Origin of the sequence: Pelomonas sp. Root1444 (genome assembly GCF_001426885.1) — a bacterium.
In the GTDB taxonomy this organism is placed as follows: domain Bacteria; phylum Pseudomonadota; class Gammaproteobacteria; order Burkholderiales; family Burkholderiaceae_C; genus Pelomonas.
Genome location: NZ_LMFP01000029.1, coordinates 1 through 41,110, shown reverse-complemented (window position 1 = coordinate 41,110; position 41,110 = coordinate 1). Strand labels below are relative to the sequence as shown.

The window sequence follows — 41,110 nt, the reverse complement described above, 5'->3', positions numbered from 1 at the left end:
CAGGGTTCGAACCTGCGACCCCTGCCGTGTGAAGGCAGTGCTCTACCGCTGAGCTAACCGCCCTTGAAGAAGCATCCGGCTTCCGGGAAGCCAGCGATTATGCCACGGCTTGCGGCTCGATCTTGCGCCACTGGCAGGCACCGCCCGCCGCCTTGTCGAGATCGGCCAGCAGCTGGGCGTGCGCTGCGATCTCGGCCTCACTGGCGCGCAGCACCGGCAGCACGAAGCGACTCAGGTCCACCGCTTCGACCTTGGCATCCATGTCTCCGCCGGCCGAGTCGCCATGCTCATCCATCAGCAGCGCGTCCTGACCGCGCGTCAGGCGGATGTAGACGTCGGCCAGCAGCTCGGCGTCGAGGAGCGCGCCGTGCAGCGTGCGCTTGGAGTTGTCGACCTCCAGGCGGCGGCACAGCGCGTCGAGGGAGTTGGCCTTGCCGGGGAAGAGGTCGCGCGCCATCAGGAGCGTGTCACGCACGCCGGCGACGTGGTCGGTCAGCACGCCGCGGCGCAGGCGCTTGAGCTCGGCATTGATGAAGCCGATGTCGAAGGGCGCGTTGTGGATGACGAGTTCCGCACCGGCCACGAAGCCCAGCAGCTGGTCGACGATCTCGGCGAACTTGGGCTTGTCCGACAGGAAGGCCTCGGTCAGCCCGTGCACCCGCAGCGCGTCCTCGTGGCTGGCGCGCTCGGGGTTGATGTAGAGGTGCAGGTTGTTGCCGGTCAGCTGGCGGTTGACCATCTCGACGCAGCCGATCTCGATGATGCGGTCGCCCTTGTCGGCCTCCAGGCCGGTGGTCTCGGTGTCGAAGAAGATCTGTCTCATACGGGCCTCGCATTGCGCTTGGTCGCCCACGCAAAGATGGCGGCACCGGCCAGGATCATCGGCAGGCTCAGCCACTGGCCCTGGCTCCAGTTCAGCGCGCGCAGGCCGAGGAAGTCGTCCGGTTCGCGGAAGTACTCGGCCATGAAGCGCAGCGCGCCGTAGCCCATCATGAAGACGCCGGAGATCTGGCCCGTGGCGCGCGGCTTGCGCGCATAGAACCACAGGATGATGAACAGCAGCAGGCCTTCGCCGGCTGCCTGGTAGAGCTGGGACGGGTGGCGGGCGATGCCACCGTCGTTGGCCTGCGGGAACACCATCGCCCAAGGCAGATCGGCGGGCGCTGGTCGCCCCCACAGCTCGCCATTGACGAAGTTGCCCAGCCGCACGGCCATGATGCCGGTCGGCACACAGGGCGCGATCAGGTCCGACACCTCGAAGAAGCCGCGCCGGCGCTGGCGCCCGAACAGCCACAGGCCGAACAACACCCCCAGCAGGCCGCCGTGGAAGGACATGCCGCCCTTCCAGACCGCGAAGACCTCGGCGAGGTGGTGGATGTAGTAGTCGGGCTTGTAGAACAGGCAATAGCCCAGCCGCCCGCCCAGCACGACGCCCAGCACGCCGTAGAACAGCACGTCGTCGACGTCCCGCTTCGTCCAGCCCACGGCCGCGTGCTGGGGCATGCGCGCCCGCACGCTGGCCAGCCACAGGAAGAGGCCGAAGGCGATCAGGTAGGTGACGCCGTACCAGTGCACGGCCAGCGGGCCGAGGTTGATGGCGATGGGGTCGAACTGGGGGTGAACCAGCATGGCTCGAAAGGGAAGCAGGAAGCGGCGCGCATCATAGCCAGCGCCTTTTTCTGGCCGGGTTCAGGCGTGGCGGGCCACGTGCTCGACGAAGCGGGCGACGACCGGCGGCGCGTCGGCGCGCCAGACCAGGCTGGTCTCCACCTCGGGCGCCCCGGGCATGGCGCGGTACACGACGCCGGCCCGCTGCAGCCCCTGCAGGCTGGCAGGCACCCAGGCCACGCCGATGGCGGCCGAGACGAGGTTAATGATGGTCTGCATCTGGATGGCCTCCTGTGCCACGCCGGCGCTGCCATGGTGGGCCAGGATGGCGTCGTACAGCGAGGGCGCGACCTCGCGGGGGAAGATGACCAGCGGTGCCGCCAGGCATTGCACATCGCTGGGCGGCTCGTCGCTGCTGGGCAAGGCCAGCACCAGCGGCTCGACGCCGATGGACAGGCGCTCGAAGCCCCCCGGCGCCTGGCCGGGCGTGTGGATGACGAAACCGGCGTCTATGCCGCCAGCGGCGAACTCGTCGAGTTGCACGTCCAGCGTCGCCTCCCGCAGCGCGAGCGCCACCTGGGGGCAGGCCTCGCGGAAGGTCCGCAGCCACAGCGGCAGGCCGCCGAAGCCGACCGTCGACACGAAGGCCAGCCGCAGCCGGCCGGCCACGCCGTCGGCCACGGCGCGCACCTCGGCGGGCAGCGCAGCGGCCTCGGCCAGCAGCTTGGCGGCAGCGGCCTGCAGCGCCGCGCCGGCAGCCGTCAGGCGCACGCTGCGGCTGCTGCGCTCGAAGAGCTGCACGCCCAACTGGGCCTCCAGCTTGCGCACCGCCTGGGTCAGCGGCGGCTGGCTCATGTGCAGGCGCTCGGCGGCGCGGCCGAAGTGCAGCAGCTCGGCCACTGCGAGGAACTGCTGAAGGGGGCGAAGTTCGATCATCGATTCACGCAGCATATTGATTCGGCGTGAACAATATATTTGATAAGCAAAGCGGTGCGCGCCAAACTGCCGGCTTCACGAGGAGACCGCCATGAGCTTCAACCGCCGCAGCAAGAACATCACCGAGGGCGTGGCCCGCGCCCCCAACCGCTCCATGTACTACGGGATGGGCTACCAGGAGAGCGACTTCGGCAAGCCCATGATCGGCATCGCCAACGGCCACTCGACGATCACGCCGTGCAACTCGGGCCTGCAGAAGCTCGCCGACGCCGCCGTCATCGGCCTGAAGGCAGCCGGCGCCAACGCGCAGCTGTTCGGCACGCCGACGATCTCCGACGGCATGGCCATGGGCACCGAGGGCATGAAGTACAGCCTGGTGTCGCGCGAGGTCATTTCCGACTGCGTGGAAACCTGCGTGGGCGGCCAGTGGCTGGACGGCGTCATGGTCATCGGCGGCTGCGACAAGAACATGCCCGGCGGCATGATGGGCATGCTGCGCGCCAACGTGCCGGCCATCTACATCTACGGCGGCACCATCAAGCCCGGCCACTACAAAGGCCAGGATCTCAACATCGTCAGCGTCTTCGAAGCCGTCGGCCAATTTTCAGCCGGCAAGATGAGTGAGGAAGACTTCTGCCAGATCGAGAAGCGTGCCATCCCCGGCAGCGGCTCCTGCGGCGGCATGTACACCGCCAACACGATGAGCTCGGCCTTCGAGGCGCTGGGCATGAGCCTGCCCTACTCGTCCAGCATGTCCAACGTCGAGGACGAGGTGGTCGAGAACACGAAGAAGGCCGCCGTCTACTTGGTCGAGGCGGTCAAGGCGGACCTGAAGCCGCGCGACATCGTCACCAAGAAGGCGATCGAGAACGCGGTCGCCGTCATCATGGCCACGGGCGGCTCGACGAACGCGGTGCTGCACTTCCTGGCCATCGCCCACGCGGCCGAGGTGGACTGGACCATCGACGACTTCGAGCGCATGCGCAAGAAGATCCCCGTGCTGTGCGACCTCAAGCCCAGCGGCCAGTTCCTGGCCGTGGACCTGCACAAGGCGGGCGGCATCCCCGCGGTCATGAAAGAGCTGCTGAAGGCCGGCCTGCTGCATGGCGACTGCATCACCATCACCGGCAAGACGGTGGCCGAGAACCTCGCCAGCGTGCCCGACCTGTCGCCCGAGCAGCCGGTCATCCGACCGGTGTCGCAGCCGATCTACGCCGAGGGCCACCTCGCCATCCTGAAGGGCAACCTGAGCCCAGAGGGCTGCGTCGCCAAGATCACCGGCCTGAAGAACCCGGTCATCACCGGCCCGGCGCGCGTTTTCGACGACGAGCAGAGCGCGCTGGCGGCCATCATGGCCAACAAGATCGTGGCCGGCGACGTGATGGTGCTGCGCTACCTGGGCCCCAAGGGCGGCCCCGGCATGCCGGAGATGCTGGCGCCCACCGGTGCGCTGATCGGCCAGGGCCTGGGCGAGAGCGTGGGCCTGATCACCGACGGCCGCTTCTCGGGCGGCACCTGGGGCATGGTGGTGGGGCATGTGGCGCCGGAGGCCTACGAGGGCGGCGTCATTGCGCTGGTGCAGGAGGGCGACTCGATCACCATCGATGCGCACCAGTTGCTGCTGAACCTCAACGTCAGCGACGACGAACTGGCCAAACGCCGCGCAGCGTGGGTGAAGCCGGCGCCGCGCTACACACGGGGCGTGCTGGCCAAGTTCGCAAAGAACGCGTCCAGCGCGAGTTCCGGGGCGGTGCTCGATCTTTTTGAATAAGGCCCTGTCCAGCCCCGGCCGTTCAGCGCCGTTTCTTGCCACCCGGCCGCGCCTGGCCCAGCCCTTCCATCAGCTGCTCCCGGCGTGCCGCCTTCTTGGCGTCGAGCGCATCCATGGCCTTTTTCTGCGTCATACCGGTCTTGTCCGCGAACCACCACCACAGGGCGGCCAGCGGGAAAGGCGACAGCACGATGACCCAGGCCCAGAAGTCGTCCTGGTTGAACTGGACCCAGCCGCCAAGCCTGAGCACAATGAACAGCACGCCGATCAATACAAACGCCATGCGTCAACTCCTTCGGGTATCTTTGCGTTCACTGTAGTCCAACGACCGGAAAGGTTTGCATGAAATCCCTGATCCTCAGCCTCGCCCTGTTCATTCCTGCCGCCGCCATGGCCAACCAGGAATTGGCCCAGAAGAAGAACTGCATGGCCTGCCATGCGGTGGACAAGAAGCTGGTCGGCCCGGCCTACAAGGACGTGGCCGCCAAGTACGCCAAGGACAAGGATGCCGTGAAGAAGCTGTCCGAGAAAATCGTCAAGGGTGGCGCCGGCGTCTGGGGGCCTGTGCCCATGCCTGCCAACACGCAGGTCAGCCCCGCCGAGGCCGAGACGCTCGCCAAGTGGGTGCTGACGGTCAAGTGAGGCCGACAAGCTCCTGAAGACGGGTCCTGCGGGACCTGTTCTTTTTTACGACGTCGCAACTTCAGGAGCCGCCCCGGGGGCGCCATCCACGTGAAGAACGCAACGTCCGCACAAGGCAGGCAAGCGAACCATGTGCGGCGATGCGGGACGAACGGCCGCGCGCCACGGCGCGGCGGCTCGCGCTCGCGTGGGGCGTCAACCCGGTGCTCTGTCACGACGTGATGAAGGTCACCGCGATGATTGAGTTCCGTTCGCTGCCAGCCTCTTGCGGTTCCGGTGAAGGTCTCATCGATGCGACGCGGATGCGGAATGGCAGTGAAAATTTGCTGCCCGGGGCGGTGCGGACCTAACATCTCTTTGCATGGAGGATCGCTTCACCGGCGCAGGCGGCTTGACGGTCAATACAACCCACCGGACTGGGCATGGCAAGGGGTAAACCGCTGGCGACGTCAAGCAGGCAGCTCGGCCGTTTGCCTGCGTTCGCTTTCGTCATGGCGCTCAGCCCCGCGGCTCAGCTGGCATGGGCGGAGCCTTCATTGCCTGCGATGAACAGCTACGGCCAGCCCCCATTCGTTCCCATAGGGACGGAGCGAACGGCTGGCCTGGCCAGGACCTTCGTCGAGCTGCTCAACCAGGCCCTGGACGGGCGCAAGAAGCTCCACCTCGACAACGTGCCCAGGCGCCGACTGGAGCTGGCGCTGAGCGACCGGGCGTTCTCCGGGGTGGCGCTGTTTCTGGCGCCCGAGTTCCTCGTGCCGGCGGCCCAACAGCTTGGCACATGGTCCGAACCGGTGATGGTTGATGAGAACCTCATCGTCAGTGTGCGTCCTTTGAACGTGTCTTCGCTGGACAACCTGAACGGACTGAAGCTAGGCGGCATTGCAGGCCACGTCTATCGCTTGCTGGGGCCGGCGATCGCGGACGGCAAGGTGTTTCGAGAGGACGCGCAAGATCACATCAGCAACCTGGGCAAGCTCTGCCTCGGACGCGTCGATTTCGTCGTCATCAGCAAATCCGAACTTGCAGGGACACGACCTCACGTCTCATGCCCCGTATCGTTCAGGTCGACGTCATTTCCCGAGCCTCAGGTCGTCGTGCGCCGGGTGCTCGTTCAAATGCTCAACGACGACAGCTCCAAAGAGGTGCTGGACGCCGTGGCCGCCGTGGCCTGCTCACAGCCGTGGATCCAGGCGCTGGCCCAGTACGGGTTGTCGACGGTGGGCTGTCGCAACACGGAGAGGCCTCCCGACCCGTCCCCTGAAAAGGGCCGAAAGGGCCGCCCTCATCCAAAGCAGGTGAAGCGCAGCTGATCACGACCGCCTGATTCAAGCCAACGGGCCTGCACGGGACTGGACTGGCCTCAGGGCGGTTCACGACGTTCAAGGCATCTCGCCAGATCTTCGGGGTGGCCCTGAAAGGGGTGAAACTAACGCCCCGGCGCCACGGATGAGCGCTCGCGATCGCCCAAGTCCATGAGAAAACTGCTGCAGTCCCTGCATGAACGCTTGCCCGGCTGGGCGGCAGACTGGCTCGACACATTGGTGCCGCTGCTGGAAGTGCTGCTCATCAGCCTGGCCGCGTGGCTGGCGATGCGGCTGGCCCGACAGCTGATGCGCCGCGCCAGCCGCACCTACGGCCTGCCCGTCAACTTCGCCACCCTCTTCCTGCGCATCGCAGCCGTGCTGGTCTATGGCAGCGCGCTGCTATGGGCGCTGGAGCGGTTCGGCGTTTCCGGCGCCGTGCTGTGGTCAGCCTTCACCGGCTTCGCCACCGTCGCCGCGGTTGCCTTCTTCGCCGCATGGAGCGTGCTGTCCAACCTGTTCTGCGCGCTGCTGATCTACATCACACGCGCCTTCCGCGTCGGTGACGTCGTGGAACTGCTGGAGCCTGGCGGCACACCCCTCGTCAAAGGAAGGGTCGCGGACATCAACCTCGTCTACACCACGCTGCGCGAAAGCGGCGACGCGAGCAACGGCACCAGCCTGCAGCTACCCAACACCCTGTTCTTCCAACGGGCCTTGCGGCGCTGGCATGGCGAGGCAACGGCGGCGACCGGAGAGGATGACGGCGGATAGGACTGCAGGGAACCAAGATGCGCCGCTTCGGTTTCTACGGTACCGATGCTGGCGAGCTTCAGGTGGCGCCTCCACAGCCCGGAGCGCGGCACCCGCGCCGTGGTCATCTTGCGTGTGCACGACGTACTCGCCGGCGGAAGCCGTGGGTCGCGAAGGATGCTCTCCTGCAGACCGTTTTCTGATCAGGGCTTGGCTTTAAGGAAGCCGTTCACGTCCAGCCAGTGGTGGAACACCGGGAACCAGCCGTTGGCGGTGTTGCCTGGGTAGCCCAGGCCGAAACCGTGGCCGCCGTTCTGGTAGAGGTGGAACTCGACCGGCTTGCCGGCATCGAACCAGGACTTCACCACGCCGAACTGGCCCTTGAACAGGAAGTCGTCGGCCGCAATGGCGGTGAACATGGGCGGGGCGTCCTTGGGCACGTCGACCGGGCCCATGCCGCCGTAGATCGGGGCGATGAAGGCGAGCTTCATGGTCTTGGAGTTCAGCGTGCTGTGCATCGTCAAGCCCGCGCCGGCCGAGAAGCCCATCATGCCCAGGCGCTTGGTGTCCACGCCCCACTCCTTGGCGCGCGACACGATGAGCGCATAGGCCGCCTCGGCGTCGGCGAGCTGGTTGTTCAAGTCGGGCACGACGGCGCGGGGGTTGCCGTCCGTGTTGCTGCTCGCGGCGGTGAACATGCGGTCCATCGACTGCTTGAAGCGGTCGATCGTGTCAGGCGTCGGGTGCAGGCGGTACTTGAGCACGAAAGCCGCGATGCCCTTGTCGGCCAGGGCCTGCGCCACCTTCCAGCCCTCGTTGTTGATGGACAGCCAGCGGAAGCCGCCGCCCGGCGCGACGAGCACCGCCGCGCCATTGCCCTTGCCCGGCGCCGGCAGGTAGGGCGTCAGCGTGGCCGTGGTGACGTTGCGCACCATGGGCTCGCCCCACTGCTTGAACCAGCTCTCGGACGCCGGCTGGTTGTTGACGCCGCCCGTGCCCAGCTTGATCGCGTTGGGCTCGGCGATGGCCGAGAGCGGGTAGATGGTGCCGTCCTGGGCGAAGGCGCCGCCCGTCGTGGCGAGCAGGACGGCGAACAGGGAGGAACGCAGTGATTTCATGGTCACGAGAGATACGGTTCGAGAGGTTTGATCAGCGCGGCAGCGTCAGCGGCCGGGCGAGCGAGAACGTGGTGCTTTCAGCCGGCGCGCCGGTGTCGGGTTGGCCGCCGCCGACGCTGACGCGGTAGCTGCCGGGCATGACCTGACGCACGCCGTCGCGGTCGACAAAGCTGAGGTCGCGGGCGTCGAGGCGCCAGCTCACCTCGCGCCGCTCGCCGGCCTTCAGGTGCAAGCGCTGGAAGCCGCGCAGCGCCAGCTTCGGGGCGCCTTCGAAGCGCGGCGGCGTGAGGTAGAGCTGGGCCACTTCGTCGCCATCGCGCGCGCTGGTGTTGGTGATGGCGGTGCGCACGACGACGCTCGGGGCCGCCTTGCCGTCATCCAGCACCTCCACCTTCACCGGCTCGTAGCGGAAGGTCGAGTAGCTCAGGCCGTGGCCGAAGGGGTAGACCACCGGCTTGTCGAAGAAGCGGTAGGTGCGGCCGGCCATGCGGTAGTCGTCGAAGGGCGGCAGGTCGTCCGCGCTCTTGTAGAACGTGACCGGCAGGCGCCCGGCCGGGTTGGCCGCGCCGGCCAGCACCTGCGCAATGGCCTGTCCACCGCCCTCCCCTGGGTACCACGCCTGAATGACGGCCGCCGCGTTGGCGTGCGCCCACGACAGGTCGATGGCGCTGCCGCTCAGGTTCACCACCACCACCGGCTTGGCCGATTTGGCCACTTCCTGCAGGTAGGCGCGCTGGTCGGCCGGCAGGTCGAGCTTGGTGCGGTCCCCGCCGCTGAAGCCGTCGATCTTGACGGGCATCTCCTCGCCTTCGAGGTCGGAGGTGAGCCCGACGACGGCGACCACCACGTCGGCCTTCGCCGCGGCCGCGCGCAGTTCGGCCACGGGCTGGCGCGACACACGCTTCCAGACCATGCCCGGCGGGGCGCCGACGCCGGATTCGGCTTCGAACTGCAGCGCATAGCGCTCGCCCTTCTTCAGGTCCACCTGCGTCAGCGCGACAGGCTCGGCCCAGCGCGTGGGCTGCCTGGCCAGCACGACGTCGCGCCCGGCGATGCGCACGTGGCCCTTCATGCCGGCCACACCCAGCCGGTAGCTGCCGGTCTCGGGCGCGATGAAGGCGCCCGTCCAGACGGTGCGAACCGTCGTGCCGACCTCGGTGAACTCCTGCGGGCGCGATTCGATCTGCGCAACGGCATGGCTTCCCACGGGCTGGGCCTCGAAGCGACGCTTGCCGATGTCGTTCGGCGAGCCAGCCTGCAGCTTGAAGTAGCTGGCCTTCAGGCCGGCGCTGCCATCGGGCGTGACGAAGACCTGCTGCGGCACCGGGTCACCATCGGTGATGGACGGGCTGAATGGGACGAGCTCCACCTGCGCCGGCGTGAACTGCTCGCGCAGGCCCTCAAACACGGTCAGCGTGGGCCCGGTGTTGCCTGATGAATAGTTGCCGCGCATCACACGGCGCGCGTCCGCCAGCGGGCCGACGACGGCAATACGCGCCGAGCCCTTCAGCGGCAATGCGCCGTCGTTCTTCAGCAGCACGATGCTCTCGACGGCCGAGCGCAACGCCAGCGCGCGGTGCGCCGGCGAGTTGATGGCGCTTCCGGCGGGGAACTGGCGCTCGGCCAGGCCAGGCAGGTCGCCGGCGCGGATGCGGGCCGAGAACAGGCGCACGAGGGCCGTGTCGATGTCGGCCTGGCGGATATAGCCACGCTTCAGCGCTTCCTTGTAGGGCTCGCCGAGGCCGGGCTTGTGCGCCAGCGTCGCGCCGTTGCACTCGTTGTCCACGCCGGCCTTGAGCGCCGCAGCGGCCCCGGCGGCGGCATCGACCGCGTACTTGTGGTTGACGCTGATGTCGACGACCGCGTCGCAGTCCGACACCACATAACCCTTGAACTTCCAATCCTCGCGCAGCGTCTTCACCAGCAGGCTCTGGCTGGCGCATGCCGGTTCGCCGTTGACGCGGTTGTAGGCGCACATGATGGAGCCGGCCTGCGCATCCACCATGGCGGCGCGGAAGGCGGGCAGGTAGGTGTCCTCCAGGTCCTGCGCCGACACCCACACGTCCACCGAATGCCGCGTGGACTCCGGCCCGCTGTGCACCGCGAAGTGCTTGGGGCTGGCAATGACGAGGGGCCGTGCTGCGTCGGGCCCCTGCATGCCGCGCACGTAGGCCTTGCCGAGCTCGGCGGTGAGGAATGGGTCCTCGCCATAGGTTTCCTGGCCGCGGCCCCAGCGGGGGTCGCGGAAGATGTTGATGTTGGGCGACCAGGTGTTCAGCGCACCGCCGATGCGGTTCGGGTTGGGCTTGTGGCGCCCCAGCGCATACACGGCCTGCACCTCGGTGCTGATGCTGGCGGCCACGTCCTGCATCAACTTGTCGTTGAAGCTCGCGGCCAGGCCGACGGGCTGCGGGAAGTTGGTGGTGGCGCCTGGGCCGAAGGCGCCGTGCAGCGACTCGGTCCACCAGTTGTAGGCGGGGATGTTCAGGCGCGGGACGGCCGGCGCGCCGTTGAGCAGTTGTTCCACCTTCTCGTCGAGCGTGAGCTTCGAGACGATCTGGCGGGCCTGGGTGTCGGCATCAGCACCGGCGGCATGCACCATGCCGCTGAACACCATGGCGAGCGCGAGGCAGGCGGTGGGGAGGGACTTCAAACGCGTCTCCGGGAATGTCGTTCGCACATCGAGAGGTCTGCCGGCCCCCAAAGCCCCTTCCCGGCGGAGGCCGGCAGACAAAGGACTAACGCTCAGAAGCGATAGCGAGCACCGATCAGGTAACGGCGGCCCGTTTGAATGGCGGAGATGTGCTGGGTCTTGGTACGGCCGTAGTTGCGGATGTAGCCATCGTTCAAGTTCAGCAAGTCGGCCTGAAGGGTCAGGTTCTTGCCAATCTTGTAGCCGATGGAGGCGTCCACCTGACCATATGCATCGGTGTACCGCGGGTTGTTGCCGTTGTCGTTGGTCGCCGCGAGGAACGCATCACGCCAGTTGTAGGCGGCGCGGATCGACCACTGGTCGTTCTCGAAGAAGCCCACGAGGTTGGCCGAATCGCTGACACCCACCAGAGGGGACTGCACTGCAGTCGTCGCGGTGTTGTTGTTGTACTTCAGGCCACTCCGGACCAAGGTGTAGTTGCCCGAAATGCCGAAGCCACTGTTGCCGAACATGTGCTGGAAGTTGAACTCCAAGCCCTTGATGGTGTCGCCACCGGCATTCGACGGCGTCGTGATGTCGAACACGAGCGGTTGAGCGCCCGGGACGATGCCCTCGATGTTGCCCTTCAGGAAGTTCGGATCAGTGCTGTCGGTGATCGTGACCCCTGGCTGGCCGTTGTAGTTCTGGAAGATGTAGTTGCGGAGCAGCTTGGGGCTGTCGGGGGCAATACCTGCGGCGCGCGCGGCGTTGTAGTACGTGCCGCTGGCGGGCTGGTTCAGGCCCGCGAAGGTCTGCTCAACCACCTTCGTGCTGAAGAAGTCGCTCACCTTCTTGTAGAAGGCGCCCGCTGCCACATAGGACGACTTGGCGTAGTAGTACTCGGCAGACAGGTCGAGGTTCTTGGACTTCAGCGGCTTCAGGGCCGGGTCGCCCGTCGAGCCGGCACCGTGGATGTTGTAGCGTCCCGAGTTCGCGTTCAGAGCAATCCCGCCCAGCATGTCTCCGAAATTCGGACGACCGATGTTGACACCGTAGCTGGCGCGCACCTTGAGGTTGGACGTCAGGTCGGCATCCCAGTCAATGCTCGGCAGCCAATAGGCGTACTTGCCCGTCTTGGTGCCGAACGTGGTGGTAGCGCCAGTCAGCCTCACCTCGTTTTCCGCGTACCACACGGTGCCGTTGTAGGAGGTGACCTGAGAAGACGACGTGATCTTGGTTTGCTCGTAGCGCATACCGACCGACAGGTTCATCGGGATCGATGTGTCGAACGAGTGGTCCCACTGACCATAGGCAGAGGTGGACTTCTCGGTGGTGCGCCAGTCGTTGCCGTTGACGAAGTCCTTGTAAGGCGAGAAGTAGTCTTCCGCCTCTTGCGCGGACAGTGGGTTGCCGGGCGGCAGGGACGTCGGGCGATACGACTGCGCATTCTTGATGGCTTGCGTGCGCAGCTCCTCGAAGTTGGGCACGAAGAACGTGGGGAACTGGCGCGGGTCGCTGCTGCCCGGAATCCGGTTGAAGAAGCTGGGCAGGCTGTACTGCGCCACGGTCATGTTCTTGAACGAGCCCTGAGGACCGATGCCGCCCCAGTCGCCGTGGAAGTTGTTGGAACCCGCCGAACGGTTCTTCAGCTTGGTGAAGCCCAGGCCCACAAGCAGCTTGTCTTCGGCACTCAGCCTGTACGTTCCGCTCAACTGTGCCTGGTCGACATCCTGATCGGAAATGTTGTTTTCGAACTGAGAACCGGTGACCGTGGTCTTGTTCGAGTCGTACGCCAGGTTCTTCGACTCCATGACCGGGAACTTCTGGTCGTAGTACATCGTCGTGTTGCCCTGGTTGAACAGCGCCAGGTCGATGACGTTGCCGGAGCCGTAAGGGCTGTCCGGTCGGGTGCGGGACTTCGACGAATGAGCGTCGAGGTCGACGTTCAGCCTTTCGCTGATCTTCCATGCGGCGTTGAAACCGGTGGAATTCAACTTCGTCTTGTTCGCGAACAGGGCGGCGTACATCGCGTAGTCGTGCGTGTACACCCCAGGCGTCGTGGGATCGTTCCAGGTGGCCGTCTGGATGATCGGATCGGAGACGTCTCCCACCCTGGAGAACGTCGTGGCGGGCGCGCCGAGCAGGGAGCCCGAGAACGATGGACCGAACCAGGAGGAGTTCTCGATGGCCCGGTTCTGGGTGGCGTTGACGGCCAGCGTGTGGTCCAGCGTGAACTTCAGGTCCTTTGAGGGGGCGTACTGCAGGACAAGCTGACCGTTCAGGCGCTCACGGTCCAGGCTGCTCGTGCGGTAGCGCACGTCGTTCGTGTGCGAGGTAAAGCCGCTGGTGGGGAAGTTCTTGAGGCCGTCGAGCGGGCCAGCGAACGAACCGTCTGGATTGGCCGGCTTGGCAAACGCGCCGTTGGGCTGGTTGTAGGGCACGGTCTGCCAGCCGTTGCCGGTGAACGCATTGTTGGAGCCCGAGCTGCGCTTGGAGTAGCTGCCGCTGATCGCGATGCCGATCGTGCGGTTGCCAAAGCTGTCGCTGTAGAGGCCGGAGATCTCGGGCGTGACCTTGTCGCCCGCGATCTCATCCGGCAGGCGGGAGACCGACTGGTCATAGTTGGCCTTGATGCCGATGCTGGCGATGCGTTCGCGCATATCCAGCGGGCGGGCCGTCTTGACATTGATGGTGGCGCCGATGCCGCCCGTCGGCGACGACGCGCGGGCGGTCTTGTACACCTCGAGCGCGGAAATCGCGTCGGACGACAGGTTGGCGAAGTCGAAGGCGCGCCCAGCGCCGTCAGAGGTCGGCATTTGCCGGCCGTTCAGCAGCACCATGTTGAATTGCGGGCCGACGCCGCGAACGGTGACTCGCGAGCCCTCACCGCTCATGTTGCGGTCGATGGACACGCCGGCGATACGCTGCATCGACTCGGCGAGGTTGGTGTCGGGGAACTTGCCGATGTCTTCGGCCACGATGCCGTCGACGAGGCCAGTGGCCTGTCGCTTCAGGTTGGTCGACGATTCAAGGGAACTGCGGATACCCGTCACGACGACGGTTTCCAGCGACTGCTTGGTGTCTTGCGCACGCGCTGCCGTGGTGGCGAACAGCGCTGCCGTCAGGTGGCAGGCAATCGCGATCGGCCTATGGCGGCGTCCGTTCTTGCTTAAACGTCGATATTTGTCAGCGTTCATGATGTCTCCTGGCTATCTGTTGGACTCGGCGGCCTTTTGCGATGCTTTTAGTCGTCGCAACTACCAAGAATGATTGCGCTCTCTTTTTTGTTGCAGAGCGCAACCATCGCGGCGAATCTAATGGACCGCGCCGGGCCTCTTGATAGGGTTAGCCCGCGAAGCTTGACGTTTTTTGGTAACGCTATCTGAGTGGTTACCCCAGGGCCATCGGCCGCCAAAATCCATGCGCGCTGGCGTTTAGACGCCGCGTTATCGCTATCAAATTGGTATCGCTATCATTCATATCGCCGATAGGGGTTGACCCTATTCCTCAGCAGGGCTCGCGCGTCCCGCGCGCCACCCGGGCAACCGACCCAAAGCGGTCGGCAGAATCGACAACATCAAGGCCGCGCCCAACCTGCGCGGGCACTGCGAGGAAGCGATCACGAGAAAGGCCTACCGCCGCGCCGTTCGAGCGGGCCAAACCCAGCGGTAGCACCGCAGGTTCGGAAATGGGTTTAGGGAACGAGCGCCAGAAACGAAGAAACCCGCACTGGGCGGGTTTCGTAAGTCCTTGATTGACAAGGAATTTGGCGGAGAGGGAGGGATTCGAACCCTCGGTACGGGGATACCGTACGCCTGATTTCGAGTCAGGTACATTCGACCACTCTGCCACCTCTCCTGAATCGGTACGCTGTGGTGCGAGTGAAGCCGGCCATTATAGCCAGCTTTTCGCTGCCGCTCAGGGACGCAGCGTGTCGATGCCGCCCATGTAGGGCCGCAGCGCCTCGGGCACTTCGACGCTGCCATCGGCGCGCTGATAGTTTTCCAGCACCGCCACCAGCGTGCGGCCTACCGCCAGGCCGGAGCCGTTCAACGTGTGCACCAGCTCGTTCTTGCCCTGCGCGTTCTTGAATCGCGCCTGCATGCGACGGGCCTGGAAGGCGCCCATGTTCGAGCAGGAGCTGATTTCGCGGTAGGTGTTCTGCGCCGGCAGCCAGACCTCCAGGTCGTAGGTCTTGGTCGCACCGAAACCCATGTCGCCGGTGCACAGCAGCATGGTGCGGTACGGCAGGTTCAGCTTCTGCAGGATGGCTTCGGCATGCCCCGTCATCTCCTCCAGCGCGGCCATGCTGTGCTCAGGCTGCTCGATGCGCACCATCTCGACCTTGTCGAACTGGTGCTGGCGGATCATGCCCCGCGTGTCCCGGCCGGCGGAGCCTGCTTCCGATCGGAAGCAGGGGCTGTGGGCCGTCATCTTGACGGGCAGGTCTTCGGCCTTGAGCACGCTGTCGCGCACGGTGTTGGTCAACGAGATCTCGGATGTCGAGATCAGGTACTGCTCGGCCTGCTCATCGTCGCCGCCCCGCAGAACCCAGAACATGTCTTCCTTGAACTTGGGCAGTTGGCCCGTGCCTTCAAGGATCTCGCGGTTGACGATGTAGGGCGTGTAGCACTCGGTGTAGCCGTGCTCGTTGGTCTGCACGTCCAGCATGAACTGCGCGAGCGCGCGGTGCAGGCGCGCCACCGGGCCGCGCAGGAAGCTGAAGCGCGAGCCCGACAGCTTGGCGCCGGTCTCGAAATCCAGGCCCAGCAGCGCGCCGAGGTCGACGTGGTCCTTGACGTCGAAGTCGAACGTGCGCGGCTGGCCCCAGCGGCGCACTTCGACATTGCCATGTTCATCGGCGCCGGCAGGCACGCTGGCGTCCGGCAGGTTGGGCACACCCATCAGCATGTCGTTGAGCTCGGCCTGGATGGCTTCCAGGCGCTCGGCGCCGGCCTTGAGCTCGTCGGCGATGCCGCCCACTTCGCCCATCAAAGCCGAGGCGTCCTCGCCCTTGCCCTTGGCCATGCCGATCTGCTTGGACAGCGCGTTGCGGCGGGCCTGCAGCTCCTCGGTGCGCGTCTGCACGGCCTTGCGATCGGCTTCGAGTGCCTTGTAGCGCGCCACGTCGAGGAAGGGCTGCGGGTTCTTGCGCGCGTTCAGGCCGTCGATGACGGCATCGAGGTCCTTGCGCAGCTGGGTGATGTCGAGCATGGGAGTAAACCTTCAGGAATCGAATACGAAAGCGGCGCCGAGATCAGGCGCCGCCGGAAGCTGGACGCACCGGCTTCAAGATCGTGACGCGCTCACCTCGGCCATGGACTTGTCGCCCAGGCCCAGCGGCAGCGGGAAGCGCACATGCTCCTCCACGCCCGCCAGGCTGCGCACCGTGGTCGCGCCCAGCTCACGCAGGCGGTGGATGACGGCCTGCACCAGCACGTCGGGGGCGGAAGCGCCAGCCGTCAGGCCCACGCGGGCGCGGCCGTCCAGCCACTCCGCTTTCAAGTCCTCGGCGGAGTCGACCATGTAGCCCGGCGTGCCCAGCCGCTCGGCCAGCTCGCGCAGGCGGTTGCTGTTGGAGCTCGTTGGGCTGCCGACGACGATGACGACGTCCACCTGCGGCGCCAGCACCTTGACGGCGTCCTGACGGTTTTGCGTGGCGTAGCAGATGTCCTGCTTCTTGGGCTCGCGCACCTGGGGAAACACGCGCTTCACCTCGGCCAGGATCTCGGCGGCGTCGTCCACGCTCAACGTCGTCTGCGTGACGACCGCGAGCTTGCTCTGATCGCGCACCTGCACCTTGGACACATCCTCGACGTCCTCGACGAGGAAGATGCCCTCGGACAGCTGGCCCATCGTGCCCTCGACCTCGGGGTGGCCCTTGTGGCCGATCATGATGAACTCATAGCCCTCGCGGTGCAGCTTGGCCACCTCGACGTGGACCTTGGTGACCAGCGGGCAAGTGGCGTCGAACACGTTGAAGCCCCGCGCGGCGGCCTCGCGGCGCACCTCCTGGCTGACGCCATGGGCGCTGAACACCAGCGTCGCGCCGGGCGGCACCTCCGCCAGGTCCTCGATGAAGATGGCGCCGCGCGACTTCAGGTCGTTGACGACATAGGTGTTGTGGACGATCTCATGGCGCACGTAGATGGGCGCGCCGAACTTCACGAGCGCGCGCTCGACGATCTCGATCGCACGGTCGACGCCGGCGCAGAAGCCGCGCGGTTCGGCCAGCAGCACTTCCTGGGGTTGCAAGATGGCGTTCATCACAGCACCCCGATCACTTGGACTTCGAAGCTGACCGGCTGGCCGGCGAGGGGGTGGTTGAAGTCGAACAACAGCGCCTCGTCCCCCAGCTCGCGCACCACGCCGGCATAGCCGCCCTGCCCGTCCGGGCCGGGGAACTGCACCACATCGCCGACCGAATAGACCTCGTCCGGGTCGCCCAGCTGCCGCAGCAGACTCAGCTTCACGCGCTGCAGCAGCTCGGGGTTGCGGTCACCGAAGGCTTCGCCCGCGGCCAGCTCGAAACGCTCGTGTGCCCCCTCGGGCAGGCCGATGAGGCGCGCCTCGATGGCGGGCGACAGCTGGCCGGCGCCCAGCGACAGCGTCGCCGGCTTGTCGTCAAAGGTGTTGACGATGTCGGCGCCGTCCGGGCCCGAGAGCCGGTAGTGCAGCGTGAGGAAGGAGCCGGCCTGGATGGGATTCATTCGGGAGAGGTCAGAGAGCGCTTGGCTAGACTGCCGATTTTATGCCGCTGACCCACCTGCCCCCGGACGCCCGCCCGCGCGAGAAGCTGCTCGCCCGCGGTCCGCAGGCACTGGCCGATGCCGAACTGCTGGCCTTGCTGCTGCGCACCGGCATCCAGGGCACGCCAGTCCTGCAGCTGGCGCAGAGCCTGCTGGACCGCTTCGGCGGCTGGGCCGGGCTGCTGGCGGCCAGCGTGCAAGACCTCGGCAAGGTCAAGGGCCTGGGGCCGGCCAAGCGCGCGGAGATCGCCGCCGTGCTGGAGATCGCGCGGCGCTCGCTGAACCAGCAGCTCGTCGAGAAGTCGACGATGAACGACGTGGACACGGTAAAGACCTACCTGCGCCTGCACCTCGGCAGCTTGGGTCATGAGGTGTTCGCGGTGATGTTCCTCGACGCGCAGCTGCGGCTCATCGCCATGGAAACGCTCTTTCAAGGCTCGCTCACGTCGACGACCGTGCATCCCCGCGAAGTCGTCAAGCGCGCGCTCGCGCTCGGCGCCGGCGCAGCCATCCTGGCGCACAACCATCCCAGCGGCGTCGCCGAGCCGTCCAAGGCGGACGAGCTGCTGACGCGCCAGCTCAGCCAGGCGCTCGCGCTGGTGGACGTGCGCGTCGTGGACCATCTCGTGGTCGGTGCCGGCGGCGTCGTGTCCTTCGCCGAGCGGGGATTGATGTGAGCAAGCCGGAGACGGTACGCAGCCTCGCCGACCTCAAGCCGCTGGCCCGCGAGCTGGCCGCGGCGCGGCTGGCGGCCGAGGTCGAGCGCGAACGCCTCGCCGCAGTGATGCGCCTGGCCGAGCAGGAACGGCGTGTCTTCGAGCTGACCGTCGGCCCGGTGACACCGCTGCGCAGCGTGGACCGCGTGCTGCATGAGCGCGAGCTGCCCGCACCCGAGCCGCGCCAGCGCGAGGCCGACGAGCGCGCCGTGCTGCTGCAGGCACTGTCCGACGAGATCGACGTCGACACGCTGCTGGACACCGACGAGACGCTGAGCTTCCGACGCGAAGGCATCGGCCTGGAGGTCGTGCGCAAGCTGCGCCGCGGCCACTGGGCGCTGCAAGCCCAGTTGGACCTGCACGGCCTGCGCCGCGATGGCGCGCGCGAGGCGCTGGGCCAGTTCATCCAGGACAGCGCGCGGCGCGGCCTGCGCTGCGTGCGCGTGGTGCACGGCAAGGGCCACGGCTCGCCGGGCCGCGAGCCGGTGCTGAAGGGCCGTGTACGCCGCTGGCTGGTGCAGAAGAACGAAGTGTTGGCCTTCGTGCAGGCGCGCGCCAGCGATGGCGGCGCCGGCGCGCTCATCGTGCTCCTCGCCGGAACGCCCTGACAGGCGGCTGACGACGGGCTGGCGCGTCGCGTCGTCGACACGCGGCGCGCATTGACCGTTGCCGCTGCGCGGGAGTAGCCTGGACTCAAGCCGCCGCAGCGCGACACCTGGTTCCCCAACCGCAGCAGAGGAGAGCCCATGAACCTGCCCCACGCCTACGCCGACCGCGCGCCCCAGCCGAAGAACTACTTGGGCATTGGCCTGGTCCTTGCCGTGCATCTGGCCGCGATCTATGCGCTGAGCATCGGGCTGATGAAGCCCGCGCCGAGGGCGCGGGAGGTGACGACGGTGAAGCCTTTGCCGCCCGAAGCGCGGGAGCTGCCGCCGCCGACCGAACCGCCGCGGGCGACCCAGCCGACGCTGCATGAACCACAGCCCATCCTCGTCCCGGTGCCCGTCTTCGAGGTGGCCTCGACACAGGAGCCTGCCATTCACACTGCGCCGTCGCGGCCCGAGGCCGGACCGGGGGTGTCGACGGCGTCGACTGGCACCGATGTCGGCCTGTTGCCGGTCGTCCAGCCGCAAATGCACTCGCCCGGGGCGGTCTGCTCGGTCATGCCCAAGCCTGAACTGCCTGCCGTCCACTGGAGCGGCGAAGCCGTGCTGCAGGTGATGGCCACGGTGCGCGGCGGCCGCGTGGTCGGCAGCGACTTCCGTGTGGCGCAAGGGGCCATGGACGGCAAGACGCGGCGAGCGCTGCAGCGCTCGGTGGAGACTGCTCTGGCCGGCTATCAGTGCCAGGGCGACGCGATGTTCCAGCAGGACTTCGCGTTCAGGCTCGACTAGACGTTGCGCATCCAGTCGGCCGTGCCCGCAAAGGACTCGGCCAGCCGGGCGTGCAGGGCCGGGTCGACCCCGGTCTCCTGCATGGCCTGCGCCATGCAGGCCAGCCACTCGTCACGCTCGGCGATGCCGATGCGAAACGGCAGGTGCCGCGCCCGCAGGCGCGGGTGGCCGAAGCGGCTGATGTAGTGGTCAGGCCCGCCCAGCCAGCCGCACAGGAACCAGAACAGCTTGTCGCGCGCGCTGTCCAGGCTGTTGCCATGCGCCGCGCGCAGCCGCGCATAGGCCGGCTCCAGGTCCATCAGGTCGTAGAAGCGGTCGACGAGTTCGCGAACGCGCGCCTCGCCGCCGATCCACTCGAACGCCGTGGCGGACGCCTCAGCCAATGAGCTTCGCCGCCAGGGCCCGGATGGCCTGCGCCGCGTCACAGCCGGGATAGTGCTCCAGCATCAGCTGGCGTTTCAGCACCGCTTGCTTGACGGCCGGATCGGCCTTCACCTCGGCGAAGAGTTCCAGCCGGAACGTCTGCCCCGGCTGCGGGCCGACGAAGCGCTGCAGCACCTGCTGCAGTTGGCCGCAGATCAGCTTGCCTTCGCCGACACGGTTGGCCTGGTTCACGACCAGGCCCACATGGCGGCGTTCCTGCTGGGTGGCCAGCACCTTGATCGTCGCGTAGGCGTCGGTCAGCGAAGTTGGCTCCGGCGTAGCAACGACCAGCACGTCCGTCGCCAGCGAGACCGCGTAGAGGACGACGTCCGAGATGCCGGCGCCGGTGTCTAGCAGCACCCAGTCGAAGCGCGGCTTGACGAGGTCGATGATGTGCAGCAGCTTGTCGCGCACTTCGGGCGTGAGCCGCGAGTACTCGACCATGCCGGAGCCCGCCAGCAGCACGAAGAAGCCGCCGGGCGCAGGCAGGATGGCCTGCTCGAGCGTGGCCTTTTCGGTGAAGACGTCGTGCAGCGTCAGCTTGGGGTGCAGGTTCAGCACCACGTCGAGGTTGGCCAGGCCGAGGTCCGCATCCAGCACCAGCACTTTCTGGCCTTGCGCGGCGAGCGCCGCAGCGAGGTTGGCGGTCACGAAGGTCTTGCCGACGCCGCCCTTGCCGCTCGTGACGGCAACGGTGCGGGCGCTGCCGCGCGTGGCGCGCGGCGGCGACGTGGCGGACGCAGCAGGATCGGGTGCAGTGCTCATGGCGTGTCCTGTTGCAGATCTGAATTCAGGGAAGCGAACAACATGCCCTTTTCTTCGGCGCTGACCAGGGAGTCGATCTGGGGTTCGAGGCAGGCGCGGTTGCGGCCTTCAGCCTTGGCGCGGTAGAGCTGGCGGTCCGCCCGCTCCGTCCACAGCAGCGGCGATGAGCGCACCCACTGCGGCGCAAACGCACCGCCGATGCTGACGGTGACGCCGAGCATCTGGCCGGAACTGATCTCGATGCTGAGTTCGGCAACGCGCTCGCGCACGCGCTGCGCCACGGCCAAGCCCACGTGGGTGGCGCAGTTGGGCAGGATGATGCCGAACTCCTCGCCGCCGACGCGGGCGACCAGATCCATCGGCCGCACGGTCTGCGCAATGGCGCCGGCCACCGCGCGGATGACATGGTCGCCGGCGATATGACCGTGGGTGTCGTTGACGGCCTTGAAGTGGTCGATGTCCAGCATCAGCAGCAGCGCCGCCTCGCCCGAACGCGCCACACGGTCGACCTCGCGGGCCAGGGCCATCTCGAAGCTGCGGCGGTTGACCAGGCCGGTCAGCGCATCCCGGCTCGACAGGTCGCACAGCGCGTCGAGCACGCCCTGCAGCCAGGCAGCGCTGTAGGGCACTTCGTCCGGAAGCGACGCCCCGGCCTGCTGCAGCAGTTGCAGGGCCTGGTCCAGATCGAGCGTTTCAGCGTCGATCAGGTGAAGGGCGGGAAGGCGTTGTTCCAAGGGTCGGTGGCGGACGGGACGGACAGGCGGATTGTGGTTTCGAGTCAGTCTATCAGCGGCCCTCTCTCGAGCCGGTCGTGAAACAGGCACGTTCTGCGCGACCTGTTTGCACTATGCTGGACCGCACCAGGGCTTCAAACGCCCCTGCGGTGCAGAATCGGCACGCCAACGCCAGGACTGCTGCGAGCACCCACAAACCGATTTCCGACATGCCCGCACCCGAACTCGCCCAAGGCACGGATTCCCTCGATCACGAGTTCAGCTTCAGCAAGGCGGACTTCGATCGCGTGCGCGAGCTGATCTACAAGCATGCCGGCATCAGCCTGCATGACGGCAAGCATGCGATGGTCTACAGCCGGCTGTCGCGCCGCCTGCGCGAGACCGGCCACAAGAGCTTCGGCAGCTACCTGCAGTGGCTGGAAGCCTCGTCCAGCGCGGCGGAGTGGCAGGAGTTCGTCAACTGCCTGACGACCAACCTGACCTCATTCTTCCGTGAGGAACATCACTTCCACGCGCTGAAGGACGACCTCAAGCCCTACGTCGGCAAGCCGGTGCGCATCTGGTGCTGCGCGGCGTCGACGGGCGAGGAGCCGTACTCCATCCTGATGACCTGCCACGAAGCGCTCGGCTCCAGCGCTTCGGTGCAACTGGTCGCCAGCGACATCGACACCAATGTGCTGGCCACGGCCAAGCGCGGCGTCTACAACGCCGATTCGCGCGGCCTGGACCCGACGCGGCTGAAGACCTTTTTCATGCGCGGCACCGGGGCCAATTCCGGGAAGATCCGCGTCAAGCCCGAGTTGCAGCGCTGGGTGGAGTTCCGCCCGTTGAACCTGATGGACCAGCAGTGGCAGCTCGGCGACCCCTTTCACATGGTGTTCTGCCGCAACGTCATGATCTATTTCGATGCCCCCACGCAGCGCAAGGTGCTGGAGCGCATCCACCGTGTCATGCGGCCGGGCGGCCTGCTCTTTGTCGGCCATTCGGAGAACTTCACCGAATCGCGCGACCTGTTCAAGCTGCGCGGCAAGACGATTTACGAACGGGTCTGACATGAAACAACCCCCTCGCTCACTCCGTTCATTGCCTCCCGAGGGTGCGACTCAGCGGCTCGGCACGGCCGGGCGCCACTGACATGAGCACGCCACTCGCCTCGGCAGCGGCCGTCGGCCTGGGCAACCAGGCTGCGGTCGCGCGGGTCAACCAGCTCAAGGCCCAGCCGCGTCGGCAGGGGGAGGCGTCCTTCTTCTTCTACGACGCCCACTTCAAGAACGCGGCCGTCAAGATCCTGCCCGGCGAGTATTTCGTCGACACCGAGGACCTGCTCGTCATGACGACGCTGGGCTCGTGCATCGCCGCCTGCCTGTGGGACCGCGTGGCCAAGGTCGGCGGCATGAACCACTTCATGCTGCCCGAAGGCCACGGCGACTCCGGCCGCTACGGCTCCTTCGCGATGGAGCTGCTCATCAACGAGATGATGAAACGCGGCGCCAGCAAGAGCCGCATGGAGGCCAAGATCTTCGGTGGCGGCGCCGTCATCTCCGGCATGAACACGCTCAATGTGGGCGAACGCAACACCAACTTCGTCATCGACTACCTGAAGCTGGAGCGCATTCCCATCGTCTCCAAGGACGTGATGGACGTGTACCCCCGCAAGGTGTGCTTCCTGCCGGCCAGCGGCAAGGCCATGGTCAAGCGCCTGGCGACGACGAATACCGAGGCCCTGGTCCAGCAGGACCGCGCCGCAATCCAGAAGGTGCAGCCCGTTGCCAGCAGCGGCGGCTCCATCGACTTGTTCTGAGAGAAGTAACGATGGCCAAGACCAAGGTCGTGGTGGTGGACGATTCGGCGCTGGTGCGCTCCATCCTGACCGAAATCATCAATCGCCAGGCCGACATGGAATGCATAGGCGCGGCGGCGGACCCGCTGGTTGCGCGAGAGATGATCCGCAACCTCAACCCGGACGTCATCACGCTGGACGTGGAGATGCCGCGCATGGACGGGCTGGATTTCCTGTCGCGCCTGATGCGGCTGCGGCCGATGCCGGTGGTGATGGTGTCCACGCTGACCGAGCGCGGCGCGGAGGTGACGTTGAAGGCGCTGGAGCTGGGCGCCGTCGACTTCGTCGCCAAGCCCAAGATCGGCGTGGCTGACGGCATCCGCCTGCTGGCCCAGGACATCACGGACAAGATCCGCATCGCTTCCAAGGCCCACATCCGCCGCGCGCCGCCGCCGCCTGCCCCCGGCGCCCCCGCACCGGCACCAGCCAAGCCGGTCTCGATGGCCAGCCTGGGCCGCGCCTCGACCGAGAAACTCATCTTCATCGGCGCCTCCACCGGCGGCACCGAAGCGACCAAGGACGTGCTCATCAACCTGCCGGCCGACAGCCCCGCGGTCGTCATCACCCAGCACATGCCCGCGGGCTTCACGCGCAGCTACGCGGCGCGGCTGGATGGCCTCTGCAAGATCCGCGTCAAGGAAGCGCAGGACGGCGAGCGCATCCTGCCCGGCCACGGCTACATCGCGCCGGGCGGCCTGCACCTGACGGTGGAGCGCAGCGGCGCGAACTACATCGCCCGCGTGCAGGAGGGCGAGCCCGTCAACCGCCACAAGCCCTCGGTCGAGGCGCTGTTCCTGTCGGCCGCCAAGGTGGTCGGGCCGAACGCCATCGGCATCATGCTGACTGGCATGGGCGCCGACGGCGCCAGGGCGATGAAGGTCATGAAGGACGCCGGCGCCTACAACTACTGCCAGGACGAGGCGAGCTGCGTCGTCTTCGGCATGCCACGCGAGGCCATCGCGGCCGGCGCGGCGGACGAGGTGCTGCCGCTGAACCAGATCGCCGCCAAGGTGCTGGAGCGGCTGCGCGCGACCTCGGGCCTGTCGCTCAACCGGGTCTGACCCGGCGCTCGGTTCTCAACGCTTTGCCGGGGCCGGTGCATCGGCTTTGGCCAGCAGGGGCGCACCGGACGGCGCGGCCACGCGGTCCGGCGGGAGCACCGGCTTGAACCCGTCCAGCGACTTTGGCGAAGGTGGCACCCAGGCCGTCCGAACGGGCACCGTGGCCTGGGCCGCGACCACGACGCGGGCGGACCGGTCGGCCTTTGCCTCCTTCAACTCCGCGTTCGAATCGGTGAAGGCGTGCGCCGACGTGACGAGCACGAGAACGGCGGCAGACGGTGGGAAAGCAATCCAGCGGGGCAGTGAATTCATGAGGGCTCCTTGAGTGCTGGTTATGCTATTCATCCAACTCGCCGCACAGAAGCGCTGATTTCTTCACTGACTGGTTGGGATGGCTTACCAGGATGACTTCACTCGACCGCTTTCCCCTGCACTACCTGGCCGCCTTCCGCGCCGCGGCCCAGACCGAGAACCTGCGTGCCGCGGCCGAGAGCCTGCACCTGACGCACAGTGCCGTCAGCCAGCAGATCCGCGGCCTGGAGGCGCAGCTCGGCTTCGAGCTGTTCTCGCGCCAGGGCCGGCGGCTGGCGTTGAACCCGGCGGGCCAGGCCTTCCAGCACGGCGTGACGCAGGTCTTCGCCGCATTGCAGGCGGGACTGCTGGCCGCCGCCCAGGCGCACGGCAGCGCGGCGCAGACGCTGCGCGTGACCGCGCTGCCCTCGTTCGCCCAACGCTGGCTGCTGCCGCGCCTGCCGCGCTGGCAGGCTTTGCAGCCCTGCATCACGCTGGACCTGCATTCGTCACAGCAGGTGGTGGACCTGGAGCGCGAAGGCTTCCACATCGGGCTGCGCATCGGCCGGGGGGGCTGGCCAGGGCTGATCTGCGAGCCGCTCTTTCACTCGCCGCACATCGTCGTTGCCGCGCCGCTGCTGGCGCAGCGCCTGGTGGGCGCGGGGCCGGAGTTGCTGGCCCAGCAGCCGCTGATGGGCGATGCGGACTTGTGGCGGATGTGGTTTGCCAAGGTCGGCCACACCGGCGTGGTGCCCACGCCCGTGGCCACCTTCAACGACGCCGCGATGCTGGGGCAGGCTGCCGAACAAGGCATGGGCGTGGCACTGACGCGCGAACTGTTCGCCGCCGACGCGCTGCTGGATGGGCGGCTGGTGCGGCTGTCGGCCCAGGCCATCGACGAGGACGCCACGCGCGACTACCAGGTCGTCTACCCCGAGGCGCTGCGTGACGACCCGGCCGTGCGCACCTTCTGCGACTGGCTGCACGCCGAGGTCGCCGCGGTGCAGCAGCGGCTGAACGAAGCCTCACGGTCGGACTGACGTCCGACCTGCGTCAAAGAAACAGCTGCTGCAGGTCGCTGAGGAAGTCGAAGCCGCGCTCGGTGGGCTGGATGCGCGCCGGGTCCGCGGTCAGCAGGCCGCGGCTGCGTGCGGCCTCCAACCCGGCAGAGATGGCCGACAGCGGCAGGCCGGTGCGTTCCAGGAACTGCGTCAGCGCGACGCCCTCCTTGAGCCGCAGCGCATTCAGCATGAATTCGAAGGGCAGGTCCTTGCGCGCCACCTCGTGTTCGTTGCTGACCTTGTTCGGCTGCGCCATGAAGGCCGCCGGTTCGCGCCAGCGCACCTGGCGCAGCACGCGGTTGGGAAAGCTGAGCTTGCTGTGCGCGCCGGCACCGATGCCGAGGTAGTCGCCGAACTGCCAGTAGTTGAGGTTGTGCGTGCAGCGGTGGCCGTCGCGCGCAAAGGCAGAGACCTCATAACGGGCCAAGCCGGCGGTGCCGGTGCGGGCGCCGATCAGGTCCAGCATGTCGCTGGCCAGGTCCGCATCGGGCAGGCCCGCCGGCGTGCGGGTGGCAAACACCGTGTTGGGCTCGATGGTCAGGTGGTAGATGGACAGGTGCGGCGGCTTGAACGACAACGCCGTGTCGAGCTCTTTCGACAACCCGTCCAGCGTCTGGCCCGGCAGCGCGTACATCAGGTCCAGGTTGAACGTGTCGAAGGCCGCTGCGGCCTCGGCCAGTGCCTCCCGCGCCTGCGAGGCGCTGTGCACGCGGCCCAACTGCTTCAGCTGCGCGTCGTCGAAGCTCTGCACGCCCACGGACAGCCGCGTCACGCCGGCCTGACGGAAGCCCTTGAAACGCTCGCGCTCAAAGGTGCCCGGGTTGGCCTCCAGCGTGATCTCGCAGCCCGCCTCCAGCGGCAGGCGGGCGCGGATGTCCGAGATCAGCTCGGCGATCTGCTCCGGGTTGAACAGGCTGGGCGTGCCGCCGCCGATGAAGACGCTGACGACCGGCCGCCCCCAGACCAGCGGCAGCGCCGCCTCCAGGTCGGCGCGCAAGGCGGCGAGGTAGGCGGCGGCCGTGTCGGGCGCCAGGCCAGACTTCATCTCATGCGAGTTGAAGTCGCAGTAAGGGCATTTGCGTAGGCACCAGGGCAGGTGCACGTACAGGGCGAGCGGCGGCAGCGCGGGCAGTTGCAGCGTGCCCGGGCGCATCAGGTGCAGCAGATCAGCCATGGCGCCGGGCCGTCCCAGGCCATGGATGCGCCCCCGCGGGGGGCAGCCCGCGGGGCGGGCGTGGGGGCTTCATGTCGTCAGCCAAGCCGCCAGACCTCGCGGAACTGGTCGATCAGATCGGTTGCGGCGAGCGCGCGGTGGCTGATCGCGTTCTTCTCGGCCGCGCTCAGGTCGGCCACGGAACGCCCCGCCGCAGGAATGAACATCAGCGGGTCATAGCCGAAGCCGCCTTCGCCGCTGGGCGCGGCCAAGATCTCGCCCGCCCAACGTCCCATCGCGATCAGCGGCTCCGGGTCGTCAGCGCTGCGCACGGCCACCAATGCGCAGACAAAACGGCCGCGGCGGTCGGCCACCCCGGCCAGCTCGCGCAGCAGCCGCTCGTTGTTGGCCGCATCGCTCTTCTCGCCGCCGGCGTCGAGCGCGTAACGCGCCGAGCGAACGCCGGGCGCACCACCCAAGGCTTCGACGCTCAAGCCCGAGTCGTCGGCCAGCGCCGGCAGGCCGCTCAGCCGGGCCGCGTGGCGGGCCTTGGTCAGCGCGTTCTCGACGAAGCTGTCGTAGGGCTCCTCGGCCTCGGGAATGCCCAGGCTGCCTTGCGTGACCAGCGCTATGCCGAGCGGCGTGAACAGCGCCTGCAGCTCGGCAAGCTTCTTGGCGTTGTTCGACGCAAGGACCAGCTTCACGATTTGAGTGCCGCTTGTTGTGCGGCCAGCAACTCGCGGATGCCCTTGTCGGCCAGGTCGACCAACGCGTTCATCTCGTCGCGCGTGAAGACGACGCCTTCGGCCGTGCCCTGCAGCTCCACAAAGCCGCCGCTGCCCGTCATGACGACGTTCATGTCGGTGTCGCAGGCCACGTCCTCGATGTACTCCAGGTCCAGCAGCGGCACGCCGTCGACCATGCCGACCGAGATGGCGGCCACCGCATCCTTGATGGGCGAGCGCGACAGCTTGCTGTCGGCCAGCAGCTTGTTGACGGCGTCCTGGGCCGCGACGAAGGCGCCGGTGATGGCCGCCGTGCGCGTGCCGCCATCGGCCTGCAGCACGTCGCAGTCCAGCGTGATGGTGCGCTCGCCCAGCGCGGCGAGGTCGAACACGGCGCGCAGCGACCGGCCGATGAGGCGCTGGATCTCCTGCGTGCGGCCGCTCTGCTTGCCGCGCGCGGCCTCGCGGTCGCCGCGCGTGTGCGTGGCACGCGGCAGCATGCCGTACTCGGCCGTCACCCAACCCTCGCCCGAGCCGCGCTTGTGCGGCGGCACGCGCTCCTCGACGGAGGCCGTGCACAGCACGCGGGTGCCGCCGAACTCGATCAGCACCGAGCCTTCGGCATGCACGGTGAACCCGCGGGTGATGCGCACCGGGCGCAATTGATTGGCAGCGCGGCCTGCGCTGCGCGTGAAGGTCTTGGTCATGGCGAAAGGAGAGTTAGCGGCGGTTCAGGCCGCGGCCGGATTGGCGGATGACTTCGTTGATCTCGCGCACCGAGCGCTCGATCTCCTCGTCGTCCATGCCGGCGACGAGATCGGCGTCCAGCGCGCCGTGGATGGTGGAGGCGAAGCCGGAGTTGCCGAGGTTCTGCGTCGTGTCGCCACTGGGCTCGCCCTCGCCTTCCCATTCCACGGCCAGGACGGTGACGTTGTCGCTGCGCGCACCGCCGCGGCGCAGCGCCTGCTCGACCAGTTCGGGCACGGCCTCGGCGATGGCCTGCTCCGCCATGTGCTGGACGATCTCGGCGTCCTCCACGCTGCCCCAAAGCCCGTCGGAGCACAGCAGGATGCGATCCGTGGGCTCCATGACGAGCGGGCCCTGGCAGTCCACCATGGGCTTGCCGGGGCTGCCCAGGCAGGTGAAGAGCACGTTGCGGTTGAAGGCTTCGGCACCACGACCGACGCGGCCCAGCGCCTCTTGCAGTTCGGAATAGGAATGGTCGCGCGTGCGGGCGATCAGCTTGCCGTCGCGCACCATGTACAGGCGCGAATCGCCGCAGTGCGCCCACCAGGCCTGGTTGCCTTGCAGGATGCAGGCCACGACCGTGGTGCGCGGCGTGTCCGACAGCCCCTTGCTCTGCGCATAGCGCAGCAGCTGCTGGTGGGCGATGACGATGCTCTCCTGCAGGAAGCGCTGCGGGTTCTCGAGCACCGGCCGGGCGTCCTGTTGGAACAGCGCGGCGAGCGTCTGCAATGCGATCTGCGCCGCGACCTCCCCTTCCGGATGGCCGCCCATGCCGTCGGCCAGCGCGAACAGGCCGGCCTCCCGCGTGAAGCAGTAGCCCATGCGGTCTTCATTGGTCTCGCGGCCGCCGCGACGGCTGACTTGGAAGACGCTGAATCTCAAAGCCAAGGCTCCCGACCGGCCGCCCCTGGGGAGGCTTGCGTCTCCAGGGGGGGCAGCGAACGAATGTGAGCGTGGGGGCTCAAGCTTTTGCTCCGGATTTGAGGTTCTCCAACTGCAGCTTGAGCCGTTCGCTGAAGCTGAGCTTGGTGTAGCGCCTTTCGGTCTCGCGCGCGAGTTCCTTCTGCAACGCGAACACACTCTGCGGGCGGGACAGCGGGTCGAGTGACATGCACCACTCGGTCACTTCGAGCAGGTTGTCGGAGTAGACATTGCGCAGGCGCGACAGGCTCAGCGACAGGCGGTCTTTCTCCAGGCGCTGCGGCGCATCGTTGGGCGGATAGCCCTGCATGCAGGCGTAGATGCAGGCGCCGATGGCGTAGATGTCGGTCCAGGGGCCCAACGAGCCGTCGCGGCGGTACATCTCCGGTGCGGCGAAGCCCGGCGTGTACATCGGGCGGATGAAGTTGCCTTCCTTGCTCAACACCTCGCGCGCGGCGCCGAAGTCCAGCAGCACGGCCTTGTTGTCGTTGGTGATGAAGATGTTGGCCGGCTTGATGTCCAGATGCAGCATCTTGTGCTGGTGGACGATGCGCAGGCCGCGCAGGATCTCGTCGAAGAGGCTGCGGATGGTCGACTCGCGGAAGACCTTGTCGCGCTTCATGTCGCGGGCGGTCACGATGAAGTCCTGCAAGGTGTCACCCTGCAGGTAGTTCATGACCATGTAGACCGTCTCGTTCTCGCGCAGGAAGTTCAGCACCGAGACGACGCTGGGATGGGAGATCTGGGCCAGCGACCGGCCTTCTTCGAAGAAGCTCTTCAAGCCCAGCCGGTACAGCGGCTGCTTCTCGGGCTTGACGCGCGGCGTCAGTTCGCCCGGCGAGCGCTCGGCCAGCGACGAAGGCAGGTATTCCTTCAGTGCGACGAGGTGGTGGTCCGGGTCTTCGGCGAGGTAGACCACGCCAAAACCGCCCGCCGCCAGTCGCTTGATGATCTGGTAGCCCCCAACCACCGTGCCTGCAGGCAAGGGCGCCGGCTTCGGCTTGGACATAATCGCCCTTGAATCTCTTGTTAACGTCTGTTTTGCGAGTGCGAAATGCCAGTCTACAGCATGACCGGGTACGCCAATTCCGTGGCACAACCCCCTAAAGCCGAGGACGGCAGCCACATGATCCAGGCCGCCGTCAGCGTCGAATTGCGCTCGGTGAACGGCCGGTTCCTGGACCTGTCGATGCGCATGCCCGAAGAGCTGCGCGGGCTCGAACCCCAGTTGCGCGACCTGATCGCCGCTCGCTTCAAGCGCGGCAAGATCGAACTGCGCATCAACAGCCAGCGCGAGGCCGATGGCAGCTGGCCGCAGCCCCAGCCTGAACAGCTCAACCGGCTGGCCAACCTGGAAGCGAAGGTGCGCGCCTGGCTGCCGCAGGCTGCGCCGCTGTCCGTCCACGAAGCCTTGAACTGGTGCAAGAGCGGCGGCGGCGCGCCGGTACAGCTCGACGCCGCCACGCTGGAGGCCGCCAAGGCCTGCGTCGAGGGCCTGGCCGAATCCCGCGAGCGCGAGGGCGAGAAGCTCGTCGCCATCCTGAACGAGCGCATCAAGCGGCTGCGCGAGCTGGCCGACGAGGCCGAGCCGCTGCTGCCCGCCGTCGTCGCGCGCCAGCAGCAACGCTTCCTCGAACGCTGGCAGGAAGCGCTGGCGACGACGGGCGCGGCCAGCAGCGTGCCGAAGGAAGCCTTGCAGGAACGCGCCTTGAACGAGGCGGCCGCCTTCGCCATCCGCATCGACGTGGCGGAGGAACTGGGCCGGCTGCGCGCCCACCTCGAGGAGCTGAGCCGCCTGTTGAAGAAAGGCGGCGAGCTCGGCAAGCGGCTGGACTTCCTGATCCAGGAACTGCACCGCGAAGCCAACACGCTCGGCTCCAAATCCGCAGCGCTGGAGCTGACCAACGTCTCGGTCGAGATGAAGGTCGCCATCGAGCAGATGCGCGAGCAGGTGCAGAACATTGAGTAGGTTTTCGGGGCGTCCTAGGACGTCCGCAAAAGCTCAATAACTGACTGATCTATAAGGATTTTCTTGTCCCAGACCGTCCCAGGGCGCCGCAGTGCAGCGCACGCATCCTGTGGGGTTTATTGTGGGGTTTTTTCAGGATGTGGTGCTCTTGGGCCTTTTCCCAGAAAAAAACCCCACAGCTTCATGGAGCAAATGGGACATGGAAACACTGCAACGACGACCACTCACGGATCGTGACCTCAGGGCTTGGCTCGCCGCCGGCCCAACAGACCGCGGCATCGGCGAAGGCCTCACCTTCGTTGCCAGCGCCTCCGCCGCGAGCAAAGGCAAGGCGTCCTGGATCCTTCGTTTTCGGGTCAACGGCCGCCCCCGCGAGAAAGTCCTGGGTCGCTACCCCGAACTTTCCCTAAAGGCAGCACGCGAGCAGGCCCGCAAAGATCGCAGCGAGGTCGAACGCGGGGTCGACGTGGCGGCCGCGAAACAAGCCCAGAAGGCTCGCTTGACCGAAGTCCAGAACGTCCGCGAGCTCAGCGCTCTCTGGCTCTCTCGGTACATCGAGCCGAACTACAAGCATCCGGACGTCGTGGCACGCGTCTTTCGCAAATACATCAATCCGGTCATCGGAATGCTGACCCCTAAGGACGTTCAGCCAACGCACGTAGACCAGGTTCTGCGCCGCATCGTCGCCAGCGGCGCGCCCACCGTAGCGAATGATGCGTTGCGCTACATGGTTCGGATGTTCAAGTTCGCGATGCGCAACCACTGGATCGAACGCAACCCGGCTGCCGACTTCGAGCAGACGGACGCAGGCGGCGCGGAGGCACCGAGGGAGCGTTTTCTGACCCTTGGCGAAATCGAGCAATTGGCGCGCTCGATGCGCTCGACGCAAAATTTCGGCCGAGAGAACGAATTGGCCGTCTGGCTGCTGCTCGCCCTCTGTGTACGCAAGATGGAACTACTGTCCGCGCGCTGGGAGGACTTCGACCTCGACGGAAAGGTCTGGACGCTCGACAAGGAATACACGAAGACGGAAGTGGAGATCGAAATTCCGCTCGCCGATCCGGTCATCGGCTGGTTGAGCGAGGCGCGGGTCCTGGCGTCAGGTCGGCCTTACGTTTTCCCCGCCCGCCGGCTCGTGCGGCGCCGTCTTGGCGAGGCGCGTGTCAATCGCTTCCCGCACGTAGGGCCAGACACGCTGAACGTGGCCCTCAAGCGACTGACAGGCCTGAACATCGCGCATTTCACCGTCCACGACATGCGCCGCACGGCACGTACAAACCTCGCACGGCTTGGCGTCGACCGATTCGTGGCCGAGCGTGCACTGAATCACAAGCTCAAAAGCGTCGAGGGGGTCTACGACCGGCACGACTACTTTGAGCAACGGATGGACGCGTTGTCCGTCTGGGCAGCCACGCTTGCGGCACTGTCATCCGGGCGGAGTGCTGCCGATCTCTTGAAGGATTGCAAGCGGCGCTCAGCCAGCTGATCGCCACATGCAAGAGTGCAGGGGTCGCGAGTTCGAATCCCGCCGTCCTGACATCCGATGCCACGCATATCCGCTATGAAGCAGCCAGGGAACCAACTCGGCAAGCGCGGGCGCCCGTTGTTCACGGACTCGCGGACGCCGCGCAAGCAGGTTGTCGGTGGCAGCTGGCAAGGGAAAAGGGAGGGCGGGAAGAGAGGCAACGCGCAATATCGCGGTGATGAACGCCACCACGGCCTGAATACCTCCTCCCCTCCAGCCCCCTCAGGATGCCACGATCCACGCCACTGGCGCGTGACCGGCCCATCCATCAGCATGCATACCGCAGCTTTGACACACCCCAGGGCACGGCGATAGCTCGACGCTCGAGCCAGCGGACATGCGGCAGCTCAGCCGGCCCACCGCGCATCTCTATATCGGCACCGTTCCGACTCTTGGATCAGTCCTCGCACGAACACGTTTTCCGCTTCAAGGCTGGCGCGGATAGCGTACGAGAAAGTGGCCGCCACCGAAAAGCCGTTTCCTGCGACCAAACCGCTTGGCCCCAGCGTGCCAGGAGGCCTTCAGCGCCACCGATCAACCGCAGCTGAACAATGACGTGAACGTGCTGGTCAGCGGCCGGGTCCAGCTGGTGGACTTAGATGACGGATGCTTTGCTTTGCCGTCGAGTCCGACGGCTGCACGAAGTGTTAAACCGACGCCGAACCGGCGACCGGTTTCGCGCGGGGCTTGCGCGACTTTTTCGATGAAGTCGTCGGCTTCGCAGCAGCTGCGGATTTCGCGACGACCTTCTTCGGTGCCGCTGCCACCTGCGCCATAGGCCTCCTGCGACCGACCTTCGTTGCGACAGCCTCTGGCGCCACAGGTCCAGATGGGCCGATCAGGAACTCCTCGATCGCCTTGCCGGCAGCCAACGCTTGGCGGAGCCAGTCTGGTCGCTTCCCAAAACCGCCCCAGGTGTTGCCCGCACCGTCGGCGTACTTTGGCGCCCTTCTCGATTTCGTCTTCGCCTTCCCCGTGACCTTCACTCGCGTTGCCGCATCCTTTGCACCGAAGATCTGTTCTGGCGTCAGCCCGTACTTCGCAACGTCTTTGCGAATACGGCCTACAACTTCGCGCTGGATCACAGCGGCTTCTTTCTGAAGCCGTTCGATTTGACTCATTATTGTTGCGAGGGACTTGGGCATTGGCGCTCCTGGATGGTTTGAATTCAGCAGTCATCCGCTGTCGGAACAATAGCACTCGACGTTCCGACCAGAACGCATGGGCGCAGAGCGCAGAGAGCAATTTCAATTCAACGGAAGTCTCGGCTGTTGGTTGCCAGCTTGCCCAGCATCGGTGTCAGGTCTTCCAGATGGCCAGCCACGATGTTGCATACGCCGTCTTCGCGCTGCCACCGCCCTTTCACGGCCATCAGACGAGAGTTCAGCATGACGGGCCGCAGGTGCGGCTTCTCCCAGATGCCTCGGTAGACGATCACCTGGATCTCGCCCTCCTCATCTTCGAGCGAGATGAAGATGACCCCGTTTGCGGTTTCGGGCTGCTGCTTGGTCGTCACGATGCCGCATGTCTGTACCTGCCGGCGATCAGGCACGTCCTGCAGTTGTCGGGAAGTCAGCAGCTGCAGATGCTGGAGCTGTTGCAGCTGCGGACGCAACAGCGCCAACGGATGGCTGCGCAATGTCAGCCGCAGGGAGTCATAGTCGAATACCACCTCCTCGCCCTCAGGCGCTGGCGGCAGTTCCAGGAACTCCTCGTGGACCGGTGCGTCCCTCAGCAGCGGCGGCGTCGACCGCAAGGCAGAAGCGGTCCAGACCTGTTGGCGCCGATGGCCGCTCAGGCTGCCAAGTGCATCGCCCGATGCCAACACGGTCATTTGCTGTTGATTGAGCCCGGCACGCCGTGAAAGGTCCGCGGCAGATTCGAACGGTGCCTCGCGCCGCGCGACGCAGATCGCCTCGGCGGATTCCGACTGCAGCCCCTTGATGATCTTGAGGCCGAGTCGCACCGCCATGCCATCGGCCAAGGGCTCCAGCACGCATTCCCAGTCGCTGTACATGACGTCGGGCGGCAGAATGCTGACGCCATTGCGCCGGGCATCCTGCATCAGCTGGCTGGTGCTGTAGAACCCGAGTGGCTGCGCGTTCACCATGCCGGCGAAGAACTCCATCGGATGGTGCCTTTTCAGCCAGCAACTGGCATACACGAGCAAGGCGAAAGAGGCGGCGTGTGACTCGGGGAAACCGTAGGAAGAGAAGCCCTCGATCTGCTTGAAGATCGACTGCGCAAACACCGGGTCGTAGCCACGCTCCGCCATGCCGCTCGTGATCTTCTCGTAGTGCTTGGTCAGGCCGCCCTTGCGCTTCCACGCCGCCATGTCCCGCCGCAGTCCGTCGGCTTCGCCGCCGGTGTAGCCCGCAGCGATCATCGCGACCTGCATGACCTGTTCCTGGAACAGCGGCACGCCGAGGGTGCGCGCCAACGCGACCTCCAGGTCCTTGCTCGGCAGCGTCGCCGGCTCCTTGCCTTGGCGGCGACGCAGGTACGGATGGACCATGTCGCCCTGGATCGGACCCGGCCGCACGATGGCGACCTCGATGACGAGGTCATAGAAGCACCGCGGCTGCAGCCTCGGCACCATCGAGCGCTGCGCCCGGCTCTCGATCTGGAAGACGCCGATGGTCTCGCCCTTGCAGATCATGGCGTAGGTCTCCGGATCCTCCGCCGGGATGTCCTGCATCTCGAAGTCGTATCCCTTGGTCCGGCTGACCAGACTCAGTGTCTTGCGGATCGCGGTCAACATGCCCAGGCCAAGCACGTCCACCTTCATGAGGCCGACCGCGTCCAGATCGTCCTTGTCCCATTGAATGACCGTACGGTCGACCATCGAGGCGTTCTCCACCGGCACCAGACGCGTCAACGGCCCGTTGCTCAGCACAAAGCCCCCCGGGTGCTGCGACATGTGCCGCGGCATGTTCACGATCTGCCGCACCAGCGACAGCAGCTGCCGCACCGCGAGGTCGTCCACGTCGATGCCGACTTCGGTCAGACGCTTGGGGTCGACCTCGCTGCCCTCCCAGTACGGCAGGTTCTCGCTGAGTTTTTCCAGCAGGGGCAGCTCGAACCCCAGCGCCTTGCCGACATCCTTGAGCGCACTCTTGATCCGGTAGGAGATGACGACCGCCGTCAGTGCGGCCCGCTCGCGGCCGTACTTTCCATAGAGGTACTGAATGACCTCCTCCCGCCGTTCGTGCTCGAAGTCGATGTCGATGTCGGGCGGCTCGTTGCGCTCGCGGCTGATGAACCGTTCGAACAGGGTGCTCATGCGCGCCGGGTCGACTTCGGTGATGCCTGTGCAATAGCAAACGACTGAGTTCGCCGCCGATCCCCGGCCCTGGCAGAGGATGTGCTGGCTGCGGGCGAACTGCACGATGTCGGCCACCGTCAGGAAGTAGTGCTCGTAACCCAGCTCGGAGATGAGCGTCAGCTCCCGTTCAATCTGCTCGTTCACCGACGCCGGCACACCGGCCGGCCAGCGCCGGCCGGCGCCTTCATAAGTGATTCGTCGCAGGTGGCTCGCGGGCGTATCGCCTTCCGGCCCCACCTCGTTCGGGTAGTGATAGCGGATCTCATCCAGGCTGAAGGCACAGCGGTCGGCCACCAGGACGGTCTGCGCGATCAGGTCGCCCGGGAAGGTGCGCGCCAGCCGGCCCCGTGTTCGCAGATGCCGTTCCGCGTTGATGTCCAGCGCCTTGCCGCATTCGGTCAGCGGCTTACGCAGCCGCGTCGCCGTCATCACGTCCATCAGCGGCTTGCGGCCCCGCACATGCATGGTCGCGTCGCCCACCGCTACAAGCGGGATCTCGGTCTCGGCGCTGACAGCGCGCAGGCGTTCCAGCCGGATCTCGTCATCGCTGCGGCGCAGTTGGTCCAGCCCCAGCCATGCGCGACCAATGAAATGCGTCAGCAGCCACCGGCCAAGGCGCAGCAGCGCCTCGGGTTTGGCATGGCGCTCCGGACAGGCCACGACCACGCAGTCATCGAGTGTCGAAAGCGTGATGTCGTTCAGCGTCAGCCGATACGTGCCTTTCCTCGCCCCGCGCCGCAGCCGCGAAATGAACTGGCACAGGTTGCCGTAGCCGTTGATGTTGCAAGCCAGCGCCACAAGCGTGAACGCAAGGTCGCCTTGCACCTCGAACTGGCTTCCCACGAGCAGCTTGATGCCCCGCTCCTTCGCTTCCACATGCGCCCGCACGATGCCCGCCACCGAGCACTCGTCAGTGATGGCGATGGCGGCGTAGCCAAGCCGATGCGCACGCTCGACCAGTTCCTGTGGCCAGCTGGCGCCGCGCAGGAAGGAGAAGTTGCTGACACACCGCAGTTCGGCGTAGGGAGGAAGGTCGGCCACGGCAACACCATCAACTCAGGCGTAGATACCGTCCAGATACCAGGCCAGCTCACCGTCATCAAGCTGAGTGCAGAAGATCGACAGGGTGCCGGCAGCTTCCGACTGCGCAACCCAGTAGTCGCGCTGCACGCTGCGGGTCGAGGCCGTGCCGGGCAGGCGATCCCACCACCCGCCTTCCACCAACTCGGGGCCAATCAACAGTTCCAGGCGGCCCTGGTAGTGCGGCCGGTCACCTCGCACCGCCAGACGCAACGGCGATTCCAGCAGGATCGTCGGCGCGGGAAGCTCTGGTACCGCTGCTGCTGGGCGAGGCCGGCGTTTGACGGCCGGCGACCAGTGGACCGCGCACTCGGTGCGGTGGTCGTCCACCAGCATCGGCTTGAGAACGGCCTGCGGCCCGTAGCGCGCGGCCAGGCGTTCCGCCAGCAAGGTCAGCGACTCGCCGCCTCCCAGGCTTTGCGGCAGCAACGACAGGGACTGCTCCGAAACCCGCTCGACATCGCCGGCGACCAAGCGCAATTCGCCGACCGGGGCCAGCAACTCGAGCTTGGCGAGATGCTCCGCCAGCAGGCGCATGAAGTGCTCCAGATCGCGCATGGGTTCGGACGAACGGATGGTGATTTCTCCGCAATCCGCCACATCCTTGGCACGCATCGAGTCATGCACCCAGACCAGCTTGAACCCTTGCGCCCCCATGTGCCGCGAAGCCAGCCAACCGCACATCATCATCAGCAGCGGCCGCGCATAGGTCAACAGCGCCTGCGCGCGGTCCTCGCGAGCGGGCAGCTCGCACCGGACGACGAAGGTCTCCGGGATCTCCTCCCAGCGATGAACCTCCGCCAGGCGGCCATATGCCTGGTCCAGTTCCGCCAGGACCCGGGACCCAAACCGGCGGCTGACGCCATCACGTGGCAGTCGCCGCAACTGGCCCAGCGTGTTGACCCCCATGCGCGTCAGCACCTCGGCGTGCGCTGCAGCAGCGGTGAGCGCCGTCAATGGCAACGGGTCCAGGACCGGTTGGAGCAGCCGATCACCCAGGTCGAACACCCGGCATCGCGCCAGCAAAAGCGCGGCCTTCGCATTGGGCGCCCAGCCGACGTTCGTAACGCCAAGGTCCGGCGCCTCGTCACTGATCCGCGCCTTCAGGGCAGGCAGGCCTTTGAACAACCGCAGGCTCGACTCCACCTCCATGACCACGGCGTCTTCGACCAACGTCACTCGCGGCGTGAACTGCAGGGCCCACAAAGCCAGACCCTTCAGCGCGTCAGCGGTGGCTGGCGGCGCTGGCGAGGGTGTCGGCGATTCGGGCTGGGATCGAGGCGGGATGAGCAGGGCGACCCAGAGCACGTCGGGCCTCCTTGGAAGTAATGAGAACACTGGGAAGCCGCGTGCGCGCCGTCAGGACGTGCTCCAACCCGCCGGGAACAGAGTCGAGCACCAACGGCGACTCCAACGCCGCGCCACGGCGCTTGAGCACCTCCACCTTCAGCTTCCAGTCGAGAAGCGGTGAGGCGAGTAGCCGCAGCGGCGCGGGCGACGGGTCGTGACGGGCCTGGATGGGCCTGATGATGAAGACCGGGCCTTCGCAGCCCTGGGCCAGCACCTGCAGACGGCGCAGCTGCTCAGGCCGCGCCTGGGGCATCCATGCGAGCACAGCGGCGGCGGCATTGGAACGGATGGCCTGTTCAGTGGCCCACAGCCGGTGCGATGGCGCATCGACTTTGACCCACAGCAGGTTGTCCTCGCCGATGCCCAGGTGCCGCAGACCGACCAGGTGGGGCCGCTTGGGATGACCAATGACCACCACAGAGCGGCCTCCGCTCACCAGCGCTCGCAGGCTCGGGCCGATCAGGCGCCATTCGATCAGTGATGGCTGCGACTGCAGCACCTCGATCAGGCAACCACATGGCCAACCACCATCGGTGAGCGCCGCATCCAGCGCCGCAAATCCCGTCGGCACAAAGGCCACGCGGCAGCCGCCCAACTGGTTGCCCCGCCACACCGCGTCCATCAGATCCGGAGGAAGCGCTCCGCCGTGGCGGGCTGCGTTCTGCGCTGGCGCGACCAGATCACCCTCGCCCGGGAATGTCGGGACGGGGCTGGACGGCTCAGGCGCGGCCGTCAAAATCCGTGTTGCTTGGACGAGTTCTGGCATGGGTGGCGTTGATTACTGTTTTTTTATACAGTACACCATCCCGCCAGCTGCCGTCCACCCGCAGATGCGCGTCATCGGCTTTCATGAAGGATCCGACGGCACCCTTTCCCGCGACCCGCTTGCGATTCACACGACCTCAAGGACGCTGTCCCCATGTGCTACTCAGCCCAGATCCGCGCCGATTACCGCGACTACGTCCGTCTGTTCGGCGCGCAGCTGGGGATCAAGGAGTTTGTGAAGGTCTTCTATGGGCGGCAAGACGGCAAGCTCAAGATACCGAAGGCCATGGAAGCGGCGTTCGAACACCAAGCGACGACATCCGAGGAGCTGGAGATCCAGCGGCTGATCGCGTCCTTCAAGACGGAGCGCGTGATGGCGCTGGAAAAGGAACTGTTCGCGCAGCGCAAGCGCCTGGCCGACGCCGAGCGCATCTTGCAGGCAAATCCAAAGCCGCCCAAGAGCGCGCAGGACAGCCTGCGCATCGCTCCGTCGAAGATCTCCAAGGCCCGGCTGGATCTGGACGATTTGCGCAGGACCGAGCCGGCGGACCGGGACTCACGCATCTTCCCCGGCGTGTACGCGCCCGTGATGGTGGTGCGCGACGGCCAGCGCGTCGTGGTGCCCATGCGTTACCAGTGCCGGCCCGCAGGCCGCCCGGCCTCGTACGACTCCGAGTACCCAGGGACTTACAACGCGCGACGCGACAACCTGGAGAGGTTCTGGCGCGGACAGTTCGGCTTCACGCACGGGATCCTGCTGGTGGACACGTTCTACGAGAACGTGAAGCGCCATGACATGGAGCATCGTCCGCTGGCGCCGGACGAGAAGCCGGAGAACGTGATTCTGCAATTCAAGCCAAACCCGCCGGAACTCATGTTGATCGCGTGCCTATGGTCGCACTGGACGAAAGACGGAGAACCCGACCTGCTGTCCTTCGCAGCCATCACGGATGAGCCCCCGCCGGAGGTGCGCGACGCGGGTCATGACCGCATGATCATTCGGATCAAGCCCGAGCACGTCGACGCCTGGCTAAATCCCGATCCGAACAATTTCAAGGCGCTCTACGACATCTTCGATGATCGGACGCCGACGGTTTACGAGCACCGGCTCGCCGCATAGCGGACTGCGGTGGGTGCGGGCATGAGCGCGTTGAAGAAGGGCACGTCAGGCCAGGCCGGCCTAGCCGCCTTTGGCGCCGGCAACGTCGTCTCTCTGGACGGCGGCAGGCGCGTGCGGCTGGACGACCGCGTCGACTTCTGGCCGGGAACGCAGTCCTGGCAAACCGTGGTCGATGGCCCCGACGGCCCTGCCAGCGGAGTCGGTCTCAGCAGCTTGCTCGACTACCTCAAGCGCCTGCGCACAGCTCAAGGGTGTCCCGTCGCGACGCCCCAGGCCCGCCACAGCGACCGCGCGGTGCTCTGCGACCACTGCGGCAGGCACGCCGAACTTCATGACGGGCTGGCGGTCTATCCGGACCGCAAAGACCTCCATGACAGGCAGTTCTGGGTCTGCTGGTTTTGTGACGCCTGGGTGGGTTGCAAGAGCGGCACCGACGAACCATTTGGCGAACTGGCCGACGAAGCGCTGCGTGCGGCGCGGATCGCGGCGCACAAGGCCTTCGACCCCGTCTGGGAGCACGAGCTGATGACCAAGCACGAGGCCTACGACTGGTTGGCGCAGACGCTCGCCATACGTAGGCGTCCGCCGAACACACCTTGACGGTTGCAGCGCGGGGAGCGGTGCAGATTCCCAGC

The 41,110-nt window shown here is 66.5% G+C and carries 40 protein-coding genes and 1 tRNA gene; 16 read left to right on the top strand and 25 right to left on the bottom strand.

The genetic code is table 11. From position 1 onward, the window contains the following. Positions 1-97 precede the first annotated feature (97 nt). Genes dnaQ through ASD35_RS24185 form a run of 3 tightly spaced genes read right to left on the bottom strand, consistent with a single transcriptional unit; the run spans position 98 to position 2,544 of the window. The gene (gene dnaQ / locus ASD35_RS24195) at positions 98-823 is read right to left on the bottom strand and encodes a DNA polymerase III subunit epsilon (protein ID WP_056877542.1); all 726 of its coding nucleotides are present in this window, start codon (positions 821-823) and stop codon (positions 98-100) included. Beyond that, positions 820-1,629, bottom strand: coding sequence for a prolipoprotein diacylglyceryl transferase (gene lgt, locus ASD35_RS24190; RefSeq protein WP_056877541.1), 810 nt, complete (start codon positions 1,627-1,629; stop codon positions 820-822). The genes dnaQ and lgt overlap by 4 nt, the downstream gene beginning before the upstream one ends. Positions 1,630-1,689: 60 nt before the next feature. Then, positions 1,690-2,544, bottom strand: a complete 855-nt coding sequence (locus tag ASD35_RS24185; RefSeq protein ID WP_200956100.1) for a LysR family transcriptional regulator — start codon at positions 2,542-2,544, stop codon at positions 1,690-1,692. Positions 2,545-2,635: 91 nt separating this feature from the next. Between ASD35_RS24185 and ilvD the strand changes: the two genes are divergently transcribed. Continuing rightward, positions 2,636-4,315, top strand: a complete 1,680-nt coding sequence (ilvD, locus tag ASD35_RS24180) for a dihydroxy-acid dehydratase (protein ID WP_056877540.1) — start codon at positions 2,636-2,638, stop codon at positions 4,313-4,315. A gap of 22 nt (positions 4,316-4,337) precedes the next feature. Here ilvD and ASD35_RS24175 read toward each other — a convergent pair whose 3' ends face one another. Then, positions 4,338-4,598 carry a TIGR04438 family Trp-rich protein gene (locus ASD35_RS24175; RefSeq protein ID WP_082580417.1) on the bottom strand — a complete coding sequence of 87 codons (261 nt, stop codon included), beginning with the start codon at positions 4,596-4,598 and terminating at the stop codon, positions 4,338-4,340. Positions 4,599-4,657: 59 nt separating this feature from the next. Here ASD35_RS24175 and ASD35_RS24170 point away from each other — a divergent pair, with 59 nt between their 5' ends. From ASD35_RS24170 to ASD35_RS24155, 4 genes are all read left to right on the top strand, one after another. Then, complete coding sequence (locus ASD35_RS24170; protein WP_056877538.1) at positions 4,658-4,957, top strand: c-type cytochrome; 300 nt, start codon at positions 4,658-4,660, stop codon at positions 4,955-4,957. Between the two features lie 140 nt (positions 4,958-5,097). Then, positions 5,098-5,307 (top strand): hypothetical protein, encoded by a 210-nt coding sequence (locus tag ASD35_RS24165; RefSeq protein ID WP_056877537.1) that lies wholly within the window; start codon positions 5,098-5,100, stop codon positions 5,305-5,307. A 72-nt stretch (positions 5,308-5,379) separates the two neighbouring features. Beyond that, entirely contained in the window at positions 5,380-6,267 is an 888-nt protein-coding gene (locus ASD35_RS24160; protein WP_056877536.1) for a hypothetical protein, read from the top strand. Between the two features lie 162 nt (positions 6,268-6,429). Continuing rightward, positions 6,430-7,032, top strand: a complete 603-nt coding sequence (locus ASD35_RS24155; RefSeq protein WP_200956099.1) for a mechanosensitive ion channel family protein — start codon at positions 6,430-6,432, stop codon at positions 7,030-7,032. A 182-nt stretch (positions 7,033-7,214) separates the two neighbouring features. On the opposite strand, the gene ASD35_RS24150 is transcribed toward ASD35_RS24155, so the two are convergent. The 7 genes from ASD35_RS24150 to ASD35_RS24120 form a co-directional block, all read right to left on the bottom strand. Continuing rightward, entirely contained in the window at positions 7,215-8,129 is a 915-nt protein-coding gene (locus ASD35_RS24150; protein WP_056877535.1) for an alpha/beta hydrolase, read from the bottom strand. 31 nt (positions 8,130-8,160) lie between these two features. Beyond that, positions 8,161-10,782 carry a glycoside hydrolase family 3 C-terminal domain-containing protein gene (locus ASD35_RS24145; protein WP_200956098.1) on the bottom strand — a complete coding sequence of 874 codons (2,622 nt, stop codon included), beginning with the start codon at positions 10,780-10,782 and terminating at the stop codon, positions 8,161-8,163. A 92-nt stretch (positions 10,783-10,874) separates the two neighbouring features. Further along, positions 10,875-13,958, bottom strand: a complete 3,084-nt coding sequence (locus ASD35_RS24140; protein ID WP_056877534.1) for a TonB-dependent receptor — start codon at positions 13,956-13,958, stop codon at positions 10,875-10,877. A gap of 570 nt (positions 13,959-14,528) precedes the next feature. Further along, positions 14,529-14,619: transfer RNA gene (locus ASD35_RS24135), tRNA-Ser, on the bottom strand. A gap of 60 nt (positions 14,620-14,679) precedes the next feature. After that, complete coding sequence (gene serS / locus ASD35_RS24130; RefSeq protein ID WP_056877533.1) at positions 14,680-15,975, bottom strand: serine--tRNA ligase; 1,296 nt, start codon at positions 15,973-15,975, stop codon at positions 14,680-14,682. A gap of 75 nt (positions 15,976-16,050) precedes the next feature. Then, a complete protein-coding gene (gene ispH, locus ASD35_RS24125) occupies positions 16,051-17,028 on the bottom strand; it encodes a 4-hydroxy-3-methylbut-2-enyl diphosphate reductase (protein ID WP_056877532.1) in 978 nt (325 codons plus the stop codon). Further along, a complete protein-coding gene (locus ASD35_RS24120) occupies positions 17,028-17,471 on the bottom strand; it encodes a peptidylprolyl isomerase (protein WP_056877531.1) in 444 nt (147 codons plus the stop codon). The genes ispH and ASD35_RS24120 overlap by 1 nt, the downstream gene beginning before the upstream one ends. A gap of 41 nt (positions 17,472-17,512) precedes the next feature. On the opposite strand from ASD35_RS24120, the gene radC reads away from it, so the two are divergent. From radC to ASD35_RS24105, 3 genes are all read left to right on the top strand, one after another. After that, positions 17,513-18,187 carry a DNA repair protein RadC gene (gene radC / locus ASD35_RS24115; RefSeq protein WP_056877530.1) on the top strand — a complete coding sequence of 225 codons (675 nt, stop codon included), beginning with the start codon at positions 17,513-17,515 and terminating at the stop codon, positions 18,185-18,187. Beyond that, positions 18,184-18,834 carry a Smr/MutS family protein gene (locus ASD35_RS24110; protein ID WP_235538449.1) on the top strand — a complete coding sequence of 217 codons (651 nt, stop codon included), beginning with the start codon at positions 18,184-18,186 and terminating at the stop codon, positions 18,832-18,834. Before radC ends, ASD35_RS24110 begins: the two co-directional genes overlap by 4 nt. 138 nt (positions 18,835-18,972) lie before the next feature. Further along, positions 18,973-19,620: a hypothetical protein gene (locus tag ASD35_RS24105; RefSeq protein WP_056877528.1), complete on the top strand. Its 648-nt coding sequence runs from the start codon at positions 18,973-18,975 to the stop codon at positions 19,618-19,620. On the opposite strand, the gene ASD35_RS24100 is transcribed toward ASD35_RS24105, so the two are convergent. From ASD35_RS24100 to ASD35_RS24090, 3 genes are read right to left on the bottom strand one after another with little or no spacing between them, the layout of a single operon-like run. After that, positions 19,617-20,003 carry a group II truncated hemoglobin gene (locus ASD35_RS24100; protein WP_235538448.1) on the bottom strand — a complete coding sequence of 129 codons (387 nt, stop codon included), beginning with the start codon at positions 20,001-20,003 and terminating at the stop codon, positions 19,617-19,619. The two genes, ASD35_RS24105 and ASD35_RS24100, sit on opposite strands and share 4 nt — an antisense overlap. Further along, complete coding sequence (locus tag ASD35_RS24095; RefSeq protein WP_056877526.1) at positions 19,996-20,808, bottom strand: MinD/ParA family protein; 813 nt, start codon at positions 20,806-20,808, stop codon at positions 19,996-19,998. Before ASD35_RS24095 ends, ASD35_RS24100 begins: the two co-directional genes overlap by 8 nt. Further along, positions 20,805-21,542: a GGDEF domain-containing protein gene (locus tag ASD35_RS24090; protein WP_082580415.1), complete on the bottom strand. Its 738-nt coding sequence runs from the start codon at positions 21,540-21,542 to the stop codon at positions 20,805-20,807. The genes ASD35_RS24095 and ASD35_RS24090 overlap by 4 nt, the downstream gene beginning before the upstream one ends. 209 nt (positions 21,543-21,751) lie before the next feature. On the opposite strand from ASD35_RS24090, the gene ASD35_RS24085 reads away from it, so the two are divergent. The 3 genes from ASD35_RS24085 to ASD35_RS24075 all read left to right on the top strand — a co-directional run bounded on the left by ASD35_RS24085 (position 21,752) and on the right by ASD35_RS24075 (position 24,443). Continuing rightward, a complete protein-coding gene (locus ASD35_RS24085) occupies positions 21,752-22,594 on the top strand; it encodes a CheR family methyltransferase (RefSeq protein WP_157275750.1) in 843 nt (280 codons plus the stop codon). An 83-nt stretch (positions 22,595-22,677) separates the two neighbouring features. Beyond that, positions 22,678-23,343 (top strand): chemoreceptor glutamine deamidase CheD, encoded by a 666-nt coding sequence (gene cheD / locus ASD35_RS24080; protein WP_056877524.1) that lies wholly within the window; start codon positions 22,678-22,680, stop codon positions 23,341-23,343. 11 nt (positions 23,344-23,354) lie between these two features. Then, positions 23,355-24,443 (top strand): chemotaxis response regulator protein-glutamate methylesterase, encoded by a 1,089-nt coding sequence (locus ASD35_RS24075; RefSeq protein WP_056877523.1) that lies wholly within the window; start codon positions 23,355-23,357, stop codon positions 24,441-24,443. Positions 24,444-24,458: 15 nt separating this feature from the next. Here the strand turns inward: ASD35_RS24075 and ASD35_RS24070 are convergent, their stop codons facing one another. Beyond that, entirely contained in the window at positions 24,459-24,755 is a 297-nt protein-coding gene (locus ASD35_RS24070; RefSeq protein ID WP_157275749.1) for a hypothetical protein, read from the bottom strand. 92 nt (positions 24,756-24,847) lie between these two features. Here ASD35_RS24070 and ASD35_RS24065 point away from each other — a divergent pair, with 92 nt between their 5' ends. After that, on the top strand, positions 24,848-25,774 hold the full coding sequence (locus tag ASD35_RS24065) for a LysR substrate-binding domain-containing protein (RefSeq protein WP_056877521.1): 927 nt from the start codon (positions 24,848-24,850) through the stop codon (positions 25,772-25,774). Between the two features lie 13 nt (positions 25,775-25,787). On the opposite strand, the gene hemW is transcribed toward ASD35_RS24065, so the two are convergent. From hemW to ASD35_RS24040, 5 genes are all read right to left on the bottom strand, one after another. Continuing rightward, positions 25,788-26,969, bottom strand: a complete 1,182-nt coding sequence (gene hemW, locus ASD35_RS24060) for a radical SAM family heme chaperone HemW (protein ID WP_056877520.1) — start codon at positions 26,967-26,969, stop codon at positions 25,788-25,790. A gap of 77 nt (positions 26,970-27,046) precedes the next feature. Further along, on the bottom strand, positions 27,047-27,655 hold the full coding sequence (rdgB, locus tag ASD35_RS24055) for an RdgB/HAM1 family non-canonical purine NTP pyrophosphatase (protein ID WP_056877653.1): 609 nt from the start codon (positions 27,653-27,655) through the stop codon (positions 27,047-27,049). Next, positions 27,649-28,380, bottom strand: a complete 732-nt coding sequence (gene rph, locus ASD35_RS24050) for a ribonuclease PH (protein ID WP_056877519.1) — start codon at positions 28,378-28,380, stop codon at positions 27,649-27,651. Before rph ends, rdgB begins: the two co-directional genes overlap by 7 nt. A gap of 13 nt (positions 28,381-28,393) precedes the next feature. After that, positions 28,394-29,302 (bottom strand): PP2C family serine/threonine-protein phosphatase, encoded by a 909-nt coding sequence (locus ASD35_RS24045; protein WP_056877518.1) that lies wholly within the window; start codon positions 29,300-29,302, stop codon positions 28,394-28,396. A 79-nt stretch (positions 29,303-29,381) separates the two neighbouring features. Then, positions 29,382-30,350: a serine/threonine-protein kinase gene (locus ASD35_RS24040; protein ID WP_056264626.1), complete on the bottom strand. Its 969-nt coding sequence runs from the start codon at positions 30,348-30,350 to the stop codon at positions 29,382-29,384. Between the two features lie 45 nt (positions 30,351-30,395). Between ASD35_RS24040 and ASD35_RS24035 the strand changes: the two genes are divergently transcribed. Continuing rightward, positions 30,396-31,310, top strand: coding sequence for a YicC/YloC family endoribonuclease (locus ASD35_RS24035; protein WP_082580413.1), 915 nt, complete (start codon positions 30,396-30,398; stop codon positions 31,308-31,310). Between the two features lie 199 nt (positions 31,311-31,509). Then, on the top strand, positions 31,510-32,796 hold the full coding sequence (locus ASD35_RS24030; RefSeq protein ID WP_056877516.1) for a site-specific integrase: 1,287 nt from the start codon (positions 31,510-31,512) through the stop codon (positions 32,794-32,796). A gap of 686 nt (positions 32,797-33,482) precedes the next feature. Here ASD35_RS24030 and ASD35_RS26825 read toward each other — a convergent pair. From ASD35_RS26825 to ASD35_RS28345, 5 genes are all read right to left on the bottom strand, one after another. Continuing rightward, the gene (locus ASD35_RS26825; RefSeq protein WP_082580412.1) at positions 33,483-33,980 is read right to left on the bottom strand and encodes an H-NS family nucleoid-associated regulatory protein; all 498 of its coding nucleotides are present in this window, start codon (positions 33,978-33,980) and stop codon (positions 33,483-33,485) included. 107 nt (positions 33,981-34,087) lie between these two features. Then, positions 34,088-37,201 carry an error-prone DNA polymerase gene (locus ASD35_RS24025; RefSeq protein WP_056877515.1) on the bottom strand — a complete coding sequence of 1,038 codons (3,114 nt, stop codon included), beginning with the start codon at positions 37,199-37,201 and terminating at the stop codon, positions 34,088-34,090. 15 nt (positions 37,202-37,216) lie between these two features. Beyond that, positions 37,217-38,548: a DNA polymerase Y family protein gene (locus tag ASD35_RS24020; protein ID WP_235538447.1), complete on the bottom strand. Its 1,332-nt coding sequence runs from the start codon at positions 38,546-38,548 to the stop codon at positions 37,217-37,219. Beyond that, on the bottom strand, positions 38,466-39,356 hold the full coding sequence (gene imuA / locus ASD35_RS24015) for a translesion DNA synthesis-associated protein ImuA (RefSeq protein WP_157275748.1): 891 nt from the start codon (positions 39,354-39,356) through the stop codon (positions 38,466-38,468). The genes ASD35_RS24020 and imuA overlap by 83 nt, the downstream gene beginning before the upstream one ends. Beyond that, positions 39,310-39,441 (bottom strand): hypothetical protein, encoded by a 132-nt coding sequence (locus ASD35_RS28345; protein ID WP_255354561.1) that lies wholly within the window; start codon positions 39,439-39,441, stop codon positions 39,310-39,312. The genes imuA and ASD35_RS28345 overlap by 47 nt, the downstream gene beginning before the upstream one ends. A gap of 68 nt (positions 39,442-39,509) precedes the next feature. On the opposite strand from ASD35_RS28345, the gene ASD35_RS24010 reads away from it, so the two are divergent. Together ASD35_RS24010 and ASD35_RS24005 are read left to right on the top strand one after the other, a co-directional pair. Continuing rightward, a complete protein-coding gene (locus tag ASD35_RS24010; RefSeq protein WP_056877514.1) occupies positions 39,510-40,475 on the top strand; it encodes an SOS response-associated peptidase family protein in 966 nt (321 codons plus the stop codon). Positions 40,476-40,496: 21 nt separating this feature from the next. After that, entirely contained in the window at positions 40,497-41,075 is a 579-nt protein-coding gene (locus ASD35_RS24005; protein WP_056877513.1) for a zinc-finger-containing protein, read from the top strand. The last annotated feature ends 35 nt before the right edge of the window (positions 41,076-41,110 follow it).

What these genes read in the sequence shown, in the direction of transcription:
- ASD35_RS24155 (WP_200956099.1), top strand. Translation starts at nt 6,430, where the DNA reads ATGAGAAAACTGCTGCAGTCCCTGCATGAACGCTTGCCCGGCTGGGCG.
- ASD35_RS28345 (WP_255354561.1), bottom strand. Translation starts at nt 39,441, where the DNA reads ATGAAAGCCGATGACGCGCATCTGCGGGTGGACGGCAGCTGGCGGGAT.
- ASD35_RS24165 (WP_056877537.1), top strand. Translation starts at nt 5,098, where the DNA reads ATGCGGGACGAACGGCCGCGCGCCACGGCGCGGCGGCTCGCGCTCGCG.
- cheD (WP_056877524.1), top strand. Translation starts at nt 22,678, where the DNA reads ATGAGCACGCCACTCGCCTCGGCAGCGGCCGTCGGCCTGGGCAACCAG.
- ASD35_RS24120 (WP_056877531.1), bottom strand. Translation starts at nt 17,471, where the DNA reads ATGAATCCCATCCAGGCCGGCTCCTTCCTCACGCTGCACTACCGGCTC.
- ASD35_RS24085 (WP_157275750.1), top strand. Translation starts at nt 21,752, where the DNA reads ATGCCCGCACCCGAACTCGCCCAAGGCACGGATTCCCTCGATCACGAG.
- ilvD (WP_056877540.1), top strand. Translation starts at nt 2,636, where the DNA reads ATGAGCTTCAACCGCCGCAGCAAGAACATCACCGAGGGCGTGGCCCGC.
- hemW (WP_056877520.1), bottom strand. Translation starts at nt 26,969, where the DNA reads ATGGCTGATCTGCTGCACCTGATGCGCCCGGGCACGCTGCAACTGCCC.
- radC (WP_056877530.1), top strand. Translation starts at nt 17,513, where the DNA reads ATGCCGCTGACCCACCTGCCCCCGGACGCCCGCCCGCGCGAGAAGCTG.
- ASD35_RS24105 (WP_056877528.1), top strand. Translation starts at nt 18,973, where the DNA reads ATGAACCTGCCCCACGCCTACGCCGACCGCGCGCCCCAGCCGAAGAAC.
- ASD35_RS24005 (WP_056877513.1), top strand. Translation starts at nt 40,497, where the DNA reads ATGAGCGCGTTGAAGAAGGGCACGTCAGGCCAGGCCGGCCTAGCCGCC.
- ASD35_RS24175 (WP_082580417.1), bottom strand. Translation starts at nt 4,598, where the DNA reads ATGGCGTTTGTATTGATCGGCGTGCTGTTCATTGTGCTCAGGCTTGGC.
- serS (WP_056877533.1), bottom strand. Translation starts at nt 15,975, where the DNA reads ATGCTCGACATCACCCAGCTGCGCAAGGACCTCGATGCCGTCATCGAC.
- ASD35_RS26825 (WP_082580412.1), bottom strand. Translation starts at nt 33,980, where the DNA reads ATGCCCAAGTCCCTCGCAACAATAATGAGTCAAATCGAACGGCTTCAG.
- lgt (WP_056877541.1), bottom strand. Translation starts at nt 1,629, where the DNA reads ATGCTGGTTCACCCCCAGTTCGACCCCATCGCCATCAACCTCGGCCCG.
- ASD35_RS24035 (WP_082580413.1), top strand. Translation starts at nt 30,396, where the DNA reads ATGCCAGTCTACAGCATGACCGGGTACGCCAATTCCGTGGCACAACCC.
- ASD35_RS24095 (WP_056877526.1), bottom strand. Translation starts at nt 20,808, where the DNA reads ATGAGCACTGCACCCGATCCTGCTGCGTCCGCCACGTCGCCGCCGCGC.
- ASD35_RS24070 (WP_157275749.1), bottom strand. Translation starts at nt 24,755, where the DNA reads ATGAATTCACTGCCCCGCTGGATTGCTTTCCCACCGTCTGCCGCCGTT.
- ASD35_RS24030 (WP_056877516.1), top strand. Translation starts at nt 31,510, where the DNA reads ATGGAAACACTGCAACGACGACCACTCACGGATCGTGACCTCAGGGCT.
- ASD35_RS24010 (WP_056877514.1), top strand. Translation starts at nt 39,510, where the DNA reads ATGTGCTACTCAGCCCAGATCCGCGCCGATTACCGCGACTACGTCCGT.
- ASD35_RS24040 (WP_056264626.1), bottom strand. Translation starts at nt 30,350, where the DNA reads ATGTCCAAGCCGAAGCCGGCGCCCTTGCCTGCAGGCACGGTGGTTGGG.
- ispH (WP_056877532.1), bottom strand. Translation starts at nt 17,028, where the DNA reads ATGAACGCCATCTTGCAACCCCAGGAAGTGCTGCTGGCCGAACCGCGC.
- ASD35_RS24075 (WP_056877523.1), top strand. Translation starts at nt 23,355, where the DNA reads ATGGCCAAGACCAAGGTCGTGGTGGTGGACGATTCGGCGCTGGTGCGC.
- ASD35_RS24150 (WP_056877535.1), bottom strand. Translation starts at nt 8,129, where the DNA reads ATGAAATCACTGCGTTCCTCCCTGTTCGCCGTCCTGCTCGCCACGACG.
- rph (WP_056877519.1), bottom strand. Translation starts at nt 28,380, where the DNA reads ATGACCAAGACCTTCACGCGCAGCGCAGGCCGCGCTGCCAATCAATTG.
- ASD35_RS24065 (WP_056877521.1), top strand. Translation starts at nt 24,848, where the DNA reads ATGACTTCACTCGACCGCTTTCCCCTGCACTACCTGGCCGCCTTCCGC.
- ASD35_RS24160 (WP_056877536.1), top strand. Translation starts at nt 5,380, where the DNA reads ATGGCAAGGGGTAAACCGCTGGCGACGTCAAGCAGGCAGCTCGGCCGT.
- imuA (WP_157275748.1), bottom strand. Translation starts at nt 39,356, where the DNA reads ATGCCAGAACTCGTCCAAGCAACACGGATTTTGACGGCCGCGCCTGAG.
- ASD35_RS24140 (WP_056877534.1), bottom strand. Translation starts at nt 13,958, where the DNA reads ATGAACGCTGACAAATATCGACGTTTAAGCAAGAACGGACGCCGCCAT.
- ASD35_RS24185 (WP_200956100.1), bottom strand. Translation starts at nt 2,544, where the DNA reads ATGATCGAACTTCGCCCCCTTCAGCAGTTCCTCGCAGTGGCCGAGCTG.
- dnaQ (WP_056877542.1), bottom strand. Translation starts at nt 823, where the DNA reads ATGAGACAGATCTTCTTCGACACCGAGACCACCGGCCTGGAGGCCGAC.
- ASD35_RS24170 (WP_056877538.1), top strand. Translation starts at nt 4,658, where the DNA reads ATGAAATCCCTGATCCTCAGCCTCGCCCTGTTCATTCCTGCCGCCGCC.